This is a genomic window from Arthrobacter sp. Bi83 (assembly GCF_918698095.1).
In the GTDB taxonomy this organism is placed as follows: domain Bacteria; phylum Actinomycetota; class Actinomycetes; order Actinomycetales; family Micrococcaceae; genus Arthrobacter.
In genome coordinates, this window is record NZ_CAKKLY010000031.1 from 1 (window position 1) to 56628 (window position 56628).

Annotated in this window: 57 protein-coding genes; 35 read left to right on the forward strand and 22 right to left on the reverse strand. The window is 65.9% G+C overall.

Annotated elements, in window-relative coordinates; all coding sequences use genetic code 11:
• The 5 genes from LQ144_RS14710 to LQ144_RS14730 all read left to right on the forward strand — a co-directional run.
• On the forward strand, positions 1-823 hold an 823-nt coding region (locus LQ144_RS14710), incomplete at its 5' end, for an LCP family protein (protein ID WP_230119447.1).
• A gap of 158 nt (positions 824-981) precedes the next feature.
• A complete protein-coding gene (locus LQ144_RS14715; RefSeq protein WP_230119448.1) occupies positions 982-1134 on the forward strand; it encodes a hypothetical protein in 153 nt (50 codons plus the stop codon).
• Between the two features lie 25 nt (positions 1135-1159).
• Complete coding sequence (locus LQ144_RS14720) at positions 1160-1807, forward strand: PAS and ANTAR domain-containing protein (protein WP_230119449.1); 648 nt, start codon at positions 1160-1162, stop codon at positions 1805-1807.
• A 130-nt stretch (positions 1808-1937) separates the two neighbouring features.
• Positions 1938-2915, forward strand: a complete 978-nt coding sequence (gene trxB / locus LQ144_RS14725) for a thioredoxin-disulfide reductase (RefSeq protein ID WP_230119499.1) — start codon at positions 1938-1940, stop codon at positions 2913-2915.
• A gap of 127 nt (positions 2916-3042) precedes the next feature.
• Positions 3043-4296, forward strand: a complete 1254-nt coding sequence (locus LQ144_RS14730; protein WP_230119500.1) for an Nramp family divalent metal transporter — start codon at positions 3043-3045, stop codon at positions 4294-4296.
• 180 nt (positions 4297-4476) lie between these two features.
• On the opposite strand, the gene LQ144_RS14735 is transcribed toward LQ144_RS14730, so the two are convergent.
• Positions 4477-4953, reverse strand: a complete 477-nt coding sequence (locus tag LQ144_RS14735; RefSeq protein ID WP_230119450.1) for a hypothetical protein — start codon at positions 4951-4953, stop codon at positions 4477-4479.
• Between the two features lie 262 nt (positions 4954-5215).
• Here LQ144_RS14735 and LQ144_RS14740 point away from each other — a divergent pair, with 262 nt between their 5' ends.
• Positions 5216-5974, forward strand: coding sequence for a histidine phosphatase family protein (locus LQ144_RS14740; RefSeq protein ID WP_230119501.1), 759 nt, complete (start codon positions 5216-5218; stop codon positions 5972-5974).
• A complete protein-coding gene (locus LQ144_RS14745) occupies positions 5952-6974 on the forward strand; it encodes an NAD(P)H-hydrate dehydratase (RefSeq protein WP_230119451.1) in 1023 nt (340 codons plus the stop codon). The genes LQ144_RS14740 and LQ144_RS14745 overlap by 23 nt, the downstream gene beginning before the upstream one ends.
• A gap of 39 nt (positions 6975-7013) precedes the next feature.
• On the opposite strand, the gene LQ144_RS14750 is transcribed toward LQ144_RS14745, so the two are convergent.
• Positions 7014-8426, reverse strand: coding sequence for an extracellular solute-binding protein (locus LQ144_RS14750; protein WP_230119452.1), 1413 nt, complete (start codon positions 8424-8426; stop codon positions 7014-7016).
• A 221-nt stretch (positions 8427-8647) separates the two neighbouring features.
• Between LQ144_RS14750 and LQ144_RS14755 the strand changes: the two genes are divergently transcribed.
• From LQ144_RS14755 to ctaD, 4 genes are all read left to right on the forward strand, one after another.
• Positions 8648-9301 (forward strand): hypothetical protein, encoded by a 654-nt coding sequence (locus LQ144_RS14755; protein WP_230119453.1) that lies wholly within the window; start codon positions 8648-8650, stop codon positions 9299-9301.
• 211 nt (positions 9302-9512) lie between these two features.
• Complete coding sequence (locus LQ144_RS14760; protein WP_230119454.1) at positions 9513-9935, forward strand: hypothetical protein; 423 nt, start codon at positions 9513-9515, stop codon at positions 9933-9935.
• Between the two features lie 27 nt (positions 9936-9962).
• Positions 9963-10424 (forward strand): DUF4383 domain-containing protein, encoded by a 462-nt coding sequence (locus LQ144_RS14765; protein WP_230119455.1) that lies wholly within the window; start codon positions 9963-9965, stop codon positions 10422-10424.
• Positions 10425-10458: 34 nt separating this feature from the next.
• Positions 10459-12207: a cytochrome c oxidase subunit I gene (gene ctaD / locus LQ144_RS14770; RefSeq protein WP_230119456.1), complete on the forward strand. Its 1749-nt coding sequence runs from the start codon at positions 10459-10461 to the stop codon at positions 12205-12207.
• A 169-nt stretch (positions 12208-12376) separates the two neighbouring features.
• Here ctaD and LQ144_RS14775 read toward each other — a convergent pair whose 3' ends face one another.
• Positions 12377-12715, reverse strand: a complete 339-nt coding sequence (locus LQ144_RS14775; protein ID WP_230119457.1) for a hypothetical protein — start codon at positions 12713-12715, stop codon at positions 12377-12379.
• 961 nt (positions 12716-13676) lie between these two features.
• Between LQ144_RS14775 and LQ144_RS14780 the strand changes: the two genes are divergently transcribed.
• Entirely contained in the window at positions 13677-15899 is a 2223-nt protein-coding gene (locus tag LQ144_RS14780; protein ID WP_230119458.1) for a S9 family peptidase, read from the forward strand.
• Positions 15900-15980: 81 nt separating this feature from the next.
• Here the strand turns inward: LQ144_RS14780 and LQ144_RS14785 are convergent, their stop codons facing one another.
• Positions 15981-16277 (reverse strand): antibiotic biosynthesis monooxygenase, encoded by a 297-nt coding sequence (locus LQ144_RS14785; protein ID WP_230119459.1) that lies wholly within the window; start codon positions 16275-16277, stop codon positions 15981-15983.
• Positions 16278-16473: 196 nt separating this feature from the next.
• On the opposite strand from LQ144_RS14785, the gene LQ144_RS14790 reads away from it, so the two are divergent.
• From LQ144_RS14790 to LQ144_RS14800, 3 genes are all read left to right on the forward strand, one after another.
• The gene (locus LQ144_RS14790; RefSeq protein ID WP_230119502.1) at positions 16474-17214 is read left to right on the forward strand and encodes a peptidoglycan-binding protein; all 741 of its coding nucleotides are present in this window, start codon (positions 16474-16476) and stop codon (positions 17212-17214) included.
• A gap of 7 nt (positions 17215-17221) precedes the next feature.
• Positions 17222-19774 (forward strand): hypothetical protein, encoded by a 2553-nt coding sequence (locus tag LQ144_RS14795; protein ID WP_230119460.1) that lies wholly within the window; start codon positions 17222-17224, stop codon positions 19772-19774.
• Positions 19775-19963: 189 nt separating this feature from the next.
• Positions 19964-20767: a class I SAM-dependent methyltransferase gene (locus LQ144_RS14800; protein WP_230119461.1), complete on the forward strand. Its 804-nt coding sequence runs from the start codon at positions 19964-19966 to the stop codon at positions 20765-20767.
• 98 nt (positions 20768-20865) lie between these two features.
• On the opposite strand, the gene LQ144_RS14805 is transcribed toward LQ144_RS14800, so the two are convergent.
• Positions 20866-21240, reverse strand: a complete 375-nt coding sequence (locus LQ144_RS14805; protein WP_230119462.1) for an STAS/SEC14 domain-containing protein — start codon at positions 21238-21240, stop codon at positions 20866-20868.
• 142 nt (positions 21241-21382) lie between these two features.
• On the opposite strand from LQ144_RS14805, the gene LQ144_RS14810 reads away from it, so the two are divergent.
• Positions 21383-23029, forward strand: coding sequence for an ATP-binding protein (locus LQ144_RS14810; RefSeq protein WP_230119463.1), 1647 nt, complete (start codon positions 21383-21385; stop codon positions 23027-23029).
• An 83-nt stretch (positions 23030-23112) separates the two neighbouring features.
• On the opposite strand, the gene LQ144_RS14815 is transcribed toward LQ144_RS14810, so the two are convergent.
• The gene (locus tag LQ144_RS14815) at positions 23113-23271 is read right to left on the reverse strand and encodes a hypothetical protein (RefSeq protein WP_230119464.1); all 159 of its coding nucleotides are present in this window, start codon (positions 23269-23271) and stop codon (positions 23113-23115) included.
• Positions 23272-23478: 207 nt separating this feature from the next.
• Between LQ144_RS14815 and LQ144_RS14820 the strand changes: the two genes are divergently transcribed.
• From LQ144_RS14820 to LQ144_RS14830, 3 genes are read left to right on the forward strand one after another with little or no spacing between them, the layout of a single operon-like run.
• Entirely contained in the window at positions 23479-24528 is a 1050-nt protein-coding gene (locus tag LQ144_RS14820; protein ID WP_230119465.1) for a hypothetical protein, read from the forward strand.
• Positions 24529-24954, forward strand: coding sequence for a hypothetical protein (locus LQ144_RS14825; protein WP_230119466.1), 426 nt, complete (start codon positions 24529-24531; stop codon positions 24952-24954).
• A gap of 8 nt (positions 24955-24962) precedes the next feature.
• Positions 24963-26498: an EAL domain-containing protein gene (locus tag LQ144_RS14830; RefSeq protein WP_230119467.1), complete on the forward strand. Its 1536-nt coding sequence runs from the start codon at positions 24963-24965 to the stop codon at positions 26496-26498.
• On the opposite strand, the gene LQ144_RS14835 is transcribed toward LQ144_RS14830, so the two are convergent.
• From LQ144_RS14835 to LQ144_RS23140, 3 genes are all read right to left on the reverse strand, one after another.
• On the reverse strand, positions 26458-27084 hold the full coding sequence (locus LQ144_RS14835) for a GNAT family protein (RefSeq protein ID WP_230119468.1): 627 nt from the start codon (positions 27082-27084) through the stop codon (positions 26458-26460). The two genes, LQ144_RS14830 and LQ144_RS14835, sit on opposite strands and share 41 nt — an antisense overlap.
• Before the next feature lie 56 nt (positions 27085-27140).
• Positions 27141-28298: an acetate kinase gene (locus tag LQ144_RS14840; protein ID WP_230119469.1), complete on the reverse strand. Its 1158-nt coding sequence runs from the start codon at positions 28296-28298 to the stop codon at positions 27141-27143.
• 140 nt (positions 28299-28438) lie between these two features.
• Positions 28439-28528: a hypothetical protein gene (locus LQ144_RS23140; protein ID WP_354962159.1), complete on the reverse strand. Its 90-nt coding sequence runs from the start codon at positions 28526-28528 to the stop codon at positions 28439-28441.
• A gap of 436 nt (positions 28529-28964) precedes the next feature.
• On the opposite strand from LQ144_RS23140, the gene LQ144_RS14850 reads away from it, so the two are divergent.
• Complete coding sequence (locus LQ144_RS14850; RefSeq protein WP_230119470.1) at positions 28965-29246, forward strand: hypothetical protein; 282 nt, start codon at positions 28965-28967, stop codon at positions 29244-29246.
• Between the two features lie 10 nt (positions 29247-29256).
• On the opposite strand, the gene pta is transcribed toward LQ144_RS14850, so the two are convergent.
• Positions 29257-31329 carry a phosphate acetyltransferase gene (gene pta, locus LQ144_RS14855; RefSeq protein ID WP_230119471.1) on the reverse strand — a complete coding sequence of 691 codons (2073 nt, stop codon included), beginning with the start codon at positions 31327-31329 and terminating at the stop codon, positions 29257-29259.
• A 208-nt stretch (positions 31330-31537) separates the two neighbouring features.
• Here pta and LQ144_RS14860 point away from each other — a divergent pair, with 208 nt between their 5' ends.
• From LQ144_RS14860 to paaK, 4 genes are read left to right on the forward strand one after another with little or no spacing between them, the layout of a single operon-like run.
• Positions 31538-31939, forward strand: coding sequence for a hypothetical protein (locus LQ144_RS14860; protein WP_230119472.1), 402 nt, complete (start codon positions 31538-31540; stop codon positions 31937-31939).
• Positions 31917-32840 carry a CPBP family intramembrane glutamic endopeptidase gene (locus LQ144_RS14865; protein WP_230119473.1) on the forward strand — a complete coding sequence of 308 codons (924 nt, stop codon included), beginning with the start codon at positions 31917-31919 and terminating at the stop codon, positions 32838-32840. The genes LQ144_RS14860 and LQ144_RS14865 overlap by 23 nt, the downstream gene beginning before the upstream one ends.
• A gap of 36 nt (positions 32841-32876) precedes the next feature.
• Complete coding sequence (locus LQ144_RS14870; RefSeq protein ID WP_230119474.1) at positions 32877-33365, forward strand: hotdog fold thioesterase; 489 nt, start codon at positions 32877-32879, stop codon at positions 33363-33365.
• Positions 33366-33367: 2 nt separating this feature from the next.
• On the forward strand, positions 33368-34738 hold the full coding sequence (gene paaK / locus LQ144_RS14875; RefSeq protein WP_230119475.1) for a phenylacetate--CoA ligase PaaK: 1371 nt from the start codon (positions 33368-33370) through the stop codon (positions 34736-34738).
• 105 nt (positions 34739-34843) lie between these two features.
• Here paaK and LQ144_RS14880 read toward each other — a convergent pair whose 3' ends face one another.
• Entirely contained in the window at positions 34844-37033 is a 2190-nt protein-coding gene (locus tag LQ144_RS14880) for a multicopper oxidase domain-containing protein (protein WP_230119476.1), read from the reverse strand.
• A gap of 312 nt (positions 37034-37345) precedes the next feature.
• Between LQ144_RS14880 and LQ144_RS14885 the strand changes: the two genes are divergently transcribed.
• Entirely contained in the window at positions 37346-37951 is a 606-nt protein-coding gene (locus LQ144_RS14885) for a TetR/AcrR family transcriptional regulator (protein ID WP_230119477.1), read from the forward strand.
• Positions 37952-38008: 57 nt separating this feature from the next.
• Entirely contained in the window at positions 38009-38839 is an 831-nt protein-coding gene (locus tag LQ144_RS14890; RefSeq protein WP_230119478.1) for a DUF427 domain-containing protein, read from the forward strand.
• 129 nt (positions 38840-38968) lie between these two features.
• Here LQ144_RS14890 and LQ144_RS14895 read toward each other — a convergent pair whose 3' ends face one another.
• Together LQ144_RS14895 and paaZ are read right to left on the reverse strand one after the other, a co-directional pair.
• On the reverse strand, positions 38969-39376 hold the full coding sequence (locus tag LQ144_RS14895; protein WP_230119479.1) for a VOC family protein: 408 nt from the start codon (positions 39374-39376) through the stop codon (positions 38969-38971).
• 243 nt (positions 39377-39619) lie between these two features.
• Positions 39620-41731 carry a phenylacetic acid degradation bifunctional protein PaaZ gene (gene paaZ, locus LQ144_RS14900; RefSeq protein WP_230119480.1) on the reverse strand — a complete coding sequence of 704 codons (2112 nt, stop codon included), beginning with the start codon at positions 41729-41731 and terminating at the stop codon, positions 39620-39622.
• Positions 41732-41915: 184 nt separating this feature from the next.
• On the opposite strand from paaZ, the gene LQ144_RS14905 reads away from it, so the two are divergent.
• The 4 genes from LQ144_RS14905 to LQ144_RS14920 all read left to right on the forward strand — a co-directional run bounded on the left by LQ144_RS14905 (position 41916) and on the right by LQ144_RS14920 (position 45121).
• Positions 41916-42347, forward strand: coding sequence for a hotdog fold thioesterase (locus LQ144_RS14905; RefSeq protein ID WP_230119481.1), 432 nt, complete (start codon positions 41916-41918; stop codon positions 42345-42347).
• Positions 42348-42388: 41 nt separating this feature from the next.
• Positions 42389-43138 carry an ABC transporter permease gene (locus LQ144_RS14910; RefSeq protein WP_230119482.1) on the forward strand — a complete coding sequence of 250 codons (750 nt, stop codon included), beginning with the start codon at positions 42389-42391 and terminating at the stop codon, positions 43136-43138.
• Positions 43139-43377: 239 nt separating this feature from the next.
• On the forward strand, positions 43378-44703 hold the full coding sequence (locus LQ144_RS14915) for a hypothetical protein (protein WP_230119483.1): 1326 nt from the start codon (positions 43378-43380) through the stop codon (positions 44701-44703).
• Positions 44704-44812: 109 nt separating this feature from the next.
• Entirely contained in the window at positions 44813-45121 is a 309-nt protein-coding gene (locus tag LQ144_RS14920) for an antibiotic biosynthesis monooxygenase (protein ID WP_230119484.1), read from the forward strand.
• Between the two features lie 2 nt (positions 45122-45123).
• On the opposite strand, the gene LQ144_RS14925 is transcribed toward LQ144_RS14920, so the two are convergent.
• Entirely contained in the window at positions 45124-47316 is a 2193-nt protein-coding gene (locus LQ144_RS14925; protein ID WP_230119485.1) for a trypsin-like serine protease, read from the reverse strand.
• Positions 47313-48026 (reverse strand): tyrosine-protein phosphatase, encoded by a 714-nt coding sequence (locus LQ144_RS14930; protein ID WP_230119486.1) that lies wholly within the window; start codon positions 48024-48026, stop codon positions 47313-47315. The genes LQ144_RS14925 and LQ144_RS14930 overlap by 4 nt, the downstream gene beginning before the upstream one ends.
• 253 nt (positions 48027-48279) lie before the next feature.
• Here LQ144_RS14930 and LQ144_RS14935 point away from each other — a divergent pair, with 253 nt between their 5' ends.
• Positions 48280-49074, forward strand: coding sequence for an SGNH/GDSL hydrolase family protein (locus tag LQ144_RS14935; RefSeq protein ID WP_230119487.1), 795 nt, complete (start codon positions 48280-48282; stop codon positions 49072-49074).
• A 10-nt stretch (positions 49075-49084) separates the two neighbouring features.
• Here LQ144_RS14935 and LQ144_RS14940 read toward each other — a convergent pair whose 3' ends face one another.
• Positions 49085-49693, reverse strand: a complete 609-nt coding sequence (locus tag LQ144_RS14940; protein ID WP_230119488.1) for a GNAT family protein — start codon at positions 49691-49693, stop codon at positions 49085-49087.
• A gap of 102 nt (positions 49694-49795) precedes the next feature.
• Here LQ144_RS14940 and LQ144_RS14945 point away from each other — a divergent pair, with 102 nt between their 5' ends.
• Together LQ144_RS14945 and LQ144_RS14950 are read left to right on the forward strand one after the other, a co-directional pair.
• Positions 49796-50137, forward strand: a complete 342-nt coding sequence (locus tag LQ144_RS14945) for a DUF5655 domain-containing protein (protein WP_230119489.1) — start codon at positions 49796-49798, stop codon at positions 50135-50137.
• 186 nt (positions 50138-50323) lie between these two features.
• Complete coding sequence (locus LQ144_RS14950) at positions 50324-50758, forward strand: nuclear transport factor 2 family protein (protein ID WP_230119490.1); 435 nt, start codon at positions 50324-50326, stop codon at positions 50756-50758.
• On the opposite strand, the gene LQ144_RS14955 is transcribed toward LQ144_RS14950, so the two are convergent.
• From LQ144_RS14955 to LQ144_RS14975, 5 genes are all read right to left on the reverse strand, one after another.
• On the reverse strand, positions 50755-51624 hold the full coding sequence (locus LQ144_RS14955; RefSeq protein WP_230119491.1) for a 3-hydroxyacyl-CoA dehydrogenase family protein: 870 nt from the start codon (positions 51622-51624) through the stop codon (positions 50755-50757). The two genes, LQ144_RS14950 and LQ144_RS14955, sit on opposite strands and share 4 nt — an antisense overlap.
• A gap of 2 nt (positions 51625-51626) precedes the next feature.
• Complete coding sequence (locus LQ144_RS14960) at positions 51627-52415, reverse strand: enoyl-CoA hydratase/isomerase family protein (RefSeq protein WP_230119492.1); 789 nt, start codon at positions 52413-52415, stop codon at positions 51627-51629.
• Positions 52415-53626, reverse strand: a complete 1212-nt coding sequence (locus LQ144_RS14965; RefSeq protein ID WP_230119493.1) for an acetyl-CoA C-acyltransferase — start codon at positions 53624-53626, stop codon at positions 52415-52417. The genes LQ144_RS14960 and LQ144_RS14965 overlap by 1 nt, the downstream gene beginning before the upstream one ends.
• Positions 53627-53766: 140 nt before the next feature.
• Entirely contained in the window at positions 53767-54414 is a 648-nt protein-coding gene (locus tag LQ144_RS14970) for a pentapeptide repeat-containing protein (RefSeq protein WP_230119494.1), read from the reverse strand.
• Between the two features lie 38 nt (positions 54415-54452).
• Complete coding sequence (locus LQ144_RS14975; protein WP_230119495.1) at positions 54453-54914, reverse strand: SRPBCC family protein; 462 nt, start codon at positions 54912-54914, stop codon at positions 54453-54455.
• 129 nt (positions 54915-55043) lie between these two features.
• Here LQ144_RS14975 and LQ144_RS14980 point away from each other — a divergent pair, with 129 nt between their 5' ends.
• The gene (locus tag LQ144_RS14980; protein WP_230119496.1) at positions 55044-55220 is read left to right on the forward strand and encodes a CsbD family protein; all 177 of its coding nucleotides are present in this window, start codon (positions 55044-55046) and stop codon (positions 55218-55220) included.
• A 102-nt stretch (positions 55221-55322) separates the two neighbouring features.
• Positions 55323-56048, forward strand: a complete 726-nt coding sequence (locus tag LQ144_RS14985) for a dienelactone hydrolase family protein (RefSeq protein WP_230119497.1) — start codon at positions 55323-55325, stop codon at positions 56046-56048.
• A 64-nt stretch (positions 56049-56112) separates the two neighbouring features.
• On the opposite strand, the gene LQ144_RS14990 is transcribed toward LQ144_RS14985, so the two are convergent.
• On the reverse strand, positions 56113-56628 hold a 516-nt coding region (locus LQ144_RS14990; protein WP_230119498.1), incomplete at its 5' end, for an amino acid permease.

Here is a 56628-nt window from a genome sequence, read left to right on the forward strand (position 1 = left end):
GCCCACCCTGCCCATGAATATCCTGGTGATGGGCAGTGACCGCCGCGAAGCGAAGAACAGCCCCGGCGCCGCGACCGACCAGCGGGCGGACACCATCATGCTGGTCCACGTCTCTGCGGACGGCAAGCACGTGTACGGCATCTCGCTCATGCGCGACCTCTGGGTCACCATTCCCGGCTACGGCGAGGCAAAGATCAATGCGGCGCTGGGACTGGGCGGCGTCTCACTGGTGGTGCAAACCGTGCAGTTCCTGCTGAACCAGCACATCGACCACGTGGTGATGATGGATTTCGAAGGCTTCAGGGGGCTCACCGAGGCCCTGGGCGGGGTGGATGTGGACATCAAGGAGCCGTTCACCTCCACGCATGACACCCACCAGGACTTCCCCGCCGGCATCAACCGGCTCAAGGGCCAGCGCGCCCTGGAGTTCGTCCGGGAACGCTACGCATTTCCCGATGGCGACTACCGACGGGTCCGCAACCAGCAGCAGTTCCTCCGCGCACTGGTGGCCAAGACCCTCACCGGCGGCACGCTGGCCAATCCGCTGACAGTGCACAACGTGGTGAGCGCGGCGGCCCCGTTCCTCAGCGTGGACAAAGGATTCGACGCCGCGGCGTTCGGCGGCCTGGCCTTCAGCCTGCGCAACATCCGGCAGCAGGACGCGGTGTTCTTCACACTGCCCACCGGCGGCGACTCCGTGTCCACCGCCGGGGAGTCCATCCTCCTGCCGGATGCCGGCGCCATCGCCGCGGTGGCCGCCGCCCTGGCGAAGGACACGCTGGCGGCGTACGTCGCGCAGATAACGCCCGACGCCGGCGGGTGACGCTCCGGACGGGAGCCGGCCGGGCGCCGTCGTAATGTCGCGTAAAGCGCCGGAAGCCCTTCCTTGCAAGTCCGTTTGGGCTGGATGTATAGTCGCTCATCCCCCGCAACGGGGCCGACTCGGTACGGTCAGGACTGGTGAGGGTAATGAAGAAAATTATGTGGATCGTTGCCGCCGCGGCGGTGGTCTTTCTGATCATTGGCGGCACGGTCAAAGCAGTCGGCTTCCTGCTGTGGGTGGCGCCCTTTCTGTTGATTGTGGCCGTGTTGCTGTTCTTCCTGAGCCGTTCCGGCGGCCGACGCATCCCCTGACACCCCGTTGACGATGGAGCTGAAGATGCTGCGTGGAATTGGCACCTACTCGTTTCCCCTGAAAGCCGGCGAGGAATGCCCGGCGGGAACATTTCTTCTCGATCTCGCCTCCGGCCGTTTTGAATGGTCCGAGGAGGTGTTCCACATCCACGGCTACACCCCGGGCGAGGTGGTTCCGACGCTGGAGCTGTTGATGGCCCATAAGCATCCGCAGGACCGGGAACCCATCCGCCGGATGATCGCCGAGCTGAGTTCGAACGGCGGACAGCGGGCAATCTTTCACCGCGTGATCGACAGCAAGGGCCGGGAGCGCCGTGTCTTCACCGCCGCCGAAGCCTGTCTGGATGACACAGGTAAAGTCACGGCACTGCGCGGCTTCACAGTGGACCTCAGCAGGACGGTGGCCCTGGAGACCCGCCACGCCGCCGCCGAGGCGATCCGGGCAACCTACGCCAGCCGGGAAGTGATCGAACAGGCCAAGGGCATCATCATGGGCCTGCAAGGCGGGACGACGGACCAGGCATTCCGGGTCCTGGCCACCCGCAGCCAGCACACCAACGTCAAGCTGGCCACCGTGGCCGAGCAGCTGGTTGAGGCAGCAACCCGGGGGAAGGCTCCGGAGGCCATCTCCTGCTGGGAGGCCCAGACGGAGCAGCTGGATCCGACGGCGTAAGCGGCGCGCTCGGCCTCGCGCTCCGCCCCGGACCACCGCAGACCTTCAGGAGAACCGCATGACCGCCGAAACCGCCAGGACTGACGAAAGGGAGCCAGCCGTGAGCACCAAGACCGTGAACCCTGACAACGTGAAAACCGAACAGCTGATCATCATCGGGTCCGGCCCCGCCGGCTACACTGCCGCGATCTACGCCGCACGGGCCGGCCTCAAGCCCCTGGTCCTGGCCGGGTCCGTCACCGCCGGCGGCGCCCTGATGAACACCACCGACGTCGAAAACTTCCCGGGCTTCCCGGCCGGCATCCAGGGTCCCGAGCTCATGGACGGCCTGCAGCAGCAGGCCGAAAGGTTCGGCGCACAGGTGGTGTTCGACGACGTCACTGACGTGCAGCTGAAGGGTCACCTCAAGCGCGTGGCCACCGGCGCCGGCGAGACCCACCAGGCACCCGCCGTCATCCTCGCCACGGGCTCGGCCTACAAGGAGCTCGGCCTGCCGGAGGAGAAGAAATTCAGCGGACACGGCGTCTCCTGGTGCGCCACCTGCGACGGGTTCTTCTTCCGCGACCAGGACATCATCGTGGTGGGCGGCGGCGACTCCGCCATGGAGGAAGCCACGTTCCTGACCCGCTTCGGAAAGTCCGTGACCGTCGTCGTCCGCAAGGGTGAACTGCGCGCCTCCCGGATCATGGCCCAGCGCGCCAAGGACAACCCCAAGATCAGCTTCGCGTGGCACTCGGCCGTCGGCGCCATCCACGGCGACGGCAAGGTCACCGGCGTGACGCTGAAGGACACCCGCACTGGCGAAACCCGGGAGCAGGGCGCCACCGGAATCTTCGTGGCGATCGGGCACGTGCCGCGGACCGAACTGGTCGCCGGGCAGGTGGAGCTGGACGCCGAGGGCTACATCAAGGTGGACTCCCCCACCACCGTCACCAACCTGACGGGCGTGTTCGCGTGCGGCGACGCGGTGGACCACCGCTACCGCCAGGCCATCACCGCCGCCGGCACGGGCTGCGCCGCCGCCCTCGACGCGGAGCGCTACCTCGCCGCCTTAGACGATGCGGACAGCATCGCCACGGCGCTGGTGGAGGAACCCACCCACGCGTAGATCTGGCCGCCGGATCCGCCCGGCCCGGCTGACGTAATAGTTCTGCAGTCCTAAGACGGGTTTTTCGGTCTGCCTAAATTTGCGATATTCTGTTGGGGTGAACAACCCCGACGTCGTGGAGAAAAGCATGGCCGCCCCCACAACGGCCCAGCCACCCGCCATTAAGCGTAGGCGGATTTCCCGCCTGCTGCTGCTTGGGCCGGCCTTCGTCGCCGCGATCGCGTATGTGGATCCCGGCAATGTCGCGGCCAACCTGACGGCGGGGTCGAGCTTCGGTTATCTGTTGGTCTGGGTCCTGGTTGCCGCCAACGCCATGGCTGTCCTGGTGCAGTACCAGTCCGCCAAGCTCGGACTCGCCACCGGCCTCAGCCTTCCCGAGATCCTCGGCAAGCGCCTCGGCACCGGCCGACGTCGGCTGTACTGGGCACAGGCTGAAGTGGTTGCCGGAGCTACGGACATGGCCGAGGTCATCGGCGGCGCCGTCGCCCTGAACCTGCTCTTCGGACTCCCGCTGCTGGCCGGCGGGATCATCATTGGCGTGGCGTCCATGCTGCTGCTCACACTGCAGTCACACCGGAGCCAAAAGTCCTTCGAGTACGCGATTGTCATCCTGCTCGGAGTCATCGCCGTCGGGTTCGTCTCGGGCCTGTTCGTCAATCCCCCGGATGCCGGAAGCGCACTGACCGGCCTGGTGCCGCGGTTCGAGGGGACGGACACTGTCCTGCTCGCGGCCAGCATGCTGGGAGCGACTGTCATGCCGCACGCCATCTACCTGCACTCGGCCCTGGCCCGGGACCGGCACGGCTATGCCGAGGACCCCGCCGAGCGCACGCGGCTGATCCGCGCCACGCGCTTCGACGTGGCCGGCGCCCTCCTGCTGGCCGGCGTCGTCAATATCGCAATGCTGCTGCTTGCCGCCTCAAGCCTGCGCGGCGTGGAGGGCACGGACACCATTGCCGGCGCCCACGCAGCCGTCACGTCAGCCCTGGGCCCGACCATCGGCATGATCTTCGCCATCGGCCTGCTGGCATCGGGGCTGGCATCCACGTCGGTGGGCTGCTACGCCGGCGCCACCGTCATGGGCGGGCTTTTGAAGATCCGCGTGCCGCTGCTCACCCGCCGCGTGATCACACTCATCCCGGCGCTGATTATCCTTGGGGCCGGCATTGAACCCACCCTGGCGCTGGTCCTGAGCCAGGTGCTGCTGAGCTTCGGCATCCCCTTCGCCCTGATTCCACTGATCCGCCTCACCGGCAAGCGGGACGTCATGGGCATCCACACGGACTCGCGGGCCCTGAAGATCGCCGGCTGGACCAGCGCGACGCTCATCGTCGGCCTCAACTGCGTCCTCATCGCGCTGACCATCTCGGGCCAGGCCTGACCGCACCCGCAGCCCGCAAGCCCGAGCTCCTACCCAGCTGAGCCGCAGTGAAGGTCGTTTTCAGGCCTCAAGATGGCTCTAGCCGCAACCCAGTTAGGAGAGCGGACAGGCAGGCCCGTGGCAGGCAAGCCTAGCGGTCCTTCTGCTAACGCCGGGCCACGGCGCGGCCGCAGCGCCGCCCTACCGGTACCAGCCCACCGCACGGTCGTAGCTGCACTCCAGGGCACCCGTGCCCGGCTGGGCCCCTCCGCCGGCAGGGAAATAGATGGCCCCGAAGTCCGCCCCCTCGGCCTCGATACGTCCGCGGGCCCAGAGCTGGGCCGCCTCGAGATCCGTTTCCGGGATGGGTTCCCGGGTGCTGTGGTGCCCGAGATGGATGTCCAGCTGGTACTGCCCCGGGTGGGACGTTCCCGCGTGATGGCCGGGATCGTGTTCATCCCGCCTGCTGATCAGGACCTGGGCGGAAGCGTGAAGAATGGACGGCTCGCTGGCCACTCCTCCGTCCTTCTGCTGCTTGATCCGAAGGCCGGACACCACACTCTCCACGGTGTCGTCTTCGGTGACCGCATAAGCCGAGCCGGTGACGTCCACCTCTGACCCTCCTACGCTTTTCAAATGCTGGCCGAACTGTTCGGAACTGGATTGACTGGCGTTCATGCACCCTCCTTGAGGGTATTCGCGGCGGCTGCCGACCCTTGCCACAGTAGCCCCATCACAGCGGGCCACGCCGGTGCCGCCGGAACTGATTTCGCGGGACGCCGGCCCGTTCCCGCGCATGACTGCCGCCTCGATGGTTATTTTGCTGACAGTGCGGGTACGGCGCTAGTAACGTGGAGCATTCGCAGGCCAAGGGCGAACGGGAGTGGAGATCGTGGGCAACGACGGAAAGCACAATGGGACCCAACGCAGTGACGGCACCGTGCCGTCCGGCTGGACAGCGGGAGCGGTGGAGCTCACCCTGATCCGCCACGGCGAGAGCCAGGGGAACGTGGCTGCCACGGCCGCCCAGGAATCCGGCGCGGACGTCATCGACGTCCCCGCCCGCGACGCCGACGTCGAGCTCTCCGCCACAGGGCGGGAGCAGGTACTGGCCCTGGGCCGCGCCCTGGCGCAGGTCCCCGCAGAGCTGCGCCCCGACGTCGTGATCTCCTCCCCGTACATGCGCGCCTACCAGACCGCTGAGATCGCCGTCGAGGCGGCGGGCTGGCCCGTGCCCGTCCGCACTGACGAGCGCCTCCGGGACCGCGAACTCGGCATTTTGGACATGCTCACCCGCCTCGGCGTGGAGAACCGGCTCCCCGATGAGGCAGAACGACGGCGGTGGCTGGGTAAGTTCTACTACCGCCCGCCGGGCGGGGAGTCCTGGACGGACGTGGTGCTGCGGCTGCGCTCAGTGCTCGGCGAACTGAACGCGCTGGGCAGCGGGCACCGGGTGATGCTGGTCTGCCACGACGCCGTGGTGCTGCTCTTCCGTTACGTCCTGGAAGGGATGTCCGAGCAGGAGCTGCTGGATCTCGCCGCGAGCACCACCGTCCTGAACGCGTCGGTCACCAGGTACGTGCGGCCGGAGGGCGTGGGGCCGTGGACCTTGAAGAGCTTCAATGTGGCCGACCATCTCACCGAGCACGGCGTCCAGGTGACCGAGCACGCAGGGGATGCCAGTGTCCACCCACGCTGACGCCAGCTCCGACGCTGCCGGTGCTGCACCGGCCGGCACTTCCGCCGCGCAGATCACGCCGTCACTTCTACGGGACTGGCCGCTCCCCTCTGCCGGAGCCGACAAGTACTCGCGTGGCGCGGTGCTGGTGATTGGCGGCGCCAGGCGCACGCCGGGCGCGGCGCTGCTGGCCGGAACCGCCGCACTCCGGGCCGGCGCCGGCAGGCTGACGCTGGCTGTGGCCGAGTCCGTGGCCGTTCAGCTGGCGGTCACGCTACCGGAGGCCGGGGTAATCGGTCTGCGGGAAACCGCCGGCGGATCCGTGGGGTCCGCGGGGCTCGAAGCCCTGTTCGAGGACCTGGATTCGGCGGACGCCGTCCTGATCGGTCCCGGATTGGACGACATCGACGGGACCGAGGCGCTGCTGCGGGAGCTGCTGCGGCATGAGGCCGAGCGGACGGCGGAGGTGCGTGCCGGCGGAGGGGATTCCGACGGCGGGGATTCCGACGGCGGGAATGCCGGAGCGACGGTGATCCTCGACGCCTATGCGCTCGGCTGCCTGCCCAAGCTGCTGGGCGAACTGGAGCCGTGGGCCGGCCGCCTGATTCTGACGCCGAACCCGACCGAGGCCGCAATCCTCCTGGGCCGCGAGGACGGCCTGGGAGACGACGACGAGCTGGCGGCCGCGGTCGCCGAAATTGCTGAGAAGTACCGCGCCGTGGTGAGCTGCCAGGGCCTGATCGCCCGGCCGCCGGGCGGCGACGCCCCGGAAGCCGCGGACCGTTGGGAGATCACCACCGGCTACGGTGGCCTCGGGACTTCGGGAAGCGGCGACATCCTGGCCGGTGCCATCGCCGGGCTGCGGGCCCGCGGCACCACCGACGCGCAGGCCGCCTGCTGGGGCACCCACCTTCACGCTGCGGCCGCGGACAGGCTCGCGAGCCGGCTGGGGAGCCTGGGTTTCCTGGCACGGGAACTGGCGGACGAGCTGCCACCGCTCATGATGGAACTGAATACCTAGGCACTGAATACCTGGGCACTGAATACTTGGGCGGGGGCCTCAGTTCAGCGACCCCAGGATGGAGCGGAGGGAAGCGGCTGCCGTCTTGGCGGCAGTCTTGGGGTCCACTTTCCCGGCGGTGACGTCATGAACGGCCTTGGCGACGGGCAGTTCCGTCAGCGCGGCACCGGCAAGGTCGCCCCGCCCCTGGATGATGCCCCAGTGCTTGACGTCGTCGACTCCCTTCAGCAGGACGCTGAGAACGTCCGGTGCATAGAACTTGCTCAGTGGTTCCTTCTTGCCCAGGCCGGCCGGCAATGCCCGCCAGGCATCGGCAAACTGCGTGGGGTTGGCTTCAGTGCCGGCACGGACCGGAAGCCGCTCCTCCGGTGCAATGGACAGCCAGTCAGCGTAACCGTCGCTCATGACATACTCCACGAACTGGCGCGCATGATCGGCGTCAGAATCCTTGGTAATGGTCCAGGACGTGATCTCGCCAAACTGCGCAGGCTCGTCCCCTGACCCCAAAATGCCGGTGACCACGCCGGTGTTCCTGGCGAGGAACGCGGGGTCGGCCTTGCATTCGGGGCAGTTTGGCCTGGCGTCGTTGCGAAGGCCCGCCAGTTCGTCGAGCATGAACGTGGGCCAGACGGCCATGGCGGCCTTTCCGGCGAAGTACGCGGCCCGCACAGTGTCTGTGTCCTGAATCCCGGGAACGGAATAGTTCGTCAGCATGTCGCGGTAGAAGCGGAGCGCCCCCACGCACTGAGGGCTGTCGAACGTGACGCTGCTCTTCGAATTGACCATCTCGCAGCCGTTGCCCTGGGCGATGTGCTCAAACGACTGTTGCGTGAAGGCCTGGCTCTTGTTCGCCGCCACGAAGCCTGCCAGCTGCGGAGTGTGCAGCTTTTGGGCGGCAGCTTGGATGTCACCATAGGTAGCCGGCGCCCTCAGACCAGCCTGGGCAAAATGGTCTTTTCGGTAATAAAGAAGCTGCTGCCAGGACGAATCGGGCACGGACAGCTGTTGGGTCCCGTCGCGGGTCAGCTCCAGCGAGCGCGGGGACCACGTACTCTCGCCCAGGTTGCTGATGACCTTGGCGTTGGCCTCGACGTTGATGAGGTCACCGGCAGCCGCCGTGCGGACGTTGCCTAGCGAAATGCCGCCTATGACGTCGGGCAGGTCACCGGACGCGGCTGACGACGTAAGGACCTGGTTGAACCGGTGGGCGGGTACGCTCACGAGGTCCACCGTCACACCGGAGGCGGAGGCAAACTTCTCGAGCATCCCCCTGGTCTTGGCCAGGCGATCCGGGAGGGTATCCGCGGTCCAGACCGTGATGCCGTGGGGGTCAGATGCATCAGGAGGGGGACCGTTCGGGCCTCCGCTGGACGTGCAGGAAGTGAGAATCCCTGCAGCCAAGGAAACTGCAGCGACGAAGCCGACGTTGGCCCGCCCTCTGGTTCTGTTCACCTCGGTGCTCCTGCCGTGGAGGTGCCCGCAGATAGGTGTTCGAAAGTCCCTGGGTGCGACCGGAGTTTCATCCAGAGACTTGTTTTTCCAGCGTATCCAAGTGAAGGCGTCCTGTCAGCAGTCGGGCTCTAGTCTGTGTCTTCGCCGGGTTGACGCAGGTTCGGTGGAGGGTCACACTGGCCACACATATTCGGGAAGACCTGGAGATGGGTGGACATGGCATGACTGACCATCGAACCAATGGGCCTGGCCCCGGCCCAGCGCATGGCCGCACCCGCGATCCGCTCCTGCGCCGGGTCATCCTCCCTGACTTTCTGGTTGTCTTCCTCGCGCCCATCGCCGAGAACGTGTCCTACAAGATTGCGATCCAGGGCCGGCAAACGTGGCTCTTCGAGGATCTTGGCTACCTCTTGGGAGCCGGGCTGCTCATCGTCATCACTTTCTTCGGCGTCTGGACACATCAGCGCGATGACCGGAAGCTTCCTGAAGCCGAAGCCATCCGGGACGCGATCGCGGCCACGGTGGTGCTGCTCTATCTTGTGTTGGTCTCCTGGGCCGTCTTCTTCACCCCCGGCCCAAATCGCATCCTCCTCTCGGACCAGCTCCTCGCGTCGCTGACCACGGTCACGGCCGTGGTGGTTGCGTTCTACTTCATTTCAGGTGCCGCCGGCGGCAAGTGGGCACTTTATCTGCTGAGGCGTGAGGAGGGTGCCGGGCCAAGCCCTACGCAGCCGGGTCCTGCTCAGCCAGGCGCGGCCCCGCAAGACCCTGGGCCGCAAGGCCTGGCGCAACAGAAAGCGTCTCGGCAGAGCCCGGCGCCTCAGCACCTCCCGCCACGGAACCCGGCGCCACAGGACGACGCAGAACGCCTGTAGCCCGGGTGCCGTCAGGCATCGCGGTACGTCAGGGCAGCCCGTTTCGCGGGCTCAGCAGGCGTTGCAGGCACCCGTGAGAGCCGGCTTAAACCCGGCGCCCTTCGCCGGCTGTGCCCTGCTCTTGTTTGCCGGGCACGCGGGGGTTATTTTAAGCGTGGGATCGCGCTCTAGCAGTCAGGGCGCAGTGATCCCCTTAAACAGGAGCGCGTCAATGTCGACCATCTCCAACGCCCCCCTTCCCGGCGGGATGCACAGGCCGTCGGGCGATCGGTTGTGGTGCCCTGAATGCCAGACCGACGAGCACCTGATCGTCGAATCCATCGAAGCTTTGCACCCCCCTCAAGAGGGCCTAGTGGATGTGTCCTATACCTGTGTTGAATGCGACTACTTCTACGCCCACGCGGCGAGCGTGCACGACGTCGCCGCCGTCCTGAACCGTCACGGCCAGGTGATGGGCGTTCTGCAGTTCGGCGGTGAATACTTCCACTGCGGCACGCCTATGATCTCCGTCAGCTCCGGAACCAGCAGCATCTACGGCCACGAGCTGTCCCGGCGCCACACCATCCACGACGTCCATCTGCCCACGCGCCTCCTGCGCTGCGGTTGCGGGTTCCAGATGGAGGTGCCGGACTGACCGGCCACTAGGTAAGGAGAGTGCAACATGGCTATGACCCACGCCGCTGCCGGTGCCCGAACCAGGCTCCAGCTGGCGTCCCAAGCTGTCGGGGCAGTGTTCCTGCTCGTCGGCATTCTTGGCTTCATTCCCGGAATCACCAGCAACTTCGGGTCGCTGGGCCTCGCCGGGCACGCCTCGGAAGCAATGCTCCTGGGTGTGTTCCAAGTCTCCATCCTGCACAATATCGTCCATATGCTCTTCGGTGTGGCCGGCATCCTGATGGGCCGCACGCCCGCGCAGGCAAAGAACTTCCTCCTTTACGGCGGAATTGTTTATCTGATCCTCTGGCTGTACGGACTGATCGTGGGCCACGAATCCGCAGCAAACTTTGTCCCGGTCAATACCGCGGACAACTGGCTGCATTTCCTGCTGGGCGTGGGCATGATCGCGCTGGCACTGCTGCTGTCCCGCGAAAGCACCACCGTCCGCGGAGCAGTACGGGGCTGAATACCTGAAGCGCGATGCCAGGGAGTGGCTGACAATGACCGCATATCAACAACCAGGTTTGACCGCCGCCGGAGTTCCCGATGTGGTGCCCCGGCGGAAGGGCAGCATGGTGGTCAGGTGGATCACGTCCACGGACCACAAGATTATCGGCTACATGTACCTGATCGCGTCCTTCGTGTTCTTCTGCCTCGCCGGCGTGATGGCGTTGCTGATCCGTGCCGAGCTGTTTGAGCCGGGCATGCAGATCCTGCAGACAAAGGAGCAGTACAACCAGCTGTTCACGATGCACGGCACGGCCATGCTGCTGATGTTCGCGACCCCGCTGTTTGCCGGGTTCGCGAACGTCATCATGCCGCTGCAGATCGGCGCCCCTGACGTCGCGTTCCCCCGTCTGAACGCGCTGGCCTTCTGGTTCTTCCTGTTCGGCTCCACCATCGCCGTCTCCGGCTTCATCACCCCGCAGGGCGCGGCGTCCTTCGGCTGGTTCGCGTACGCGCCGCTTCACAACACGACGTTCACCCCCGGGATCGGCGGGGACCTGTGGGTGTTTGGCCTGGCGCTGTCCGGTTTCGGCACCATCCTCGGCGCGGTCAACTTCATCACCACCATCATCTGCATGCGCGCCCCGGGCATGACCATGTGGCGCATGCCGATCTTCACCTGGAACACGCTGATCACGGCTGTTCTGGTGATTATGGCCTTCCCGCCGCTGGCCGCAGCACTGTTCGCGATGGGGGCGGACCGCCGCTTCGGTGCGCACATCTACGATCCGGACAATGGCGGCGCCATTCTGTGGCAGCACCTGTTCTGGTTCTTCGGCCACCCCGAGGTGTACATCATCGCGCTGCCGTTCTTTGGCATCGTCTCCGAGATCTTCCCAGTGTTCAGCCGCAAACCGATCTTCGGCTACAAGGGCCTGGTCTACGCCACGATCTCAATTGCGGCCCTCTCCGTGACCGTGTGGGCGCACCACATGTACGTCACCGGCTCGGTGCTGCTGCCGTTCTTTGCCTTCATGACCATGCTCATCGCCGTGCCCACGGGTGTGAAGTTCTTCAACTGGATCGGCACCATGTGGGGCGGCTCGCTGACGTTTGAGACCCCCATGCTGTGGAGCCTCGGCTTTATCATTACGTTCCTCTTCGGCGGCCTCACCGGCATCATCCTGGCGTCGCCGCCGCTGGACTTCCACGTCTCGGACTCCTACTTTGTGGTGGCGCACTTCCACTACGTGGTGTTCGGCACCGTGGTGTTCGCGATGTTCGCCGGCTTCTACTTCTGGTGGCCGAAGTGGACAGGGAAGATGCTCAACGAACGGCTCGGCAAGATCCACTTTTGGATGCTGTTCCTCGGCTTCCACGGCACGTTCCTGATCCAGCACTGGCTCGGCGTGGAAGGCATGCCCCGCCGCTACGCCGACTACATGCCACAGGACAACTTCACATGGATGAACCAGTTCTCGACGGTCGGTTCGTATCTGCTCGGTGCGTCGCTGATCCCGTTCTTCTGGAACGTCTACATCACCGCCCGCAGCACCGAAAAAGTCATGGTCGATGACCCGTGGGGCTTCGGCGCATCACTGGAGTGGGCCACGTCCTGCCCACCACCGCGGCACAACTTCACGTCCCTGCCGCGCATCCGCTCGGAGCGTCCGGCACTGGACCTGCACCACCCTGAGATTCGGATACGCGAACACGATACGACGCACGCTCCCGTGGCTGAGGTGCTCGGGGCAGCGGACATCGGGTCCCGCGACGTGCGGAACCCCGATCCCGACAAGTGATTTGCGGCCTGCTGGCGGCTGAGTTGGTGCCTTGTTGGCTGGCGGCTGGCTGAACAGCTGACGTCGACGGCGGTTCGCCCGCGTAAAATTTCCTACTCGCCGAATGCGGCGACGATAGGAAATCTGCGGCGATGCCGGGCAGCAGGTGATGTTTAAGCAGCCGCCAGTACTAGGCAGCCACCGCCAGCGGTGCCGTCGAAGCGGCGGTTCCCGAACCGCCGTCGGCCGGTGCCAGAACGCGGACGTTGCACTCGGACTGCAGCGGGTCGATCGAGCGTGGCAAGTGGTGGGTCTTGGAGCATTCACGGAGCTCCTCCAGTGCGGAGGGTTCAACACGCGCGTGGCTGACGTCCACAACAAGCTGAAGTCCCTGCTTGAGGTGGTTGGCGCGCTTCATGACGACGTACAGAGCTTGAATGCTTCGGGCGGTTACATTTCCTTGGGCGGCAACCTGAGCTTCGCCGCATTCCAGATCCAGCCGGACCAGGACCTTGAGCTTATGGTTCAACGAACATCTCCCCTCATGCACGGCCGCGACGCTGCGACCGAAGACAACCCTAACCCAAATGTGATGCAGGTAACAGGAAAAGTCTGAATGTTGCGGGAAGACCGGTTTACGGGTGACTGAGCCGACAGCAATCAAGGCCGCTGGTTTCGCCCGTCGAAAGCCGATTCTCAGCAGGCTCAACCCGCGGACGACCGGCAAGCGCAACCGGCCGGTGCGTTGTATCGGCGGGCAGCTTAGTCTCGGGTGGGGTCCGGACGCAGCGGGGCCGGCCCGGGGTCCGGCACAGGAAGCGGTCCAGGCGGCTCCGGCACCGGGAACGGACTCGGCGGCGTGGGGCCGGAGGGATCAGGGCCGTTCGGGTGCGGCGACATCGGATCGGGGCCCGGTTCCGGCGGGAACGGCTCGGGCTCGTGCACTGGCGGAATGGTCATGGCTGCCCCTCGGCTGCTGGATTGGTTCCGGTTTGCGGACGCGACTTCAGGATACGCCCGGGGCCCGCGGCGAAGACAGCGTACTCGGTGGGCCTATTCCATGCTGGCGCCGTCACAAATATCCCCAACGCCCTGCGCCTGACGCTATCTTGAGCCAATCTTGATGGAATCCCTGCAGGTTCTAAAGGGTTTTGCATGAAAGTAAGGCTCATCGGACAAAGCAAGTCCGCAGGCTTCCCGGGCAACAAGTCGGCAACCGTGAAGTTGGTGTTCAGCGCCACTCAGCGCGACGGCACGAACACGTAACCCTGGCTCGGGTTCCGTCCGCTCAATGGGGCGCGGACGGAACCCGGAACCATCCCACTCATCCATCCCCGCCTGACGCCGTAGGGAAGCCAAGCTCTCCGAATACCTCGTATGCGTGGGCAGGGGCATCGCTGTCAGGTGCCAAAACATGTTAGCCACCACGGCCCTCTCCCCCGGTAGCGAACGGCCGCCAAAATGTCAGTGCGGATCTATATATTGAAGGAATGACCCAGACTCCACTGCAGCACTCCGCAGACTCCGCCGCCGCCTCCCCGGCGCCGCCGGTCGCCAAGAAAGTGCCGACAGAGCGCACCCACCACGGCGACACCTTCGTGGACAACTACGAGTGGCTCCGGGAGAAGGAATCCGACGAGGTCGTGGCCCACTTGAAGGCCGAAAACGCCTACCAGGAAGCCGTCACCGCCCACCAGGAGCCGCTGCGGGATGCCATCTTCCAGGAGATCAAGGGCCGCACCCAGGAGACAGACTTGTCCGTCCCCAACCGCAAGGATGCCTGGTGGTACTTCAGCCGTTCGGTCGAAGGCAAGGAGTACGGCATCCAGTGCCGCGTCCGCGCCCAGGACACCGGCAACCGCGTGGCCGACTGGACTCCCCCGGCAGTGGAGGCCGGCGTCGAAATTCCCGGCGAAGAAGTCCTGCTTGACTGCAACGTGGAGGCCGAAGGCAAGCCCTTCTTCTCCGTGGGAGGCTCCGCTGTCACCGTGGACGGTCATTTGTACGCCTACGCCGTGGACAACTCCGGCGACGAGCGCTTCACCCTGCGCATCAAGGACCTCCGCACCGGTGAGCTGCTTCCGGACGTCATCGAGAATGTCTTCTACGGCGTCTCCTTCTCCCCCGACGGCACCCGGATCTTCTATACGGTCGTGGATGATTCCTGGCGCCCGTACCAGGTCAAGGCCCACGTCCTGGGCACGCCGGTCACCGACGACGAGGTGGTTTACCAGGAGGACGACGTCGCCATGTGGCTGGGCTTTGAGCTCTCGTCCGACAGGCGTCACCTCGTGCTGGGCATCGGCTGCTCGGAGTACAGCGAAACGCGCCTTTTGCGCTTTGACGATCCCGAAGCCGCCCTCACCACCGTGATCTCCCGCGACGAACGTGTCCTCTACGAGGCAGAACCGTTCCTGCTCGACGGCGGGGAGCGCGTCGTCATCACCCACAACCGCAACGCCGTGAACTCGATGGTTTCGCTCGTGGACCCGGCCGAATTCGCGAAGCCGCTGGCCGAGCAGCGATGGACCACCGTCGTCGAGCATTCCGACGAGGTCCGGGTCAACGGTGCGGGCGTCACCTCCACGCACCTGGTTGTTTCAATCCGGAAGGACACCATCGAGCGCGTCCAGGTGATTCCCCTGGCCGGTCTGGGAACGCCCGGCCAGGAAGCCCCTGTGGAACCGGCGTTCGACGAGGAGCTCTACACGGCAGGCGTGGGCGGCTCCGACTACGAGGCCCCCGTGATCCGGCTGGGCTACACGTCCTACTTCACACCGTCACGAGTTTACGATTTCGTGCTGCCCACCCCGGAGCGGCCCGCGGGTGAGCTGCTGCTGCGCAAGGAAAGCCCGGTGCTCGGCGGCTATGACGGGTCCGACTACGTGGCCACGCGCGAGTGGGCAGAGGCGGCCGACGGCACCAGGATTCCCCTCTCGGTGCTGCGGCACACGTCGGTTGCACGGGACTCCACTGCGGCCGGCCTGGTGTACGGCTACGGCTCGTACGAGTTGAGCATGGATCCGGGCTTCGCCATTGCCCGGCTGTCACTGCTGGACCGCGGCGTTGTTTTCGTGATTGCGCATATCCGCGGCGGCGGCGAGCTGGGCCGGCACTGGTACGAGAACGGCAAGAAGCTCACCAAGAAAAACACCTTCACAGACTTCATCGCGGCCACGGACTGGCTGGCTACATCGGGCTGGGCAGCACCGGACAGGATCGCGGCGCTGGGCGGATCCGCGGGCGGCCTGCTCATGGGCGCCGTGGCCAACCTTGCCCCGGAGAAGTATGCGGCCGTGGTGGCGGAAGTGCCGTTCGTGGACGCGCTGAACACCATCCTGGACCCCGAGCTGCCGCTTTCTGCACTCGAGTGGGAGGAATGGGGCAACCCCATCACCGACCCCGAGGTGTACCAGTACATGAAGTCCTACACTCCGTACGAGAACGTGCGTGCGGCCGCCTACCCCAAGATCGCCGCCGTGACGTCCTTCAACGACACCCGCGTACTCTACGTCGAGCCCGCCAAGTGGGTGCAGGAGCTGCGCAGCAAGACCACCGGCACAGAGCCGATCGTCATGAAGATCGAGATGGACGGCGGCCACGGCGGCGCCTCCGGCCGGTACGTGCAGTGGCGCGAACGGGCCTGGGACTACGCCTTCATCGCCGACTCCCTCGGAGCCAAGGAGCTGCTGCCGGGCGCAGGGCTCAAATAACCCCGCACGGAGTAACCATCGAGTTGCGAGGTCCCCGGAATCCCGGGTGCCCCGGTAGTCCGCGGGGTCCCGGGTCCCCCGTTAGTCCGCAAACACTTCCTGGAAGTGCTCCACGACGGGGAACGGCTGGTAAAAGCGATGCAGGAGCTGCTTCCACTCCTGGTATTGGACTGATTCCCGGAAGCCGACCGTGTGGTCTTCCAGGCGGTCCCACTGGACGAGCAACAGGTATGTGCTCGGGGATTCCATTGACCGTGACAGCCGCAGGCTCCGGAATCCGGGCATGGAGGAAATGATCCCGCGCGCCCGGCCGAAGGCAACTTCGAAGTCCTGCTCCCGGCCGGGCGTCACGGGCAGGAGTGCGTGCTCGGTGATCATCGTGCCAGTATTCCAGCAGGGCACCGTTACGGCTTCATGGATCCCGACCGACGCTTCCCGGTGGACGTCAGCTGCCGAAAATTGATCATCATGCTTACTATTGACTCGCATACGGGCACATCTTCGGTGCACCTGTCCGCTGGGGGCAGGGAACCCGGTGCCGGAACTGGAGCATAGCGTGAGCAACGAACAGGGAATGACGCCGCTTTCCGATGACGAACTCCTGGCCCAGGCGGGAACGGCCCTGCCGGACAAGGAAGTCGCGTCCGTGTTAGACCTCAACGCCGACCTTGATCTGGGCATCAACGCGGCAGCGCCGATCGACCTCGCGGTGGCCGCCAACGCCAACGTCGCCGCCCCGATTGACGCCGCGGCATCCGCGAACATCCTCTCGTTCGGCTCCGAGTCCCAGGCTCTTGCCGATCAGGGGGTCATCATCGACCAGGGAATCACTGCCGACGCCACGGCCGACTCCGTCCAGGACAGCACCATCGGCCAGGGCCCCGAGAGTGTCGACGGCGGGACCCCTGACAGCACCGGCTCCGCAACACTCGATGGGGGCGACTCCGCAACCACCGGCCCGAACACGGTTGACGGCGGCGAAGTTCTCGACGGCGCGGTCCCGGCTGGCACCGTTCCGGACGGCACCGTTCCGGATGTCGGCGCCCTTCCTGCGGATCCCTCGTCGGCACTGGACGGCGACCTGCTGAACGTCAACGTGGACCTCGCAGCCGATGCCGACATTGCCGCGCCCATCAACGGAGCCGTGGCTGCCAACGCCAACGTGGCCGCCCCGATCGATGCCGCGGTGGCCGCCAACATCGGGTCCATCGACAGCGACGCCACCGCCGTGTCGCAGCAGGACGCCATCATCACGCAGAACATCGACGGTTCGGCAGCTGCCTCTGCGGACCAGCAGTCCGATCTCCAGCAGTAGTTCCCGGATGAGCACTGTGTCCGGCGGGCCGTCCAACCCGGACGGCCCGCCGGTTTCTCCTGCGTCCGCAGCAAGTCCGACCTCGGTTCCGGGGCCGGGCACGCGGCCAAGGGGTGCGCCTGTTGCGCCGGCCGCCGTCGACGCCCGTCCTCGTGGGGTGCCTGTCCGCGCGGACGGCATCCAGCTGATCGGCGAGGCCAAGGGCTCCGGCTACCGGGAAGCACCGTGCCTGGTCCGCCGGTCCGACGGCCAAACCATCCAGCTGACGCGTCTGTTGTTCCTCGTGCTGGAAGCCGTTGACGGCGAGCGCGACTCCGGGGAGATCGCGGAGTATGCCAGTGCCCGATTCGGGAAACTGGTCAGCGCCGACAACGTTCGGACGCTGCTCGAGGGCCAGTTGCTGCCGCTGGGGCTGCTGCGGCTCGCCGACGGTTCCCAGCCTGAGGTCCGGAAGTCGGATCCCCTTTTGGGCATGCGGTTCCGGTATACGGTCACCGATCCGGAGCGGACGCGGAAGCTGACAGCGCCGTTCGCCGCCCTCTTCCACCCGCTGATCGTGGCGGCCGTTGCTGTGGCTTTCCTGGCCTCCTGCTGGTGGGTCCTCATGGTCAAGGGCCTCGCCTCGGCCACTCACGATGCCTTCGCCAACCCGGGGCTCCTGCTGCTCATCCTCGCCGTCACCATCCTGTCCGCGGGCTTCCACGAATTCGGTCATGCGGCCGCTGCCCGCCGCGGCGGAGCGACGCCGGGCGCCATGGGCGCGGGCCTGTACCTCGTCTGGCCGGCCTTCTACACGGACGTCACGGATTCCTACCGCCTGGGACGCGGCGGCCGGCTGCGCACTGACATCGGCGGACTGTACTTCAACGCAATCGTGGCGGTAGCCATCATGGGCATCTGGTGGGCTACCCGCTACGATGCGCTGCTGCTTGTGGTGCTCACACAAATCCTGCAGATGGTCCGCCAGCTGATGCCCCTGGTCCGCTTCGACGGCTACCACATCCTGGCCGATGCCACAGGCGTGCCGGACCTGTTCCAGCGCATCAGGCCCACGCTGCAGGCCCTGCTGCCGTGGAACTGGCGAAAGCCTGAACCGGAGGCGCAGGCCCTGAGGCCCTGGGCACGGGCCGTCATCACCGCTTGGGTGCTGGTGACCGTCCCGCTCCTGCTGGGCAGCACGGTGCTCATGGTGGCCTCCCTTCCGCGCCTGCTGGGCACGGCGTGGGCGAGCCTGCAGCACCAGCAGGCCATGCTGACTGGCAGCCTTTCGAGCGGCAACTTGGCCGACGCCGCCGTGCGTGTCCTGGCGATTGCCGTCGTCGCCCTTCCCGTGCTGGGCATCGGCTACATGCTGGTGCGCCTCGTTCGGCAGCTCAGCGTGGGGCTGTGGAAAAAGACCCGCGGAAGACCGCTGCGGCGCGGCACTGCCATGGCCGCCGTCGTTGCCGTTCTGGCCGGCCTGGCCTGGGCGTGGTGGCCCGCGCCCGACGCGTATCGCCCGGTGCAGCCGTACGAACGCGGGACTCTGTTCGACGCGACAGCCGCCGTCTATCCCGCGCTTTCCGGCGGAGACGCTGCCCTTCAGGAGGGGCGGCCGGGCCGGACGGTCGCGTTGTGGCCTGAAGGAACCTCACTGCCCACCCGCGGCAAGCCGCAGCTCAGCATGGTGCTCGTTCCGCGGCAGGGCCAATCTTCCGGTCCGAACCCAGCCGACCAGCCTGACCACGGCGCGGCAACCGGCGGTGCGGCCCCGGCGCCGTCGTGGGTCTTCCCGTTCGACAAGCCGGCGGCCCCGGAAGAGGACGGCAACCAGGCCCTGACCGTGAACACCGCCGACGGTTCCGTGACGTACGACGTCGCCTTCGCCCTCGTGTGGGCGGAAGACGGGCCGGTGGATACGCGCAATGAGGCGTACGCCTTCGCCAGTTGCACGGATTGCGCAGCGGTGGCTGTTGGCTTCCAGGTGGTGCTGATCGTGGGCCAGGCGGACGTGGTTGTCCCCGAAAACCTCTCGGCGGCCGCCAACTATAACTGCGTCCGGTGCCTCACCTATGCCTTGGCCAGCCAACTGGTCCTGACCCTCGACGGCCCCCTGAGCGCTGACGGCATGACCAGGCTCAGCGCCCTGTGGCAGGAAATCGCGGAGTTCGGCCGCACCCTGCAGGACGTTCCCCTGTCCGAGATCCAGTCGCGGCTCGACGCCTACAAGGAACAGATCATGGACATCATCCGGAACGACCCCAGCGCGTCCCTGTCCAAACCGGGCGCCGCCACCAGCCAGTCGCCGGGCCCGTCGCCGACGGCGGGAAGCGGGCAATCGCAGGTTCCCTCGCCCGGATCATCAACACCGGGTCCGCCACCGGCACCGGCGGGTTCGGGGACGGCGGGTTCCGGGACGCAGCCCGCTGACCCGGCCGCGCCAGTCCCGGCCGAGTCCGCTGCACCCGCCACACCGGGGCCGGCGAATACGGCGCCTCCGGCTCCCGCCCCGGCCCCGGCGGGTCCAGTCCCGACGGGCACGGTGCCGGCAACAAGCGCTCCCGCCCAATCCGCCCCATAAATTCGCCCTGCAATTCCGTCGATCGGGTGCTCCGTGGATGCCCTTCTTCAACCTGCCAACCTCCCGATTGCCGGAAATGGCCGCTTGCCCCGGTAGCCAAGCGGCCATTTCCGGCAAATCGGACACGAACGGAGGCCTGACGCCGGGCGCCGCGCCAGACATACGCCCGGCACACCATATATTTGGACGATGCTCTCGGCGTTGAAAAAATACCTGCTGATTCCCAAACTGGTGAGGCTGTCGTCCGCGGCGCCCAAGGATCCGCAGGCTGCCTGGGACCAGTACTGGGGCAAGGTCCGCACCACTGGGGCCCGGGGCGACGTGCTGTGGGACTCCGGCGACGACCACGAATTGCAGGGCTACCTGGAACACCTGAAGCGGCAAATGAATCCGGACCTTCCCATCGTGGACGTCGGCTGCGGCAACGGGACGTTTAGCCGCCGGCTGGCTGCCCACTTCCCCCATGTTCTTGGCGTGGATGTGTCCGCCAATGCCGTGGCCAAGGCGCGGGCCGAATCCGAGGGACTGGAGCGGATCTCCTTCATTACCGCAGACATGACGGCTCCCGGGGCGGCGCGCTCAGTGAACGCAGCACTGACCGAGGCCGGAGTGTCCGGTGAGGCGAACGTCTTCATCCGCGGCGTCCTGCACGTGCTGAAGCGCCGGGACCAGGCTGCTCTGGCTGAACAACTGCACCCGCTGCTGGGGAAACGCGGGCGCGTATTCCTGGCCGAAACGGACTTCCGGGGCAACGCCGTCGAGTACGTCAGCCACCTTGGCGCCACCCGGCAGTTCATTCCTGCGCCGCTGAGGGATGCCATCTGCGGCCTGCCGATGCCCGGACGTTTCGGCGCCGCTCAGCGCCTGCGGGCATTTCCAGAGTCACTGTGGGACGTGGTGGAGGACGGCCCCGCCGTCATTGAAACCCGACCGCTGACATCCGCCGAACCCGAACAGATCCCGGGATACTTCTCGGTGCTCCAGGCCCGTTGAATCCACGCGCCACGCCGCCGCCGGGCCGGTCGCCCGGCCGTCCAGCCGCCCGGGTCCAGGTCCAGGCCCAGGCCCAGGCCCAGGCCCAATCGGTGAGGCTATACGACCTTCAGCCAGGCCAGGGCGTCGCGCTCGGACGTGAAGAACCTCGTGGGGCACGGGAGCTTGTTGATGCCGAGAATGAAGTTGGCGATCACCCTGTCCACGGGCGAGGATCCGAGCAGTGCAATCCTCGAGGCCTGGCACGGACGCCCGAACACGGTCCTCGCTCCCCGGCTGACCTCGGCGGTGGTGGCCATGTCCACGAGCATCGGGTGGCGGCCGGAGCCACAGAGGGCATTGACGTCCTCCATGGCGGACTCCGCATCCGCTTCGGTGATGCTGGCACCCCTGGCCCACGTGAGCCGCAGCAGCCCCTCGGCGTCCAGGATCAGATGAAACAGCGTGTTCCGGCCGCTGCCTTCGGCATTCACAATCTAGACCTCCGCGGTGGCTGATGGGACAGTATCAAGCTACAGGCCAACGCGTTCACGGCCAACGCGGTCCGGGGGCTGATAATGTGAGTCCAAAATCACGGGAAGCCGCACGCTGGCGACGCGCAACACAGGGGGCAAAGTGGTTCAGGCACCGGCGGAGAGTCTTTCCGCACCGCGCATAGCCGTGGTTGCAATACCCGAGCCGGACCGATTGGCGGCCACGGGCAACGTCCTCATCGCGGCCGGTTTCACCGTCCATGCAGCGTCCGACGGCGGGTCCCTCGCCGTGGAGCTGGAACGGAACCATGCCGCCGTCGTGCTTCTTGATACTGCGCTCGCGAGTGAATTCATCTGGGAGGGCACACCCGTGCTGCTCCTGGTGGACCTCGCAGACGACTTCGACCTGGCGCGGCTGGAGCCGTGGGGCATCGCCGACTACATCTCCCGCGGCGCCGGCGCGCAGGAACTGACCCACCGGGTGGAAACGCTGATCGGCCGTGCCCGCGAGCGCCGGAGGATACGCGCGCATGCGGAGTTCCTCCGCGAGAGCCTTCGAAACGTTTCCGCTGCCATCCGCGGCACCAACAGCCCGCAGCAGATGGCCGGTCACCTGGTCCGGGGCTTCGGCGAGTCCCTCGGCGCGGACCACGTCTGGTTCACCACCTTCCACGATTCGCGCGTGCCCCGTATCAGTGCCCAGTGGTGCAGGCCCGGGTTTCCCCGGCTTCCGGATTCGCTCGGCTCCTACGAGGACGCGGCCCGTGACCTGGCCACCAGCCTTTGGTCCGAGGCTGATGTGCTGGCGGTGGCGGATCATCAGGCAGAACCAACCTTCCCGCTCACAGAGGGACTCCACGGCTGGTCCGAGCTCGTCTCCGGCCGCGCCTCTGTGGTGGTTCCCGTGGGCGACGGCGACTCGGCGCTCGGCATCATCTGGATCGCGCAGGTGGACGCGCCTCGCGAATGGACCAGGGCCGAGATCGCCCTCATCCAGCACGTCGCGGGAAACCTCGCCCACAGCCTCATCCAGGGCCACCTGATCAGTGCGCAGGTCCAGGTGCTGCAGCAGCTCCGGGAACTGGACAAAGCCAAAACGGACTTTCTGGCCACCGTCAACCACGAACTCCGGACCCCGCTGACGTCCATCACCGCCTACCTCGACATGATTCGCGATGGCGCCGGCGGCCCGGTGCCGGCTGGCATCGAGTCGATGATGGAAGTCATCTCGCGGAATTCCAACCGGCTCAGGCGGCTGATCGAGGACATGCTCACCGTCTCGCAGCAGGACGGATCCGGGCACCTGAACCTCAAGCAGGTGGAGCTGGGACAGGTGTTGCGGATCGTGGTTGCCGCCCTGCGCCCGCTGGCCGAATCGCGCAACGTGGTTATCACCGGCGCCGATTCCCACGAGGACGTGAAGATCCAGGCGGACGAGGCGCAGCTCGAGCAGGTCTTCACGAACATCGTGGCTAACGCCATCAAATTCACGCCCGACGGCGGCCGGATCAGTATCAGCGTCATGCTGGACCCGCCGGGGGACGGAAATCCGTCGGCCGCAGTGCGGATCACGGACACCGGCGTCGGAATTCCGGAACAGGAAATCGGCCAGGTGTTTACGCGTTTCTACCGGGCGTCCAACGCCTCCTCAGCCGCTGTACCGGGCAGCGGGCTGGGCCTGGCAATCGCCCACGACATTGTGCGCCGCCACGGCGGATCGCTGGAGCTGGCGTCTTCCCTGGGTGCAGGCACCACCGTGTCCGTCCACCTGCCGGTCGCAGGGCCTTAAAAGGCCACACTGTTCTACGCAGAAACTGCCCCGGACCAGCAGGCCCGGGGCAGTTTCATATCGCGCTGAGTTATGCACCAACCTTAGTTGGGCCACCAGCCGATCGATGCGTAGGTGACCTCTGACTTCGAAGGCGCGGACGTGGTGGTGGTGTCCTTCTTTGGTGCAGCGTTGGCAGGAGCAGCGAAGCCTGCAACTGCCAGGATGCCGGTCATAAGAAGTGTTGCGGCAATTTTCTTCATCCGCTGATCCTTTCATTTGTGAAGTGCATTACTGGTTACGGGGGAAGTATACGGTTCCTTCCTCAAGTTTTTGCAAGGTTTTTCTAGGCACGATTTTCTATGGCAAAACCATTCGCTTAATGAATCCGCCCGCAGCGTAACAAGCTCACTTGAAGTGGCGCGCAGGTCGGCGTAACGCGCGGTCCATGGATAATTGTCAGCATGCCGATGTCTCGAGATTTATCGCCCTTCGTGATTGCCGAGCTTGAGGCCCGCGAGAGCTGGAAGCGCCGGGACTACAGCGCCGGATACGCCCAGGCCGGGCAGGCCGCGGCCCTGGCACTCGAATCCGGCGATGACCACCGCTGGTGGAAGATGGTGCTGCTGCAGGTCGAATGCCTGCGGGACCAAGGTTCCATTCAGGAATGCCAGCAACTGGCGGCAACAATCGCCGCGCATCCGGTGGCTGCGTCCGCCCCCGATCTCGGCGCCCGTGCCAACATCCTGCTGGCGCATTCGCTGCAGGGACTGGGCCGCCTTCCGGAGGCGGTCGACGCTGCCGCCGTAGCTGCCGGTCTGGTGGCCGGGGACTTTGAAAACGTGTACCTGCACATCCAGGCCCAGCAGGCGCTCATCGCCGCCCTCGCCGAAAGCGGCCGGCTGGACGCAGCGTGGCGCGAGTGCCTGGACCTGAAGACGCTGCTCACCGACCACGTGGACGACGACACTGCGGGCAAGGCCTACTGGGTGATCGGCAACGTCGCCTTCCTCACCAACCGGGTTACGGAGGGCAGCGAATACCATGACCTCGCGGCCGAAAGGCTCTCCCCCTCCCGCGACGTGGACCTCTGGGCCCGTTTCAACCGCGGCTCCGCGGAAATGCGCCTACACGCCCAGCTCAGCAACGCCGCCACCCTCCGCTGCATCGAACGCGCCGAACTCGCCACGGAAGTAGTGGGCGGCAGCGAGCGCGACATGCTGGAGATGTCCCTGGTCCGCGCCCACTGGTACTATCTCACCGGCGACATGGATTCCGCGATCACCATCCTGGCGCCCCTCCGCGACAAGTTCCCCGTCCTCGCCACCCAGACGGCGGCGGAGGCGTCGTTCGTCCTGGGCAAAGCCATGATGGCCCAGGGAAACGACACCGAATCCCTGCAGATCCTTGACGAGGCGGTTACGCTGTTCGATACGGCTGCCGCAACGGAGCGGAGCGCCATGGTGCGGGATTATCTCGCTTCCATCAGACGTCAGCCGAGGTTTCTTCAGGGGGGGTAAGTGTCAGAAGCAACCATGGTTCCCGGTGCAGTCCCGGAGATGCCGGCCACGGCGGACGTACTGCCCGTGGCCTGCGTCGTCTGCACCGTGTTGCCTGAGCTGGCCGTCAAGGCCGTGCTGCCCTCCGGTGCGGACCTGGACGAGACGGCAGCCGCCCAGTTGCGCGAGCAGCTCGGTGACCTTGCCGGGGACCGGCGGGTCGCCGTCGTCCTTCACGTAACCGGGGTTGCGTCCGTGAGCCGCGACGCGCGTGCGGCCTACGCGGCCATTTCTTCAGTGTCTGCCTGGGCGATCGTCGGCGAATCTCCGGTGGACCGGCTGCTGGGGCATTTCCTGCTTGGCGCCGAATTCGGGTCTGCCCGGGCAAAGTACTTCACCTCGGACCACGAAGCCCTCCACTGGTTGGCCCGCATGGACAAGGCGTAATGGCGGCGATGTTTAGTAACGCCGATCCCCGGCTGGGGCAGCTCCTGGACGGCATCGTCCGCCTCGCCTCGGGAGAGCTCCATTCGCGCATTGAAATTTCCGAGGCGAGGGACGAGCTCGATGCCGTGATCATGGGCACCAACCTGCTCGCCGAGGACCTCCAGATCATCTATCAGGAGCTGGAGCAACGGGTGGAATCACGCACCCGGATGCTCAACGCGGCGCATCGGGAGCTCCAGCATATGGCCCTCACCGATTCCCTGACGGGACTCTACAACCGCTCCGCGCTGGTCAGCGCCGTTAACGAGGCCCAGGCGGAAGCGTCCGACGGCGGCCTGCCGCCCGCGCTGCTGCTGCTGGACCTTGATGCCTTCAAAAGTATCAATGACTCGCTGGGCCACTCGATGGGCGACAAGGTGCTGGCCGGTGTAGCGTCGCGGATCCGCGCGTGCGTCCGTGACGGCGACATGGTGGCCCGGTTGGGCGGCGACGAATTCGCGGTCCTCCTTCCCGCCACCACCCCCGCCCAGGCCGCGTCTGTGGGCAACAGGATCCTGGATTCCCTGAACGGAACCATCGACGTGGACGGCAAGAGCATCCGGTGCGGGGCGAGCCTGGGCCTGCGGATTGCCGACCGCGGAGAGACGTCCGAGCAGCTCTTGGTGGAGGCCGATATCGCGATGTACGCCTCCAAAGCGGACGGCCGCAACAAACTGCGGGTGTTCGAGCCCGCCATGCTGCACGCCCGGCAGCTCCGGAACCAGCTGGTGGGGGAATTGCGCGCAGCCATCTCCGGCTCGCAGCTGGTGCTGTTCTACCAGCCGGTCATCGAACTTGCCACCGGCCGGATCGAGGGCGTTGAGGCCCTGGTCCGCTGGCAGCATCCCACGCGCGGTCTCATCATGCCGGACGAGTTCATCCCCATCGCCGAGGAAACGGGTCTGATCTCCGATCTGGGCAACTGGGTGCTCAAGGCGTCGGTGGAGCAGCTGCGGCGCTGGCGGAAGGCTCCCGAAACCAGCCGGCACGACTTCTCCATGCGGATCAATATCTCTGCCGCCGACCTCCAGCGCCTCGAGTTCATCGAAGACGTCCGCGACGCCCTCACTTCTAGCGGGCTGGATCCCGGGCTGCTGGTCCTGGAACTGACAGAGAGCGCCATCATCCAGGGCAACGAACTCGACCGCTACACGCTGGCCAGCCTCCGCAAGCTCGGCGTGGGCCTCGAGATCGACGACTTCGGCACCGGCTATTCCTCCATCAGCTACCTGCGCCGGCTGCCGGTGGACCGGGTCAAGGTGGACCGGACCCTTCTCACCGCCCTGGGCAGCGACCCCGCACAGCCTGCACTGATCGCGGCCATCCTCCAGCTCATTCGGGCCTGCGGGCTCGAAGCCGTGTGGGAGGGCGTCGAGAACGCGGCACAGGCCGAGCACCTGAGGAGCACCGGCTGCATCAGCGGGCAGGGCTACTACTTCAGCCGCCCGCTGCCCGAGGCCGCATTCACCGAGAGGCTGGCCCAGCAGGACGTCTGGCCCGCATAGTTTGCATCGGTTGCTCCACAGGCGTCGTTTCGCCGTTGCGGCCGGCCCAGTCGTCCTCGAGAACGGCGTAGATCAGCTCGGTGGACCAGGTTCCCTTGTAGTGCCAGTTGTCTGTGAGAGTGGCTTCGAGCCGCATCCCCAGCCGTTCGCAGATCCCCGCAGACGCGGTGTTAAGCGCGTCCAGTTTCGCATCGATCCGGTGGAACCCGAGTTCCCCGAAGCCGAGTTTGAGCAACGCCTGGGCGGCTTCGGTGGCATACCCCTTGCCACGGGCATCCGGCGCCATGATCCAACCGATCTCCGCCTGCCCCACGCCCGGCAGCCACTTGAGCACCACCTCGCCGAGCAGGCCGGCGTCGTCCTGGGAATCAACGGCAAGGCAGATCCAGTCGCCTTCCTTCTCGAAGACGAAGTTGGCGTACCGGCCAAGGGTCTCCATGGATTGCGTGTAGGTTTTGGCCTCCCGCAGCAGGAACCGCGCGGTTCCCGGCAGCGACTGGTAGGCGTGGAAGGCGTCCAGGTCCGAGGCCTCGAACCGGCGCAGGATCAGCCGCTCGGTGAGGATGGGCAGGCGGATGTCAGGCATGGTTCGAGGGTACGCCCTATCCGGAGTAGGTCATTTGCCGGCGGACTGCGCCGGGCTCAACCGGCGGATACGACGGCGGCCGTGGCCTCTGCGATCGCGCGCTCCTCGTCCGTGGGGACCACGAGCACGGGGATGGCCGAGGCTGCGGTGGAAATCACCCGCGGTTCCTTGGACCGCTCGCTGTTCAGCCCGGCGTCGAGCTGGATTCCCAGCGCGCCCAGCCGCTCCCCCACGAGGGCACGGAACTGGTGCGAGTTCTCGCCGATCCCCGCGGTGAACACGAGGGCCTTCGCTCCGCCCACGGCCACGTGGTAGCCGCCGATGTACTTGGCCAGCCTGTAGGACGTGACCGCGAGCGCCATGGCGGCCTTGGCATCGCCGGATTCGGAGGCTTCCACCACCGAGCGCATGTCGTTGTTCCCGGCCAGGCCCTTGAGCCCGGATTCGCGGTTGAGCATGGAGTCGAGATCCTCGGCATTCCAGCCGGTGCGGGCCAAGAACACCAGGATGGAGGGGTCCAGGTCGCCCGAGCGGGTGCCCATCACGAGGCCTTCCAGGGGCGTGAAACCCATGGACGTGTCCACGGACTTGCCGCCCCGGATCGCGGTGACCGAGGCGCCGTTGCCGAGGTGGGCGATCACGCCGTCGAACTCGTCCACCGGAACATCCAGCAGCGCGGCGGCCTGGTGCGTGACGTATTCGTGCGAGGTGCCGTGGAAGCCGTAGCGGCGGATGCCGTGGTTGGTGTAGAGCTCGTCCGGCACGGCGTAGCGCCAGGCGTGCTCGGGCAGGCTGCGGTGGAAGGCGGTGTCGAACACGGCCACCTGCGGCATGTCCGGCCATTTCTTGGCGATGGCGCGGATACCGAGCACGTTGGCGGGGTTGTGCAGCGGGGCCAGCGGGTTGAGCCGCTCGATGGCCCGGGTAATCTCGTTGTCGATCAGCACCGGCTCGCCGAACCGCTCCCCGCCGTGCACCACGCGGTGCCCCACGGCGTCCAGCGCACGGTCACCGAGCACCCCGTGGATGGCCGCATCCACCTGCTCCAAGGCCTCGGCGTGGTCCGCCGGGCCCACCACCTCGCCGTCGCCCTGGCCGCCGTTGGACATCCCGATCCTCTCGATCAGCCCCTCGGTGAGGATGCTGCCGGCGGCGACGTCGCGCACCTGGTACTTGAGCGAGGACGAGCCGGAGTTGATGACGAGCACGAGCATGGGGCCTCCTAAGCCTTGCTGCCGGGGGTTACAACTGACGGTGCAGCGGTCGGGCGTCACGCCGGGGCCTGGCGAAGCGCTCCTTAGCACCCACTATAAGTGGGCCCCACGAGCGTGGCCGGTGACCGACGGGCGTGATCCTAGCCTCCCGCGATGTCCCGAAGCGTCTGCAGGTGTCCGTCCCGGGCCGCGCGTCCGTCGACGGTCACGCCGGCTGATGTGCGCGGCATTTTCCCCGCAAAGCCTTTTCTGATCTTCACGTAGCCGGCCAGTTCCAGCACCGCCAGCTGCTAGCTGAGCACGGAGTCGCTGACCTGGATGGCGTCCCGCTAATCCTTGAAATCCGACGACTCCGCACCAGCCAGCGCCGCCATGATGGAAAAGCGACCGGCGAGTGGATGAGATCGTTGAGCCGGTGGCGTGGATGATCCGCTCCCCTTCTCATGCGCGCAGTTCACGGAAAGCGGCAAGGCCGACGCCGGCTAGGACAACGGCGGCGGTGAGGTAGAACTAGAGGTTGCCGTCACGGAAGAGGCTGACACCCACTCCGAGCGCAATGCCATACAAAGCGAAATAGGCCACACCCGGCGCGCCGTGCCGTTGCGTAAGCCGCGTCAGGCGCTTAGAGTCGGCGGGACCCGCAGCACCACGCAGAGAGGGACTTCCATGACGAACGGCACCGCTCAGCCCGACAACACCGAGCCTGACGCCACAGAGCCTGTTGCCACAGACACCGGCACGGCCGGGGCAGCCACCAAGCACCCCACCGGCGTCGACGGCGGGAACCCGGCCCTCGACGACACGGGAAACCTCAAGGCCGCGGAGGTTGGCAAGCATGCCGAGCAGCCCGAGGATCCTCAGAACCTGGACCTTACACCGGAGGGACTGGCCGACGAGCCGGCCAAGCAGGAAGATCCCGACAGCCTGGCCGCGCCGGAGAACAGCTGACCGGCCCTCGCTACACCGTCTGGGCCTGGATCGCCGTGATGGCCACCGTGTTCACGATGTCCTCCACCGTGCAGCCGCGGGACAGGTCGTTGACCGGCTCGCGGAGCCCCTGCAGGACGGGCCCGACGGCCACCGCCCCGGAGGTCTGCTGCACCGCCTTGTACGTGTTGTTGCCGGTGTTCAGGTCCGGGAAGATGAACACGGTGGCCTGGCCGGCCACGGACGAGCCGGGCATCTTGGACGCGGCGATGGAGGCGTCCACGGCGGCGTCGTACTGGATGGGGCCCTCCACGGGCAGCCCCGGCCGGCGGTTCTTCACCAGCTCGGTGGCCAGCCGCACCTTCTCCACGGCCTCGCCCGAGCCGGAGCCGCCGCTGGAGTAGGACAGCATGGCCACCCGGGGCTCCACGCCGAACTGGGCCGCGGTTTCCGCCGAGGCGAGCGCGATGTCCGCCAGCTGTTCCTCGTTGGGGTCGGGGTTCACGGCGCAGTCGCCGTAGACCAGCACACGGTCCGGCATGAGCATGAGGAACACCGACGATACGATCTTCACGCCCTCGCGGGTCTTCACGAACTCCAGCGCCGGGCGGATGGTGTGGGCCGTGGTGTGCGCGGCGCCGGACACCATGCCGTCCACCACACCGAGCTGGACCATCATGGTGCCGAAGTAGCTGCCGTCCAGCATGACTTCCAGGGCCCGGGCCAGGTCCACGCCCTTGTGCGCCCGCAGCTCCGCGTACTTCTCCGCGAATCCCTGGCGCAGCTCCGAGGCGGCAGGATCCACGATGTTGATGCCGGACAGGTCGATGCCCCGGCTGGCGGCGAGCTCCCTGACGTCGGTTTCGCGGCCCAGCAGCGTGAGGTCGCAGACGTCACGGCGGTACAGGATCTCGGCGGCGCGGAGGATTCTGACGTCCGTGCCCTCCGGTAGCACGATGTGGCGGCGCTGGGACCGGGCCCGCTCGATGAGGTCGTGCAGGAACCGCAGCGGGGTCATGCGTTCGGCCCGGGGCAGGTGCAGCCGTTCAAGGATCTCAGCCTCATCCACCCGCCGGGACCACAGGCCCAGCGCCGAGGCCACCTTCCGGCGGTGCCCGCTCCAGATCTCGCTGCGAACCTCGGACACGCGGCGGGCCGTGGTGTAGGTGTCGTCCGTCGTGGCGAACACCGGGAACGGCGCCGACGCAAGCAGGGGGTAGATGTTGGCATCCGGGGCCAGGCCGCCGGTCAGGATCAGCCCGGACGGCACCGGGAATTCCGGGGAGAACGACGACGCCAGGCAGGCCACCATCACGTCCGCCCGGTCCCCCGGCACGATCACCAGCGCGCCGTCGTCGAGCACGTTCAGGAAGTTGCCCACGTTCATGGCGGCGACCTTGACGTCCCTGACGTCGCGCTCCATGTCCGCACGGCCGGCGATCTGCCGGATCCCTAGGGCGGCGCCCACTTCGCCGGTGGTGGGCCGGGCGATGTCATCGAGCTCCGGGAAGATATACACCGGCCGGCCGGACGCGCCGCGCTTTACGGCGGCAGCGATCGCGTCCACGGCCGCCGGATCCGCGCGGTTCACCATGATGGCCAACAGGGAGCAGTTCTCCGCCGCCAACTCCTTGCGGGCAACGTCGACGGCGGCCGCCGCCTCCGCGGCGCTCCGCCCCTTTGCGCCCACCACGGCAACCATGGGGGCAGCGAGATTGTTGGCGAGGCGTGCGTTGAGGTCGAATTCGACGGCGGCGTCGTGGCCTGTGAGGTCCGTCCCCTCCACGATGATCACGTCGCAATGCCGGCCCATCTCGGCGAAGATCTCCACGCAGCGGGCATCGATGTCCTCGCGCTTGCCCTCGGCGAGCAGGCCGCGGACTTCTGCGAAGGTCAGGCCGCCGCGGCAGCGCTGGTCGTCGAGGTTGAAGCGGGACTTCATGAGCGCCAGCATGGGATCCGCGCCGGGGTCGTCGCCGTGGACCACGGGCTTGAAGAAACCAATCCGGTCCGCGTGCCGGTGGAGCGTGTCCGCCAGGCCCAGCGCTATGAGCGACTTGCCCGAACCCGGGGTGGTCGCACTGACATAAATCCCTTTGGCCATGATCAAGTCCTCTGGTTGGAAGGTCCTGCGTGGGGCGTACTGCCTTCCATACTTTCACTTGTTCCCGCGCTTTCGGGAGCAGACAATGGTGTTGGTGGCCACATGGTGTTGATTGCCACGTCGGCGTGCACACGCCATTCAGGACCCCGGGCGGGCCAGCGCCGCGAGGCTCCTTCATAACCGGCGATTCCGAATGACAGTACTGCTGATGAACTCTCCTGGTTCCCGCGCTGCTCCCGCGTCCCTCATCAATCGGCATCCCGTGACGGCCTTCCTGGTCGTCGCGATCACGCTCTCTTGGGCCGCCCAGATAGGGTCCATCCTGCTGATCGGGAACATCCTCCCGGGAATCCTCGCGGAACTGCTGATCCTAGTGGGGCTGCTGCACGCGTCCTTCAACGCCTCGGCGTCGGCCCAGCTGGACGTGTTCGACGGCGAATGGCAGCAGATTGCCGCCGTGGCCGTCCTGCTCGGGGTACCGGCGGCGCTGCGCGGCTTCCGTGGAAAGCGCCCCGCACAAGGCCCGCGCGAACGAACACTTCGGCCCCCGCCCGAGGCCGCGCGGAAGCCACCGGAGGAGGCCGGTCGTGGCTCACCTCCCGCAAGCTAACGGGCACGGACCGGCCCGGTTTGCCGGGCAGGCCTGGCGAGCATTGAACAGCCGGCGCTCCTGGCCAGCCCGCCGGCGGCTCAGGCTTTTCTTCGTGCTGGCCTTCGTCATTTCGTGGGGGGCGTGGCCGCTGACCCTGCTTAATCCCGAGAGCTCCCCGCTTGTCCCGTTCGGACCCGCGCTTGCGGCTGTCCTGGTGGCCGTCGCCTCCGGGGGAAAGGACGGCCTGCTGCGCCTCCTGCGGCGACTGGCGGGCTGGCGAGTGCCCGGGCGCTGGTACGTGGTGGCGCTGGGACTGCCGTGCCTGCTGGTGGTGGCCGCGGCAGCACTAACTGTGGCCGGCGGCGCGCCGATCCCGGGCTTTGCGCCGAATCCGGGCTGGTTCATGCTGATCGGCACCTTCGCGTCGACTCTGGTGATCGTGGGCCTCTTCGAGGAGCTGGGCTGGCGCGGCTACGCCCTTCCCCTGATGCAGCGGAACCACACCGCCCTCGCCGCAGCCCTACTCCTCGGCGCCGTGTGGGTGGCCTGGCATCTGCCGGAACTCGTGTCCGACCCCACCGGGCAGCGCCCGCCTCTTCCGTTTCTGCTCATGGTGATCGCCCAGTCCGTGCTGCTGACCTGGATCTACAACAGCACGTCCTCCAGCAAAACCCGTCTCACGACGGAGCCGGGCGACCCAGCCGGCCCTGGAGGCGTGCCGCTCTGCATGGTCTTCCATGCCGCGTTCAATACGTCCGGCGCGCTGGTGCTGCCGGCCCTGGCAGGTCCCCATTACCTCACGCTCTGGTGGACTCTGGCGCTGCTCCATGTCCTTGCCGCACTCGTGGTTATCGCCTATGCGGGGCCCTCCCGACTGGTCCGCACTCTTGACACGGAGGCCTCCCATGGGATTACCTAATGAACATTCGGTAAATAAAGCTGGAGGCAATGACGCATGGCTGGAACAACCATTTCCGGGCTAACCCACCCGGTTCTTGAAAACGACTACGCCTCTGAGTGGATGGGTATTGAGGTCCTTGCCCTGGGCGACGGTCATGCAACCATCCGCATGACGCTCCGGCAGGAAATGCTCAACGGCTTCGGCATGGCGCACGGCGGAATGATCTTCGCCTTCGCGGACTCCGCCTTTGCCCTCGCCTGCAACCCTGCCACCCCGGCCCCAAGCTCCGCTGGGACATCCGCCAACACAGTCGGCGCCGCAGCGGACAGCATCACTGTTGCGTCCGGCGTCGATATCAATTTCCTCAAGCCGGCATTCCAAGGCCAGGTGATCACCGCCGTCGCCGACCGCCGCTCCATCGCGGGCCGCAGCGGGCTGTACGACATCCAGATCTTCGCCGCCGATCCCGGCTCCCCACTGCCGGGCGAGCTCATTGCCGAGTTCCGCGGGCGCAGCCGCACCATCCCCAAGAAGAGGAATTAACCATGACCCTCCACGCCACTGAACCCAACGCCGCTTCTTCCACGGCCGCGGTGTCCGCAACTGACGCGGTCCTCGACCCCGAAGAGACCATGTCCCGGGACCAGATCGAAGCGCTCCAGCTCGGCCGCCTGCAGCACACGGTGGCGTACGCCTACGACCGCGTGCCGCTGTACAAGCGCAAGTTCGACGACGCCGGCATCCACCCCACGGACCTCCGCGAACTGTCAGACCTCGGCAACTTCCCCTTCACCACCAAGGAGGACCTGCGCCAGGAGTACCCGTTCGGCATGTTCGCCGTGCCGCAGAGCGAAGTGGCCCGCGTGCACGCAAGCTCGGGCACCACCGGCCGGCCCACCGTCGTCGGCTACACCAAGAAGGACCTGGCCGACTGGGCCAAGCTCGTGGCCCGCTGCCTCCGCGCCTCCGGCGTCCGGCCAGGCATGAAGGTCCACAATGCCTACGGCTACGGCCTGTTCACCGGCGGCCTCGGCGCGCATGCCGGCGCCGAAGCCCTCGGCTGCACCGTCATTCCGATGTCCGGCGGGCAGACCGAGCGCCAGATCCAGCTCATCCAGGACTTTGAGCCGGATGTCATCCTGGCCACGCCCACGTATCTGCTCACCATCGCGGACGCCATGGCGCACATGGGCATCGACCCCACCTCGACCTCACTGAAGTATGCCGTGCTCGGTGCGGAACCGTGGACCCAGGAGATGCGGCACGAACTGGAAGTCGCCATGAACATCAAGGCCTGTGACATCTACGGGCTCTCGGAGGTCATGGGCCCGGGCGTGGCCGGTGAATGCGTGGAGACGCAGGACGGCAGCCACATCTGGGAGGACCACTTCCGTCCGGAAATCATCGACCCCTTCAACCCCGCGCCCGGCAAGGAGAACGTACTTGGCGACGGCGAGCACGGCGAACTCGTCTTCACCTCGCTCACCAAGGAAGCGCTGCCGATCATCCGGTACCGCACCAAGGACCTCACCCGCCTGCTCCCCGGCACTGCCCGCCCGGGACACCGACGGATGGGCCGCATCACAGGCCGCAGCGACGACATGATCATCCTCCGCGGCGTGAACTTGTTCCCGTCCCAGATCGAGGAAATCGCCCTGCGCATCCCCGAGCTCAGCCCGCACTTCCAGCTCGAACTGACGCGCCCCGAGGGCCAGCGCATGGACCAGCTGACCGTGAAGATTGAGCGCCGCGACAACGTCACGACGGAGCAAAGCACGACTGCGGCCCGCGTCCTGCGCGAGCAGATCAAGATCCATGTGGGTTCTTCGTGCACGGTGGCCGTCGTGGATCCGGGTTCGCTGGAGCGTTCGAACGGCAAGCTGCGCCGGATTTACGACATGCGCCCGAAGGGGTGAGCCTACGGGCTGCCCCGGCTACCACGCATATCCGTCCCCGGCACCCGGGGCCCATCTGCTCGACGCGCCCCGGCCGAGCGGCTTGCCGCCGGCGGCATGCGGCCCTCAGGGTGTGATCTCCCAGCCGAACATCATGGCGTGGTCCTCGTGCGCCAGGTTGTGGCAGTGCGCCACGTACGGTCCCACGAAGTCCCGGAATCCCCGGTAGATGATCACCGACTCGCCAGGGTCAAGCGCTGTCAGGTCTTCCTTCGAGGCGTCATCGGGATGTCCTGGATCTACTGTGCGGCTCACGTCCTTACCATTGCGTATGACGGTCCGGTGCTCCTCCATGTGCAGGTGGAACGGGTGCACCCAGCCACCGCCGCCATTGCGGACCTCCCAAAGGTTGAAGCTGCCCTTCTTTTGCTGGGCCAGGGGCGAACGGCCCGCCCTGTTCTTCAGGCTCGTCGCCACCCTTGCAGGGTCGAAGGGTTTGCCGTTGATGAGCCACTCGGTCTCCCCGCCCGCGCTGCCGCGCTTCACCTCGAAGATCAGCCGGTTGTCCAGCATGCTCTGCCAGTTGCTCGGCAACGGCGGAAGCGGACGGAGCGCTGTGGGGATCAGGCTGTCATCCGGCGCGGTATCGCCAATCACGAACTTGAGCACCGGCACTTTGTACTTCGGGTCGGGGAAGAACCGGGACGAGTTGGACCACATCCGCCCGTTGGGCATCTTCATGACGTTGGTCAGGTAGACGACGTCGCCCTTGGTGGTCGGCGTGCCGTCCTGGTACCTGGTGAAATCAACGATCACCTCGCGGCGCTTGGCGGGCCACAGTTCAAATGAGTCCCGCTTGAGCGGGAACGGCAGGAGTCCGCCGTCCGAGGCAATCTGGGTGAACTGCATGCACTGCTGGCCGTCCTCGATCCGGTACTGGCCCTGTAGCTCGTCATCCTCGTAGCCAAGCGACGCCGACGACTTGGGTCCCTTGGTCGAGCTCATCAGTTTGAACTCGTAGATCCGTGCAATGGAGGCGTCCAGGAACCGGAAACGGTACTTGCGCCGCTTCACTTCCATCACCGGGCTGGCCGTGCCGTTGACGGTGAAGATGTCGCCGACAAACCCGTGATTGGGGAAGTGCTTGTAGAAGGTCTTGCCCCACCACTCCGGGTGCTTCGCCGGGTTCTTCGCGGCCGGGAACTCGCCCTGCACATCGTGGATGTCCTTGTGGGTGGTCACGCCGTCGTCGAGCCGGCAGTCGTAGAAGGCCAGCGGGACGTCGTAGTCCACGTCGAAGGATCCGTCCGGGTTGTCCTTCCGGACGCCCGGTAGGCGCAGCCCCTTCCGCTCGTCCCCCATGTCCATGCCGTTCTTCGGGTCATAGATCGGGTACAGCCCCACCATGCCCTTGTAAACATTTGAACCTGTGTGGTCCATGCGGTGGTCGTGGAACCAGAAGAAACTCTGCTTCTCGCGGTCATCTCCACCGGCGGGCCAGTTCAGATACAGGTTGTCGACGAACATCTGCGGCCTGAAGCCTGGGTGCCTCGGCCCGGACACCATCGAGTAGTGCGGGTTGCCGTCGCTTTCCGGTGCCGTGTGGCCGTTGTGCAGGTGGGTCAGGAAGGACAAGTCCGGGGAACCGAAGTCCTGGCGGTCCAGGTTCAGCGGGTTCTCATCAAGGTGGTTCTCGAAGCGGACCAGGACCGGCCTGCCGTATTCCGCGTTGATCATGGGCCCGGGGAAGGTCCCGTTGAAGCTGTAGATCGTGCTGAGCGGCAAGGTCCGTTTCGTGCCCGCGGGGAAGGTCCTGCGGGATGAATCGAACGAGACCGTCGGGCGGCCGTCCGAGTCAATCGGCAGGACTTGGGAGGTGGTGAACGCGTGAGTCCGAACCAGCACGTCGATCTTGTAGACGATCGGGTCCGGCTCGCCGAATTGGCTCGGCCAGACCTGGTGCTGCTCATTGCCCAAGGAGTTCTGCTGGCCCGGTCCCGGTCCCGGCGGATTCCGCCAGGCGCTGAACACCGATTTCGGCACCGGGGCCAGCGCCTTCGGGATCGGCAGCGGGTCGCTGAACGGCGAGATGATCAGCGGGCTCGTGGGGAACTTTTCGATGTAGAAAATTACGTCACCAAGCGCTGTGGACGTGGCGGCGAAGGCGCCGTCAGCCGAAAGCAGCCCCCTCCGGGCCAGCAGCGGACTGGCCCAGGCCTGTGCGGCCACGAGTGCCGCTCCGGCTCCTCCGGCGGCACCTAAGCGGAGAAGTGCGCGGCGTGCGAGCCCGCGGGTGTTTGCAGATTCTTCAGACATGGTCTGCGCCTCCTTGGCGTGGGGGCGCAACCCAACTCAGCCGCCCCGGTCGTCATGTGTGGTTACGAGACCGAATCTTGACCACCAGGACCTCCTTGTCCTCTGTGGATCAGCTTTTCTGCGGCGATTCCCCTGGCGACAACTGTGGGTTTGCAACCTTGCGAAAAGCTGGTGCTCTTTTGGTGCAGACCCTCCGATCTGGCGGTCTGCCGATCGGCCGAACTCGGGACCCGCGCGAACATGCGGGTTGGCCAGCGCATTTTGTTTTCGCCCGTGCTTGGATTACCGAACGTTCATGAGAAAATAGCCGGTATGCCCAGTACAGCAGCACCCACAAAGCGCGGCCGCCCCGGATACGACCAGCAATCAGTGCTGCTGATCGCCGTCGACGTCTTCAACCGTCACGGCTACGATGCCACGTCCATGGGCATCCTCGCCGAGAACCTGGGCATCTCAAAGTCCGCAATCTACCACCACGTGCCGTCCAAGGGCGATCTCCTGAAACTCGCCCTGGACCACGCCCTCGGCGGCCTCGAGGCCATCCTGGACGAACCGGGGGCCACTTCGGGCGCCGCCGATGCGCGCCTGGAGTTCGTGCTGCGCCAGACCATTGCCGTCCTGGTGGACCGCCTGCCGTTCGTCACGCTGCTGCTCCGGCTGCGCGGCAACACGGACATCGAGCGGAACGCAATGGAACGCCGGCGGGCCTTTGACCACAAAGTGGCTGGCTTGATTTCCGCGGCCCGGGACGAGGGATCGCTGCGCCAGGACATCGATCCCCGCACCGTGACCCGGCTGCTGTTCGGCACTATTAACTCGATCGTGGAATGGTACAAGCCGGGCGGCTCGCTTTCGCCGGAAAAGCTCGCCGACGACGTCATCACCATGGTGTTCGACGGCCTCCACGCCAAGGCCTGACGCAGGGCAACGAAATAGCCGTTGACGCCGGCTCGCCGCCGCGCCCACGCTAAAGGCATGGCCACCAAGGTATCCGAAGTCCTCTTCGCCGTCTTTCCCGAGTTGCGCTACCAGCCCACCACCAAGAGGGTCCGCGCGGGCATTGACGGAAGTCCCGTCGTCGACACCCAGGACGCGCTCCTGGTGTGGGAGCCGAAGCGCGTCACCCCGGTGTATGCCGTTCCGGAGAAGGACCTCCTGGCCAGGCTCCGGCGCCCCGAATCGGAGGACGGCACCGTCGAGGAACACCCGTTTGCCTGGTCATCCAGCGGGCAGACAGGGCTGGATCCGCGGACAGGGTTCCGGCGGCACACCACCCCGGGTGAGGAGCTGGACGTCATAGCATCGGCGTACATACTCCCCCGCGCCGCTTTCCGCCCGTCCGATGCCGACCTGGACGGCTACGTGGTGCTGGATTTTGCGGCATTCCACTGGCTGGAGGACCAAGAGGAAATTATCGGCCACCCGCGCGACCCCTTCCACCGGGTGGATATACGGGCCACGCTCCGGCGCGTGGAAATATCGCTCGACGGCGTGAAACTCGCCGACACGGTCGGCGCCCAGCTGCTGTATGAAACCATGCTGCCGGTCCGCTACTACCTCCCGCCAGCGGACGTCCGGCTGGACCTGCTGGATGCTAGCTCGCACAGGACTGTCTGCCCGTACAAGGGTGAGGCGAAGTACTGGAGCTTCCCGGAGTCGGACCGCGGCCGGAACGTGGCCTGGGCCTACGATTCACGGTTTATCGACGCCAGCCAGATCCACGGACTGGTCTGCTTCTTCAACGAGCGCGTGGATGTTGCCGTCGATGGCGAACTGCAGGAGCACCCCGTCACGCCCTGGTCCTGAACCCCAACCCTCTCTCACTTCCTGCGCCCAAAAACCGAACCCTCCCTCGCATCCTGCGCCCAAAAACCGAACCCTCCCTCACTGGGTGAGGAAGGGTTCGGAAAAGCTGCGAACGGTGCGGGGGAACGGTCAGAGCTGGTATTCAGCCTGGGTGCCGAGCCTCTCGTGAACGCAGAGGATGTTGTTTTCGGTGTCCATGAACCAGGCGCACTTCTCGGCGTCTGTTGAACAGATATGGTTCTCGGTCTTGAGATCCGGGAGGTCATAGTCCTGGAACCGAACGCCCTTGGACTCCATGTCCTGGACGGTCCGTTCAATGTCACTAACCTCGAAACTCAAGGTGGTGTGATCAGAGTGTTTGCCGTCTCTGACCTCCATCAGCTGCAGCATCGGGCCGCCTTCGCTGCCGAACAATTCGCTTCCGTCATCTGCCAAGCCGCGATGAGGGAGTCCGAGTGTTTCCGCGTAGAAACGACGGGCGCGCTCTCTGTCATCGACGGGCAGGACGGTTGTGGCTGTGTTTAGTACTAGGGTCATTTCGCCACCTCCTACGGAGGACATTTTACGCCCGGCTGCCCGCGAAAGATCTCACGAAAACCCGGCGGGAACCGCTCCAGACGGCCTAAACGCTCTCTCACTTCCCGCAGCCCAAACCGGACGCTCTCTCACTTCCCGCAGCCCAACGCCCACGCTCTCTCACTTGGGTGAGAGAGCGTCCGGGAAAAACCGACACGACGTGAGAGAGCGTCCGGGAAAAACCGGCGCTACTTCTCCACCGGCCTACTTCTCCACGAGGGTGAGGACGTCGTAGGTGGCCACGATTTCGTCGTTCTGGTTGGTCAGGACGGCGTCCCAGGCCACCTCGCCGTATTCGTCGGTCTCGCGAGGCGTGATCTTCTTGGCCGTGAGTGTGACGCGGATGGAGTCCCCGGCGGCCACGGGCGTGATGAAGCGCAGGTTCTCCAAGCCGTAGTTGGCCAGCACCGGGCCCGGCGCGGGCTCCACGAACAGCCCCGCGGCCCAGCTCAGCAGCAGGTAGCCGTGCGCCACGATGCCCGGGAAGAACGGGTTGGCTTCCGCGGCCTCCTGGTTGGTGTGGGCGTAGAAAGTATCGCCCGTGGAATTCGCGAAGGCCGTGATGTCCTCCAGCGAAACGTGGCGCAGCCCGGAGCGGACGGCGTCGCCGATCCGCAGGGTTTCAAGCGACTTGCGGAAAGGGTGCGTGCCCTCCGTTTCAACGGTGAAGTTGCGGTCCGCTCCGGTGTGCCAGACGCCCGTCACGGCGGTCAGCATGTTGGGCGAGCCTTGGATGGCGGTGCGCTGCATGTGGTGCATCACGGAGCGGATGCCGCCCAGTTCCTCGCCACCGCCGGCGCGGCCCGGCCCGCCGTGCACCAGATGCGGCACGGGAGAGCCGTGACCCGTGGAGCTGCGCGCGTCCTCACGGTTCAGCATCAGCACACGGCCGTGGTGGGCCGCGATGCCAGTGACCAGTTCCCGGGCCACAGCCGGATCATTGGTGCAGACCGAGGCGACGAGGGAGCCGCCGCCGCGGGCGGCGAGCCGGACGGCGTCGGGAAGGTCCTTGTACCCGATCACAGACGCAACCGGGCCGAACGCCTCCAGCGAGTGGACCTGTTCCGCCTCGGCATCGGCCCAGCTGAGCACCACCGGGGACATGAAGGCACCGCTGTCGACGACGCCCGTGGCACCATCAGCGCTGGTGACCGACGGCGAATCGAGAGTTCCGTACGCAAGCTCACCGCCGGCGTCAAGCATGGACTGCACAGCGGCGCGGACGTCCCCGAGCTGCTCCAGCGAGGCGAGCGCGCCCATCGTGACACCTTCGGCGCGCGGGTCCCCGAGCACGACGCGCTGATCGACACGGGCGCCGATGGCGGAAATGACGGCGGGCACCAGCTCCTGCGGGACGATGGCGCGGCGGATCGAGGTGCACTTCTGGCCGGCCTTGACGGTCATTTCGGTGACGACGGACTTGACGAAGGCGTCGAACTCCGGGGTTCCTTCGACGGCGTCGGTGCCGAGGATGGCAGCGTTGAGGGAGTCGGTCTCGGAGGTGAAGCGGACACCGCCCTCGACCACGTTCCGGTGTGACTTCAGGGACTGGGCGGTGGATGCGGAGCCGGTGAAGGCCACGAGGTCGCGGTAGTCCAACACGTCCAGCAGTCCGCGGACCGAGCCTGAGATGAGCTGCAGCGAGCCCTTGGGCAGGATGTTGGATTCGATGATCGCCTTCACCACGGCCGCGGCGACGTAGCCGGTGGGGGTGGCGGGCTTGACGATGGTGGGTACGCCGGCGATGAACGCGGGGGCGAGCTTTTCCAGCATGCCCCACACAGGGAAGTTGAAAGCGTTGATCTGGACGGCGACGCCCGGAATCCGCGTGTAGATGTGCTCCCCCGCGAACGAGCCGTCCTTGGACAGCACCTCCATGGGTCCGTCCACCACAACCTGCGAGTTGGGGAGTTCGCGCCGGCCCTTGGAGCCGAAGGTGAACAGCACGCCGATTCCGCCGTCGATGTCGATCATCGAGTCGATCTTGGTAGCGCCGGTCTGCGCGGAGAACGTGTAGAAGTGCTCGCGGCGGGCATTCAGGTACTGCGCGAGCTCCTTGAGCTTGAGAGCCCGCTGGTGGAAGGTCAGCTTGCCGAGTTCCGTCTGGCCGGTGGTGCGTCCGTAATCCACGACGGAGGCCAAGTCCAGTCCGTCCGTGCTCACCTTCGCTAGGATTTCCCCGGTGCTGGCGTCACGCACGGGGACAGCGGAAGCTGCCGAACCGGCGTCGGGAGTCCACCAGGAGTCCTGCACAAAACTGGGGACGGTCTCTACTGTGTCCAGGGTGGCCTCAGGAGCGGTAGCGGTTGTGGTCATCGTTGACGGGTCCTTCCAACGCGGAACAAACAAATCCGGGCAATCCGGCAATCCGGCCAGCGCATTACTGACCGTCCGTTCGGTAATATGTCTACAGTACATGAATGTGCCCCGCTGCACACTAAGAAGCGCTGCAGCCGAGCCGGGCCCCGGCAGGATCCGGCCACCGTTCTGAGGAGAGCAAATGACGCCCGAGCACCGCGACGCAGACGTGCAGACCGCCGAGACGTGGAAGATCACCCTGGGTGAACTCGACGAGAAGATGGGCGTGAAAATCATCGAGGAATCCGTGGAACGCGTGGTAGCCACGATGCCCGTGGAGGGGAACCGCCAGTCGTTCGGCCTACTGCACGGCGGCGCATCCCTGGCTGTCGGCGAGGCCGTGGGGTCCTGGGCAGCGGTGATCCACGCCAGCACGCTGGGCAAGACGGCGGTGGGTGTTGACGTCTCCGCCACGCACCACAAGTCAGCCCGCAGCGGCCTCATCACCATCACGGCGACGCCGATCCACCTGGGCGGGACGCTCACCACCCATGAGGTGCTGATTACCAACGAGGCCGGCCAGCGGCTCTGCACGCTCCGGATCACCAACCTGCTGCTGGCCCGGAAGTCGTAGCCGCCATGTGACCGTGATTCGTCCGCCGCTAGGCTGATCAGGTGACTGAGCTTGCCAACCTGACTCCGACCCTGGCGGCAGTCGGGCTCCTCATGGTGTTGACAGCCGGGGTTCTCAAAGCCTTTAAGGTGCCGCACGGCTTCGCCCCCGCGCTCGCCATCCTTCGCGGAGCCGCGCAACTGGCAGCGGTCAGCCTGATCCTGGGAGCCGTCATTGCCAGCGGCACCTGGGTTGCCGTGGCGCTGGGCGTCATGTTCGTTGTCGCTGCCATGACTGCCACGCGCCGCCTCGGCTGGAGCTGGACCCACTTGGCAATGGTTGGCTCGTCGATGGCCGCCGGCATCATTGTTGCGCTTGCCATCGTCTTCGCCACGGGATCCATCGGTTTCACAGGGCGCTACGCCCTGGCAATCGGCGGCATCGTCATCGGAAACTCCATGACGATTGCGGCATTGGCCGGCCGACGGTTCAACGAGGCTGTCATTGACAAGTGGGACCTCGTCGAAGCCTGGCTGGCGCTGGGTGCCACTCCCCGGCAGGCGACCCGGGACATGGCGCGCGGGGCGGCGTCCTCGGCCCTCATACCGTCGATCGACCAGACGAAGACAACCGGCCTGGTCACACTGCCCGGGGCCTTCGTGGGAGCCATCTTCGGCGGGCTTTCACCGTTGGAGGCAGGGCGTTTCCAGATTGTGGTGCTGGCTTCGATCATGGCCGCCGGCTCAATCACCGCAGTGATGCTGGTGCACATGCTTGCTCCGGTCCGTGTGCGGCCCGGCGCACTACGTTGAACGCCCGGCCAACATTTGGCTCGGGGCGGTCTGACGGTCATGGGTGGCGGAGGAGAAAGCGTTGACTTTGCCATGGACGCTTTATACGCTGGCTCCTCTGGATGAGTGGCATGCGGCAGCCATCCACCCAAAGGTGGTTCTGTCTAAAAATGGTGCCTCCGTCCGGTTCCCTTTCCGGCGGCGGCCGACGTCGGCGCTAAGCCGAGTTCCGTAGTTTCCGCACCACCGCAGGCGGATGCATGAGCAAGAAATCCACAAGGGCTGCAATCCTGGCAGTTGCCGTTCTGGCAGGCGGCTTGCTGGCGGGTGTGACTACTTCCGCCTTGGCGCCGGCGACCACCAATTACTACGTCAGTGCTGCCGGCAGCGACACCAACCCGGGAACATCGAGTGGATCGCCCTGGCAATCGTTGTCCAAGGTAAACGAAGCCGACCTCAAGCCCGGCGACACAGTGAGCTTCCGCCGCGGTGATGTGTGGATCGGCATCGTGGAGGTGAGCCGCAACGGAACTGCCGGCTCAGCCATCACGCTGAAGAACTACGGAAGCGGGAGTTTGCCGACCGTCACCGGCGGCGAAGGGGGAAACTGTTTCCGGCTCAGCGGCAACTTCATCGAAGTAGACGGGCTGCGCGCCACATCCTGCGGTTACGCGGGCTTTAACGTCGCGGGCGACAACAACATCGTCAGAAGTTCGGAAGCCTCCAACAACACGGCTGGCATTAAGGTGAGTTCCGGCTCTGATTTCGGCATGTATGCCAACAACTTCCTGGCCGACAACAACGTCATGAACGTCAACACCCCGGGAACCCGGTGCGGCACGCCGCAGGCCGTTGACTGCAGTGACGATTCCGGCGCCTTCGGCGTGCTCATCAACGGTGACGACAACGAATTTTTCGGCAATACCGTGATCGGCTCCACTGCCGCCTCCTCCGACTTCGGCCGCGACGGTAGCGCCTTCGAGATCTACAACGGCAACCGCAACCTGATCCACCACAACAAGGCGATCGACAACAATGTGTTCTCGGAACTGGGACGATCGAAGGGCACTGCCGACGGCAACACCTACCGTTACAACCTCGTCCGCGCTTCCTGCGGCCCTGACTGCGCCGAAGCCTCGGGCCTGATCGCCCGCGGAACGGGATCACCCTTCGGCCCGACCAACAACACTGTCTTTGAATTCAACACGGTCTGGCTGAACGGCAGCCATTCCCGCGGAGTAGTGTGCCACGCCACGTGCCCGTCCTCGACGGTCATCAGAGGCAACATTCTGGTGGCCAACCGCAACGCGCTTTGGTTGGATGGCTCCGGCTGGACCGAACAGGCCAACGTCATCAACGGGCCAAGCAACGTGGTGTTGGACAAGACTTCGACGACGGCCCCGGCCCTCTTCGCGAACGCACCCCAAGATCTCCGGCTGACATCGGCCAGCCCGGCCGTCGACCGGGTCGGCGGCAGTCCTTTTGGGCTGGACCTGGACCGGGTGCAGGTGCCACAGAGCGGTCTCTGCGGTGGAATCGGAAGGGCCGACGCCGGCGCCTACGAATACGATTCGCCGAATTGCTAGGTCGGAGCCGGCACCGGAGGTGCCCCGGTCCGGTGTGAGCCCTTCCGCCTGCCGCAGCACCGGAAGATAATCAAGGTAACTGCTCTTAGCGCCATGGAGGTGGTGGATCGTGTCGGTTTATACCTTGGGGATCTGGCTCATCAAACCGGGCCATGAGGACGATTTCGTGAAGGCGTGGCAGGACATGGCCGCACGAACGCAGACGGATTTCCCGGAAGCCAAGGGGATTCTGATGCACGACCGGGATGTACCCAACCGATTCATCAGCACGGGACCGTGGGAGTCCCTGGACCAGATTGAACGGTGGCGGGCATCGGCCGCATTCACGGAAAGCCTCCAGTCGATCCGCGAAATAGTTGAACACTTCGAGCCTCACACACTGGACGAGGCAGCGACGATCGGCACGGCCGCGAAGTAGTCCTATCGCCTGCCGCGCCGCCGGACTGCGAGAAGCAGCAATCCGCCGAGGAGCAGGGCAGCGCCTGCCACGCCGCCTGCCGCAAGCAGGCCGGACGCCCCGGTGTCGGCCAGCCTGTCCGTAGTGCTCGCCGTTGCATCCCGGATGTACGTGATGCCGTCAGGCAGCACAGCCACGACGGATGGCTGGGGCGCCGGCTTCAGTTCGGCGGCCCGGACAGAGCGTGCCGGCGCGGCAGGCTTGGACGGCGTGGCCGGGTTTGAAGCGGCTGGTTTCTCGACCGTACTGAAGGTGCTTGTCCCGGAGCTGCTGAAGCCGTTGATGGTCTGCGCCGAAAACTGCGTAGCGGAGGCGGGCGCTGTAAACGACCAGTTGCCGTCAGCGTCTGCTGGGACGTCCAGCGGCTCGTGGGCCGGCAGCACAATTCGGACACTGGAGCCAGCCGGTACAGCGGCGGCCGGAGCTGCCGGGATCCTGCCCGTGATGCGCTGCCCTGCGGCGATTGGCCCGGCCGGCAGGGGTGCGTCCAGTGCCGGCTTGTTGAGGAACAGCCTCAGCTGGACGCCCGGCAGCACGTTGAGCGATTCCTGCAGGGTGGCAGCCACAGCGAAGTTTTCTGCCGACGTTCTTGAGTTTCCGGCCGAGTGTGTTCCCACCGCATAGTTTCCGCTGATCCAGGGACCACCGGAATCGCCTCCGCTTGATTGCACGGATGTGGAGAGGAACCCACGGAAGGATCGGAGGTCGTCCGGCTCGCCGGAGCCGCCCTCTACGACATAGATCCCCACCTCGTCCACCGTGCCGCACGACCAGCCCGCGGTCCGGCCGGAGCGGCAGACAGCCTGTCCGACGAAGGGGGCGGCGGTGCCCACAATCGGCACGGCCCCGGCGCCGAGGTCTGCGGGATCGTCCCATGTGGTCGCGGCAGGCAGCAGGTCGAGGTCGGAACGGATGGATTCAATGACGGCGATGTCGGACCCCGGTTCCACGGCGCCAGCCGGGTCGGTGCTGATCCTGGCGTTTCCCGGGCCGCCGAACTGGCTGAATCCGAAGGTCCCGAGTTCCCCGGTGACCCCACTCTCCGCGACGGAGCCACCGGCCGGTTCGCCCGCCGGAAGTGTTACCTCCGCAAGCCGGGCGGTGCCGTCCTCCGCGCAGTGGCCAGCTGTGAGCACCAGCGGCTCTCCTCCAGGGCTAAAGGCGCTGAACCCCGAAGAGCAGACCACCACACCGTCGATTCGGTAGCCTTGGCCGCCGAGGAAGTCCTCTTCGCTGGCCATCGGCTCGCCCTTCTCCAGCACCACGTTGGCGTACTGTGCCACGAATTCCGACGGCGACATGCCGGTCTCGCCGGCGGCCCCCCGCATTACGCCGCCCCCCGGCTGTTGTCCGCTTTGAGACGCTTTCTCGGGGGAATTGACGCCGCCCGTGCGGATGATGAATTTGCCACCGGCCGCGGCCACAGCCTGCAGGCCTGCTGCGCCGACGTCGTGCAAATAGGCCCGGTAGAGCTGCTCGGTGCTGGTTGCCTGAAGATCCTTCTCCGGAGCAGGCCCCTGCGCCGGAGTTGCTCGGGCTGGCGCAGCCTTTGCTGGTGTCTCCGGGGCTGGCGTTGCCCCAGCTGGTGTCGCCGGGGCTGGCGTTGCGTGCGCTGGCGTTGTCTGCACTGGCGTCCCAGGGACCCGAGCGGCGGACGCTGCGCCCGGGGCGATGAGCACGAATTCGTTCCTGCCAGCCTGGCCGGCCGCGTTGAGCGACGCAACGCTCTTTTGAAGCCCGGGGCCCGTGCCTTCGACCAGAACATGGCCGTCGTGCAGGCTGAGCGCAACGAAACCGGGCAGCTTCCAGAGCGTGGCCAGCGCATCGGCAGCGCGTTTTCCCTGCGCACCGGCAGCGTTGAACTCCGCCAGGGTCATGCCGAGATCCCGCGCAACTGCCTCCGCCAGGCCTTCGTCGCTGATACCGGAGGCGCTGACACCCGTAGCGCCGACACTGGGTTTACTGACACTCGGGCTGCTGACACTCGGTCTACTGGCAACCGACGGCGACGCGGCACCGCCGGTGACTGCCGGCGTCGGACTTTCCTCGGCAGCGGAAGCCGGCACGGACCCGAGAGCGGCGCTGAGGGCGACAGCTGCTGCCGCCGCCAGAGCCAGTGCGCGCCGGCCTGCTGCGCCGTATGCGGAGGAAGTCACAGGGCCACCCTGGCGCCGAGGGCAGACAGGATGGCTTCCAGCTCCGGCTCCGAAACGCCATGCCGCAGGAGGTACTCCCGGGTGTTGAGTGACCGAACGAAATCAAGGACGCCTTCCCCGCGGCTTTGCAGGAGCGGCGCCAGGGTTTCTTCGTCCAGGTACCGTTCGTGGGGGTGCGGTGTCAGCCGTGTGCGGTGACGCTCATTGATGCCGCGCATGGCCGCCTGGTAGCCAGCGACAATATCGCCGTCAGGGGCGCCGGCGAGGTCCTGAAGCATGGCTGCGACCATGCCGCTGCGGTCCCGTCCTGCCGAGCAATGGATCACGACTCCGCCAGGGGATGCGGCCACAGCCTTGAACACAGCGGCCAGTTTGTCCGGAAACAGCCGGGCGTTGGCGGCGTAATAGGCGGGGTCATTGAGGTAGGGGACGCAGAGAGCCTTGAACTCGCGGTTGTCCGGGTCCTCGGTCGGGGCAAATATGACGTCGAACGCGGCGAGCGCCCCGCCCACGTCGGGATCGGCGTCCCGGGGTTGCCGTTCGGCGGGGTTGCGGAGGTCGATGACGGTGCGGACGCCGTCATTGTGTGCGTCCTGCCAGCCGGCGGCCGTGACCCACTCGCGGCGGCCCATCCGGTAGACCGAACCGGCCACGCGCCAAGCATTGACGGCACCGTCCCAGCCCACAGGTGCCAGTTCCCTCGCGTTCACGGAGACAGCTAACCACATCTTCCGCGCCGGCTGCACTGGCTGCATCCAAGTGGCGCGGCCACTGCCGGCCAAAATCGAGTACTCGCGACAGGACCATAGCCCCACGACCAGGCGTACTCTAAGGCGATGAGCGCCATCGCCCGGCCACTGCTGCCTCCACCGGCCATGCCGGGTCTGATGGCGTGCCGCAACGACGCCGTTTCACCACCGATTAGTTCAAGGCACAGGATCTGCAACGAAAAGGGGACATCCAATGGGCAAGAGGACGACAATCCGGCGGCGCTCGGCTCTCGCGGCCGGGCTCGCCACTATGGCGATGGCACTGGGCTTCACAGCAGTACCGGCGGAGGCGGCACCGCCCATCGCCTATGTGGCGCTTGGCGACTCCTATGCCGCAGGGCAGGGGGCAGGGCCTTATCTTGACTCGTGTTTTCGCAGCGACAACAGCTACGCGGCGGACGCCGACGTTGCGAAGTCTGTCCGCCTCGTCACCAATGCGGCGTGCAGCGGTGCAACGACGTTAGACGTAGCCGCGACGCAATTAGGACGCCTCAAGAAAAACACGGCCCTTGTGACCATTACGGCTGGCGCAAATGACCTGAACAGCACTGCCGTCCTGATCGCCTGCCTTCCAGCCCCATCAAGTGCGAACTGCGCGGCCGCCCTCGGATTTGCCTCGAACATGTTGGGGACAGTCAGTGCCCGGCTGGTTGGCCTCGTGCAGGCCGTCCACGCCGCAGCACCGAACGCGAAAATTGTCCTAACGGGCTACCCGCATTTGTTCGAACCTGTCGATACTTTTACCGCCACAGCCAACCTGCTGACCGATCGCCTCAACACCGCCATTGCCGCAGCAGCCGACTACACTAAAACGCAATACGTGGACGTAACCACCGCCTTCGCAGGACACGCCACCAACAGCACCCCCGCTTGGATCAACTACGACCCTCTGACTCCGCTCGCTCCTGACAACTTCCACCCGAATGCTTCGGGCTACGAGGCATACTACGCGGCGCTCTTGGCTAAGGGTGCCTACTCAAAGTCGTAGCACAGCCGTCCTACCGCTTCCTGGCCAGCCTGTACTCGAGGCCGTTGCGGACCATGGGCCACTCGTGTTCCAGGATAGAGAACACCACGGTGTCCCGGAGCACGCCGTCCGAGGTCCGGGAGTGGCTGCGGAGCACACCGTCCTGCTTGGCTCCGAGCCGGGCGATCGCTTCCCGCGACTGGTGGTTCAGCCAGTGTGTGCGGAATTCGACGGCGGGGCAGCCGAGCGTTTCGAAGGCATGTTGCAGGAGCAGCAGCTTGGAATCCGCGTTGCTGCCGCTGCCGTGCGAAGAGGCCGCATTCCAGGTTGAGCCGATCTCAACGCGGGGAGTATCGGCGTCGATGTTCATGTAAGTGGTCATGCCGATCACCCGACCCGGACCGCCCGTGGTCGGGTCTATCAGCCGCGTGGCGAAGGGCAGCATGGAGCCCAATTCCTGGAGGGCCAGCCGGCGGTCGATTTCTGCAGCCATCCGGTCCGGGGCGGGGACGTTCGTGTACCAGAGCTTCCAAAGTTCGCCGTCGCGGGCCGCTTCCACCAGTCCGTCGTGGTGGCTGTGCGCCAGTGGCTCAAGGACGACGACCTTGCCGGTCAGGGTGATGGGTTGAATCGGGGTCACCGCACCATCCTAGAGGCGCCCGATGATGTTCCTATAGACAATTCTTCAAATCGTTTGGCGGCACAAGCAGCGCGAGACAACCCTCACCCTTATGCTGGCTGAATGGCTCGTACCGCAAGAGAACGCATCGATGGTGACCCGATTTCGTCTGGTGTTTACGGTGCCCTCCTCGATCAGATTTCTGCTTTGGATGGGTGTGAGCTACAGGAGAACGCGTCCTCGTTCCATGTCACACACGGGCGTGCTTTTCTCGGCATCCACCCCCGGCGGGGCGGCATTCTGGTCAACATCGTCCTGGCGAGGCAGCTCGAATCCGATCGTGTGCACCGCGCCGAGCGCGTATCGGCCAACCGGTGGCACAACGAAGTCATCCTGAAGGACCCTTCAGAAATTGATGCCGAGGTGCTGGCCTGGATCCGCGAAGGATATGCGCTCACCGCCTGAGGCGGCAGACTTGGCGCTGGATGGTGGCCCGGGTCGGCGTCCGTCATGCAGGACCTTTCAAGCCGCACGTTCCTATCAAGTCACTACCCCGTCCGGCCGGTCGCCCCTGGTGAGTGGCGGCAGCCCGGTCCGCCTTGAGGAGCCGGCTGTAGGATTCCCGCATCCGACAGACCTAGAGGAGCTGCCATGACCAACGAGCCCACCCCGGTAACGCACGCCTTGGACGCCTACGCCGCGGCTGTCTATGCCAAGGATGTCGAGGCCTTCACCGCGCTCTACGACGACGACATCCACGTCTTTGATTCGTGGGGGCAGTGGCAATACCAGGGCATCGACCAGTGGCGCGGGATGGCGGCAGGCTGGTTCGGCTCGCTGGGCGACGAGCGTGTGCAGGTCGAGTTCAACGACGTGCAGTCCGCCGTCGGGGATGACGTCGCCTTCGGACATGCGGCCGTCACCTTCGCCGGCGTTTCGGCGGACGGCGAGCGACTGCGGGCCATGACCAACCGCATCACCGTGAACCTGGCGAAGAAGAACGGCGTCTGGAAGATCGCCCACGAGCATTCCTCGCTGCCCATCGATCCGGAGACAGACAAGGGCATGTTTTCGCTGCGCCCTTAGCTCCAGTCGAAGAACCCCTTGCCGGTCTTGCGGCCCAGTTCGCCCCGGGCCACCTTGTCCTTCAAAATCTGCGGCGGCGCGAACCGCTCCCCCAGCGTCGAGTGCAGGTATTCGGCGATGCCCAGCCGCACGTCCAGACCCACGATGTCTGTGGTCTTCAGCGGCCCGGTGGGGTGCTTGTAGCCGAGCACCATGGCGGCGTCGATGTCCTCCGCGGAGGCCACACCTTCCTCCACCATGCGCATCGCCTCCAGCGCAATCGCCACGCCCAGCCGCGAGGACGCGAACCCCGGGGCGTCATTGACGACGACGGCGGTCTTGCCCAGCGCTTCGGTCCAGCGCTTCGCTGCGGCCGCCAGCTCGGGAGATGTCGCCGTCCCCAGCACCACTTCGATCAGGGTTGACGCGGGCACCGGGTTGAAGAAGTGCAGGCCCAGGAAGTTCTGCGGGCGCTTCAGCTCACGGGCAAGGCCGTTGACCGACAGCGAGGAGGTGTTTGAGGCGAGGTAGGCATCCTCGCCGAGCCGCTCTTCAATTCCCCGGAGGGAAGTGACCTTCAGGTCCCAGTCTTCCGGAACGGCCTCGATGACGAGCTGCCGGTCCGCGAAGTCGTCGTAGTCCAGGGTCACCGAGAGCCGGGACACCATTTCGTCCAGGTTTCCGTCCGTGGCGCCGCGTTCGATGCTCTTCGCGGCTGCCGACTCCACCCGTTCCCGGGCGGCTTCGGCGGATTCCTCATCGCGTTCAACCACCAGGACGTTGGCCCCGGTGATCAGGAACGCGTGGGCGATGCCTGCCCCCATGCGGCCGCCGCCGAGGACGCCGACGGTGGCGGGAAGGTTTGCCGGCAAGGTCGAGTTGCTCATATCTATTTCTTCTTCTCTGTTTTTTTGTCGAGGAACGCCTGCATGCGGTCAAACTTCGCCTGCGACTCGAAAAGGATGCCCTGCGCCAGCTGGTCCACGAGCGGATGCGCTTCCGCCGGCGCGTGGAACACGGACTTGGTGATCCGCACGGCCAGCGGGTCCTGCCGGGCGATGCGGTCGGCCAGGCTGTGGGCGCCCTCCATCAGCGACGGCGCCTCGTGGATCTCGGTGATCAGGCTGACCGCCAGGGCCTGTTCGGCCCGCAGCACCAGCCCCGCGAGCAGGATTTCCTTGGCTACGGGCTCCCCCACGAGCTCCTTCAGCCGCCAGCTGGCGCCGGCCGCCGCCAGGATTCCCAGTCCGGTTTCCGGGTTGCCGATGCGGACGCCCGGAGTGCCGATCCGGAAGTCGGCGGCGTAGGCGAGCTCGGCACCGCCGCCCAGGCAGTAGCCGTCCAGGGCCGCGATGACGGGCATGGGCAGCTTGGCAATGCGGACGAAAATCGTTGAGTTGATGCCCTGCAGGGCATCGTCCCGCCGCCGCTCGCGCAGTTGGGCGATGTCCGCGCCGGAGGCAAACACGCCCTCGACGCCGGCAATGATCAGGATCCGCGGGTTCTGCTCGAGTGCGGTGCAGACCACGTGGAGCTCATCCACCATCTGCTGGTCGATGGCATTGCGGACCTCCGGGCGGTTGAGCAGCACCACCACGCGGTCGTCGCGCTCTTCGACCAGGAGGGTGCTGAACTTTTCGGTGCTTAAGGATCCGTTCGCGCTGTCCGGAGCCGCCATTACACCCGCTCCAGCAGCATCGCGGTACCCTGGCCGACGCCGATGCACATGGTCGCCAGGCCGATCCGGGCATCCTCGCGTTCCATCCGGCCCAGCAGGGTGATGGCGATCCTTGACCCGCTGGACCCAAGCGGGTGACCCAGCGCGATGGCACCGCCGTCGTTGTTGACGATGCCAGGGTCCAGCCCAAGCCGCCGCATGCTCGCCAGCGACTGGGTGGCAAACGCTTCGTTAAGCTCGACGGCGCCAAGGTCGCCGACGCTGAGACCGCTCCGCTTGAGCACTTTCTGGGTGGCGGGGACCGGGCCGATGCCCATGATTTCGGGCTCGCAACCGGCAGAGGCGCCGTCGATGATACGTGCCCGCGCGGTCAGTCCAAGCCTCTGGATGGCCGCCTCGGAGGCCACGATGATGGCCGAGGCGCCGTCATTGAGGGTGGACGAGTTGCCGGCGGTGACAATCGATCCGCCCGGAACGACCGGCCGGAGACCGGAGAGCACGTCCATGGTGGTGCCGGCACGGGGACCCTCGTCGGTGTCCACGACCGTCTCGGACTTGCGGGTCTTGACCGTGACCGGAACAATCTCGTCCTTGAACCGGCCGCCCGCGATGGCTGCCAGGGACTTTTCGTGCGAGCGGACGGCGAAGGCATCGGCGTCCTCGCGGGAGATGACGTCAACGCGGCCCACTTCCTCCGCCGTTTCCGGCATCGAAAAGGTCATCTTGCCGTCCCGGGACAGGTCGCCCTTCTTGAAGGCGGGGTTGACGAAGCGCCAGCCGATGGAGGTGTCGAAGATTTCGCCGGGCTTCGCGAACGCAGTGTGCGGCTTTTCCTGCACCCACGGCGCCCGGCTCATCGATTCGACGCCGCCGGCCACCACGATGTCCGCGGCGCCCGACTTGATCATCTGGCTGGCCATGATGATGGCGCTGAGGCCGGAGGCGCACAGCCGGTTCACCGTGATGCCGGGGATGTGGAGGGGAAGTCCTGCCAGGATCGTGGCCATGCGGGCAACGTTGCGGTTCTCTTCACCGGCTCCGTTGGCGTTCCCGAGAATGACTTCGTCGATGGCGTCCGGGTCCACACCGGCGCGGGCCACGGCTTCGCGGACCACCAGCGCTGCCAGATCATCAGGACGCACGGCCGAAAGCGCACCGCCGTATCGCCCCACCGGGGTGCGGGCGCCGCCAACCAGAAAAGCCTCGACCATGAGAACATCCTTTACGCAGGGAGTGAGGCCGGATACGAATAAATTACCGACCGTTCGTTCTATAAAGATTACACGGCGGGCCCGGAGGGTCAACCAAAGGGCCTGTTTTGGTCGGCCGGCACACGTCGCGCCGCCCGGCGCTACGCCACCACGACCCCCAGATGAGCGGCCAGCAGCGGGGCGATGAGGCCGAGCTGGTAGTCGTCGATCACCACGCCGGCCAGGCTATCCAGTCCACTGATGCTCCGGAAATCGGTGCCGCGGAGATCGAAATCCTTCAGCTTCGCGCCGCTGAGGTCCAGGCTTCCGATGGTGCAGTTCCTGAGGGCCACGCGGGCGCCGGTAACAGAGCCAAGGTCCAGCTCATTGATGATGCAGTCGCTGATGAGGACGTCCGCCAGCCTGGAGCCGCGCAGGTTCACGAAATCCAGCTTGCCGCCGTCGATCTTCACGGACTGCCAGCCGCTGTCATACAGCTCGGCGGATCCCCAGCGGGGGTTGCTGAACTCGACGTCGCGGAAGGTGGACCTGGCTGCGGTGAGCACGGGAGCGTAGGCCTCGCTCACCAGGCAGTCCCGGAAGCTGGCACCCCGAAGCTGGGTTTCATTGAAGGAGATCCCGGAAAATTCGCACTCGGCAAAGACGATTCCACTGAGCTCCAGGCCATCCGCATCCGCACGGCTGTACCGCACGGCGTCATACCTGTCACCGCTGCGGAAATCCGGCGCATCATCGTCCCGCAGGCCCTCGAGCTGAATCGGAGACAGCCGCGGCGGCGTGACCTTCAACCCCTTCCCCCGGGCGGCCTTCCCCGCGGCCCTGCCCGTCACTGCAGCGACTCGGCTTTTGCAGCGATCTCGGCAAGGTCCTTTGCCAGGGCTTTCCGCGTGACGTTCATGCCGATCTTTCCGAACAGCGCCAGCATGACCCTGCTGACGGCTGTGGGCCGGAGCATCTCGGCACCGAAGGTCAGCGTAAGGTCCGTTCCGGCGTCGCGCTCAGCCAAGGTGAAACGGGAGGTATAGTCCGCGCCGCCCTGCAATGCCTTGACGGTGGTGCTGCGCGGCGCATCCACCTGGGACACCCACATTTCAATCGTTTCACGCCGGCCCATCATGGACCGCGTTTCCTTCCACCGCGTGCCTTCGCCGTAAGGCCCCTCGCTGACCATCTGAATGGTCTCGACGCCCGAGAGGGTGGCTGCCGAACCGGGGATGTCGGAAATCACTGCCCACACTTTCTCGGGCCTGGCGTTCACATGTTGAGTCAAACTGGTGCTGTGGTCCATCCTCCGAGCCTAGCCCCGGGCACAGACATTGAGCACTCAGGCGGACACGTCCTTGAATTAGTAAGCATGCTTTGTGTTAGGCTGAAACGGCTTTGTCAGATCAACCGGCAACGGAAGGTGGTTAGCACCATGGGTATTGGAGACAAGATTCAGAACGCTGCAGAAGACTTCGGCGGCAAGGCCAAGGAAGCTGCCGGCAACGCCACGGACAACGACCGCCTGAAGGCCGAGGGGCAGAAGGACCAGGTCGTTGCCGATGCCAAGAAGGTCGGCGAAGACGTCAAGGACGAGTTCAGGCGCGACTAGGTCCTACAGACACACAAACGACGACGGCGGACTCTCCTTGGGGGGTGTCCGCCGTCGCCGTTTTGTCGTTTAAATGTCCGACCTGTCTGCCAGACTGTGGCCATGACGGAACTAGACCTGAGTGACGACAGCAGGGCGGCCGGCGGCTCCAAGAATCTTGGCGGCTACTTGGCGCGCCCGGACGGCCCGGGCCCGTTTCCGGCCGTCGTGATGATCCACGAGGCCTTTGGCCTCAACGACCAAACCCGGCGGCACGCGGACCGGCTGGCAGAGGCAGGCTACTTGACCCTGGCCGTGGACCTGTTCAGCGACGGCGGCCCGCGGCGCTGCCTCGTCAGCACCATGCGCTCCATGATGTCCGGCGAAGGCCGCGTCTTCACCGACCTGGCCACCGCCCGGTCCTGGCTCAGCGGTTCAGGGCTCAGCACCGGGAAAACGGGGGTGATCGGCTTCTGCATGGGCGGAGGGTTCGCGCTGCTCGCCGCCAACGACGGCTTCGATGCCGCGTCGGTGAATTATGGACGCCTGCCTGGAAACCTGGAGGCTGCGCTCCGGGGCGCCTGCCCCGTCGTGGCAAATTACGGCAAAAAGGACCGGACGCTCCAAGGCGCCGCCGCCAAACTCGAGGCCGCGCTGGAGTCCCACGACATCGAACACGACGTCAGGGAGTTCCCGACCGCCGGCCACGCCTTCCTGAACGACGAGGAAGAAGGGCCGAGGGCGCTGCGTCCGCTGATGAGGGTCATGGGCATCGGCCCGGATCCGCGGTCCAGCCCGGAAGCGTGGCAGCGGATTGAGGACCATTTCGCCAAGCATCTGCAGGCGTGAGGCTTAATGAGCGGTGGCGGCCACCTGGTGAAGGTGACCGCCGCCGTCGTCGTGATTCCAAGTACTAGCTGAACAGCTCGCTCTTAGGCTCGTTGTTCTTGACCTTCTGCCAGCCCAGCCACAGAACCACAGCGAAGAACGGGATGGTGGCCAGGGTCCACAGGCCGAGGTAGAAGACCTCACCGTTCTTGCTGGTCATGGTGTCGAAGCCGATCAGCACGGCGATGACCAGCAGTGCGACAAGTCCGGCCCAGCTGCTCCAGGGCGAGCCCGGCATCGGCAGCTCGGAGACGCGGCCCTTCTTGTGGCGCAGCGCGATCTGGCTGGCGAAGATGGCGCCCCAGGTGAAGATCACGCCGATGGACGCGGTGTTGAGCGCGAGGTCGAAGGCGTGCGAGCCGCCGAGCCAGATGTTCAGCAGGATGCCCACGAGGTAGAACGCGGCGATGGCGAGGATGGCAGCGTACGGCACGTGGCGCGAGGACATCTTGGTGAGCCACTGCGGGGCATGGCCGTTGTTGGCCATGGTGCGGAAGACTCGGCCGATCGAGTACAGACCCGAGTTGCACGACGACAGCGC

Bases quoted from the DNA above. Each gene is read 5' to 3' on its own strand.
- LQ144_RS14905 (WP_230119481.1), top strand. From the start codon at position 41,916: ATGACGCCCGAGCACCGCGACGCAGACGTGCAGACCGCCGAGACGTGG.
- LQ144_RS14800 (WP_230119461.1), top strand. From the start codon at position 19,964: ATGCTCTCGGCGTTGAAAAAATACCTGCTGATTCCCAAACTGGTGAGG.
- LQ144_RS14730 (WP_230119500.1), top strand. From the start codon at position 3,043: ATGGCCGCCCCCACAACGGCCCAGCCACCCGCCATTAAGCGTAGGCGG.
- LQ144_RS14870 (WP_230119474.1), top strand. From the start codon at position 32,877: ATGGCTGGAACAACCATTTCCGGGCTAACCCACCCGGTTCTTGAAAAC.
- LQ144_RS14785 (WP_230119459.1), bottom strand. From the start codon at position 16,277: ATGATCACCGAGCACGCACTCCTGCCCGTGACGCCCGGCCGGGAGCAG.
- LQ144_RS14890 (WP_230119478.1), top strand. From the start codon at position 38,009: ATGGCCACCAAGGTATCCGAAGTCCTCTTCGCCGTCTTTCCCGAGTTG.
- LQ144_RS14985 (WP_230119497.1), top strand. From the start codon at position 55,323: ATGACGGAACTAGACCTGAGTGACGACAGCAGGGCGGCCGGCGGCTCC.
- LQ144_RS14860 (WP_230119472.1), top strand. From the start codon at position 31,538: ATGAACTCTCCTGGTTCCCGCGCTGCTCCCGCGTCCCTCATCAATCGG.
- LQ144_RS14880 (WP_230119476.1), bottom strand. From the start codon at position 37,033: ATGTCTGAAGAATCTGCAAACACCCGCGGGCTCGCACGCCGCGCACTT.
- LQ144_RS14950 (WP_230119490.1), top strand. From the start codon at position 50,324: ATGACCAACGAGCCCACCCCGGTAACGCACGCCTTGGACGCCTACGCC.
- pta (WP_230119471.1), bottom strand. From the start codon at position 31,329: ATGGCCAAAGGGATTTATGTCAGTGCGACCACCCCGGGTTCGGGCAAG.
- LQ144_RS14965 (WP_230119493.1), bottom strand. From the start codon at position 53,626: ATGGTCGAGGCTTTTCTGGTTGGCGGCGCCCGCACCCCGGTGGGGCGA.
- ctaD (WP_230119456.1), top strand. From the start codon at position 10,459: ATGACCGCATATCAACAACCAGGTTTGACCGCCGCCGGAGTTCCCGAT.
- LQ144_RS14830 (WP_230119467.1), top strand. From the start codon at position 24,963: ATGTTTAGTAACGCCGATCCCCGGCTGGGGCAGCTCCTGGACGGCATC.
- paaZ (WP_230119480.1), bottom strand. From the start codon at position 41,731: ATGACCACAACCGCTACCGCTCCTGAGGCCACCCTGGACACAGTAGAG.
- LQ144_RS14795 (WP_230119460.1), top strand. From the start codon at position 17,222: ATGAGCACTGTGTCCGGCGGGCCGTCCAACCCGGACGGCCCGCCGGTT.
- LQ144_RS14765 (WP_230119455.1), top strand. From the start codon at position 9,963: ATGGCTATGACCCACGCCGCTGCCGGTGCCCGAACCAGGCTCCAGCTG.
- LQ144_RS14815 (WP_230119464.1), bottom strand. From the start codon at position 23,271: ATGAAGAAAATTGCCGCAACACTTCTTATGACCGGCATCCTGGCAGTT.
- LQ144_RS14780 (WP_230119458.1), top strand. From the start codon at position 13,677: ATGACCCAGACTCCACTGCAGCACTCCGCAGACTCCGCCGCCGCCTCC.
- LQ144_RS14955 (WP_230119491.1), bottom strand. From the start codon at position 51,624: ATGAGCAACTCGACCTTGCCGGCAAACCTTCCCGCCACCGTCGGCGTC.
- LQ144_RS14850 (WP_230119470.1), top strand. From the start codon at position 28,965: ATGACGAACGGCACCGCTCAGCCCGACAACACCGAGCCTGACGCCACA.
- LQ144_RS14945 (WP_230119489.1), top strand. From the start codon at position 49,796: ATGGCTCGTACCGCAAGAGAACGCATCGATGGTGACCCGATTTCGTCT.
- LQ144_RS14915 (WP_230119483.1), top strand. From the start codon at position 43,378: ATGAGCAAGAAATCCACAAGGGCTGCAATCCTGGCAGTTGCCGTTCTG.
- LQ144_RS14745 (WP_230119451.1), top strand. From the start codon at position 5,952: ATGCCAGTGTCCACCCACGCTGACGCCAGCTCCGACGCTGCCGGTGCT.
- paaK (WP_230119475.1), top strand. From the start codon at position 33,368: ATGACCCTCCACGCCACTGAACCCAACGCCGCTTCTTCCACGGCCGCG.
- LQ144_RS14835 (WP_230119468.1), bottom strand. From the start codon at position 27,084: ATGCCTGACATCCGCCTGCCCATCCTCACCGAGCGGCTGATCCTGCGC.
- LQ144_RS14975 (WP_230119495.1), bottom strand. From the start codon at position 54,914: ATGGACCACAGCACCAGTTTGACTCAACATGTGAACGCCAGGCCCGAG.
- LQ144_RS14895 (WP_230119479.1), bottom strand. From the start codon at position 39,376: ATGACCCTAGTACTAAACACAGCCACAACCGTCCTGCCCGTCGATGAC.
- LQ144_RS14720 (WP_230119449.1), top strand. From the start codon at position 1,160: ATGCTGCGTGGAATTGGCACCTACTCGTTTCCCCTGAAAGCCGGCGAG.
- LQ144_RS23140 (WP_354962159.1), bottom strand. From the start codon at position 28,528: ATGCCGCGCACATCAGCCGGCGTGACCGTCGACGGACGCGCGGCCCGG.
- LQ144_RS14935 (WP_230119487.1), top strand. From the start codon at position 48,280: ATGGGCAAGAGGACGACAATCCGGCGGCGCTCGGCTCTCGCGGCCGGG.
- LQ144_RS14735 (WP_230119450.1), bottom strand. From the start codon at position 4,953: ATGAACGCCAGTCAATCCAGTTCCGAACAGTTCGGCCAGCATTTGAAA.
- LQ144_RS14840 (WP_230119469.1), bottom strand. From the start codon at position 28,298: ATGCTCGTGCTCGTCATCAACTCCGGCTCGTCCTCGCTCAAGTACCAG.
- LQ144_RS14980 (WP_230119496.1), top strand. From the start codon at position 55,044: ATGGGTATTGGAGACAAGATTCAGAACGCTGCAGAAGACTTCGGCGGC.
- LQ144_RS14790 (WP_230119502.1), top strand. From the start codon at position 16,474: ATGACGCCGCTTTCCGATGACGAACTCCTGGCCCAGGCGGGAACGGCC.
- LQ144_RS14820 (WP_230119465.1), top strand. From the start codon at position 23,479: ATGTCTCGAGATTTATCGCCCTTCGTGATTGCCGAGCTTGAGGCCCGC.
- LQ144_RS14715 (WP_230119448.1), top strand. From the start codon at position 982: ATGTGGATCGTTGCCGCCGCGGCGGTGGTCTTTCTGATCATTGGCGGC.
- LQ144_RS14885 (WP_230119477.1), top strand. From the start codon at position 37,346: ATGCCCAGTACAGCAGCACCCACAAAGCGCGGCCGCCCCGGATACGAC.
- LQ144_RS14755 (WP_230119453.1), top strand. From the start codon at position 8,648: ATGACTGACCATCGAACCAATGGGCCTGGCCCCGGCCCAGCGCATGGC.
- LQ144_RS14960 (WP_230119492.1), bottom strand. From the start codon at position 52,415: ATGGCGGCTCCGGACAGCGCGAACGGATCCTTAAGCACCGAAAAGTTC.
- LQ144_RS14760 (WP_230119454.1), top strand. From the start codon at position 9,513: ATGTCGACCATCTCCAACGCCCCCCTTCCCGGCGGGATGCACAGGCCG.